The organism is Kineosporia rhizophila, assembly GCF_021277265.1.
GTDB classification, from domain to species: Bacteria; Actinomycetota; Actinomycetes; order Actinomycetales; family Kineosporiaceae; genus Kineosporia; species Kineosporia rhizophila.
Genome location: NZ_JAJSOH010000005.1, coordinates 171,038 through 226,737, shown reverse-complemented (window position 1 = coordinate 226,737; position 55,700 = coordinate 171,038). Strand labels below are relative to the sequence as shown.

Below are 55,700 nucleotides of genomic sequence, written 5' to 3'. Positions count from 1 at the left end.
CAGGATCCTGGAGATGTTGGTCAAGGTGGGTGCGGTGCAGTCGCCAGCGATGGGTGCCAGGGTCGGTCTGCCAGGGCAGCGGTGGCTGCGGCGCGGCTGGCGGGGATGTGGCCTCGGGTGCTGCTTCGGCTGCGGAGGGATGGCTCGGGGCGATGAGCAGTTCCAGAGTGCTGTCCGTGATAGTTGCGGCCAGCAGATCGGGGAGCGGTTGGGCTTGGCGTGTGAGCTGCTCGGACAGGTCCCTCAGGGCTTCGTCGATCCACTGGACATCAGGAACGTGGGGGTCACCGCCGGCCTTGAGCGCTTTCTCGGTGCTGATCAGTTCAGGTGGCGTGGCGCGGATCATCCTTCCGGGGCGGCGGTGACGCAGCTGGCGTCGTCGCTGCCGCCGTACCGCCAGGACGGTCAGACCGGCCAGGAGTCCGGCGCCTGGCGCCAACCACGTCCAGGCCGAGTCTCCTGCGTCTTCTTCCTCGATGGAACCGCTGCTCCTGGGCGTGGAATCTGGCCCTGAGCGAGTAGACGTCGGGGAGGCTGTGGTGACGGAACTCGCTGCTGACGAGGGAACTGCACCGGCAGAAGTCGGTTGATCTGCCGACCCGGAGACCGATGGTGACGCAGCGGATGTGGGCCCTTCGGAGGTTGGAGCATCCGTCGCAGCTGAAGGTGAGGGTTCGCCTGTCGGTGATGGGCTCGTCGTAGATGTCGAGGGCGTAAGCGAGCGATCGGGAGCCGGTGACGTGGCTGATGGCGATGGCTCGGCGGCTGGCTTCGAAGGGGTGTCGGGCTTGTCGGTCTCGCTGGGAACGCCCGGTAACTGATCGTCCGCTGGGGCTTCGGGAGTGGTGGGGACGCTCAGGCTCCAGCCGGGCTGGATGAGGTCGGGATCGCTGAAGGTACGTCCATCGTTCTGTCGCGTGCCCTGGTTGGCCTCCCACAGCGCCTGCCAGCTGGTACCGGTCTCGGCCGCGATCGAGGACAAGGTCTGGCCAGCTTCCACATCGACGTGGCGCTCATCGGCTGGACCTGACTCTTCTCCAGTTCCTGGAACGATGATTTCCCAGCCGACTTTGAGTAGGTCGGGGTTGTGCATCGTGGTCCCGTCGGCCTGCACAGCTCCGCGGTTGAGGGCCCAGATCTCGCGCCAGCGCTGCCCATCGCCCAAATGTTCCTCGGCCAGATCCCAGAGTGTTTGAGAACCGCGATCCGTGATGGTGACCGAAAACTGCGGTTCCTTCTGGCGTATCGAGTCCTGGGAACCGCCTGCCTGATGTCCCTTGGCCGTAACGTGCAGATCCGAAAGCGGCTGTGGGGTGAATGTTTGGCTGATGGGTGCGCTAGCCGAGACGGGGGCAGCCTGGGCGGCCAGAGGGCCGCTCAAGGGGGCGGCCAGAATGAGCGCTCCGACCAAGGCGCGGGCCAGTCGCTGCTGTCCGCCCAGGACACCAGGAACGCGGGTGGGCATGGGTACTCGGATCAAGACGGAGACCAGGTCAACGACGATGGCCAACGCGATCTGCGCCCAGGCCACCCAGGTAATGCATTGCAGGACAGCAATGATGGCGGTATCTGAAACGTCCCCGACCCGTAGCGCTTGGAGCCCTTCGACCGGGGAACCGGTGAGCGATAGCCCCCAGGGAACCCCGATCACAAGAGTGAGCAGAGCGCCCACTGCGGCCAGTCGCACCACCCAGCGCAGGGGCAGGCTGCGCTGCCGTTGAGCAGTCGGGGGCATATGGCCCCCATGAGCGGGCTCGGCACGAGAGGCTCGGCGGGAGCGGGGGCCGGTCATCGGGTGCCCTCCGTGGTGCCGTGCAGGATCAGGGCTGTGGCGGTTGACGTTCCGTCGACGTCGCGGATTCCTACGATCAACAGAATGGCGGTGCGGGCCGGAACGGTTGCGGTGACGGTGACCTCACGGGCGCCCACGTTCACGGTGCCGCTGGCGCCGGCGACGTCTAAGAAGTCCTGGGCTGCCCGGATTGCTGCGGAAGGGTTGACCCGGACCTGAGACGGCGTGCCCTGCCGGAGCGAAGTGTCGGAAAGCTGGCCGGCCGCTGCTCGGGCGGCCTGACCGGCCAGGTCGTGTGCCTGACTCTGGGCGTGCATCGCCCGGGACCCGTCGACCACGAGGCCGGCCAAGGCGATCAGGGCCACCATGCACACGGCCAAGGTGATAGCGACGGCTCCAGCGTCACGGCGAGACTCATCGACGGTTGATGAGATCGGCTTCGGGCGGGCGGTCATGGCGTGCCGATCTGGCGCAGTGGGTCGACTGGCGCCCGTGACGTCGCCGTCAAGTTCAGGCGACCAGGTAGGCCCGTCATGCTCAGCTGGCTGAGGTTGCTGTGACAGGTCACGGTGACCTCGACCTGACCACCAGCGACGAACTGCGTGGTGTCGACCTGAGCCTGCTCGTCGATGCAGGTCATGCCTGCGCCGGCCAGTGACGCGCTCGCGGCCGTGACGGCCTCACGTTCGGCGACGGCTGCCGTGGGAGCCAAGGAAGCCGCGCGTGCGCTGGCCGCTGCCGCATCCTGGATCAGTTGTTGTCCATGGGTGACACGGCCAAGAGCGACCACGACCAGGAGCATCACGATGACGACCGGAGCGCAGATGGCCAGTTCCAGCGCCAAGGCCCCGCGATCACCCGCGTGGGGCGAGACAGGATCAGGCACGAAAGAAGGCTGTACTCCACCGGTCCTCCACCGCGTCACCCCGGCGCCACCTCCGGGGTCGTGCAGGGTGTCACCTGGTGCGTCACCCCTGAAGCGGTCTGGCCTCTCGTCCATGTCACCCCTCTCCGGGCGGTCCAGCGCGAGCCAAGTGATGACCTGCACGGCTAGGCGGGTGAGACGAACCGCTCCACCGGCCCGGCCACGGACTGTGTGACGGTCACATTCCCCAGGACAGGAATCACGCCCAGCACATGCGCTGTGACGGTCACCTCGGCATCGATGTCAGTGCGTGTCACCGTGACGGAAGGATCGCGCAGCAGCTTGGGAGCGACATCCCGAAGGTATCGATCGGCAGCTGTGCGACCGTCATTCGTGGTGGCCTGGTAGGCGCTCGCCGCGGCCAGGCCCCGCCCGGCCGCCTCCGCGGCAGCGTGCCGGCCGTGCCACACCAGGGCCAGCTGAACGACCAGCATGATCCCCGCGAACAGGGCAGGCATAACGATGGCCATCTCGACCACGCTGTACCCGCCGTCGTCCCGACTCTTGGCCAGCGTCCACCGCGGGCAGCGTCGTCCTGGTGCACCGCCGGCATCAGGTTGTCTCTGTTGTGCTTGGCGAGCGAGCGGACGATCGTGGCGTGCGCAGCATTGACCGTGATCGACTCGTCGGCTACTGGGTTTGAACACTGTTCGCAGTGTCTCTGGCCTTCCCGACCAGGATTGCTACGATGGCGATCGCAGCCGCGGCGAACAGGCCGATGATGATTGCTGTCTGGACGATGTCGCCACGATCGTCGCCACGTTCGATGTGCTCACGTACCAGGTGCCACCTCGCCTTGAGGTAGCTCGTCCATGCATCCATCTCGCGGAAGTCCATGTCCTTCGTTGCCTTCCATAGCAGTTGGCGATCGAGTCTGTGACTCTTCCTTACTAGTGCCATTTTTAGAGTTGCAGTACGACGGCGATGGCGGGGTAGCCGATGAAGACGATGAATCCGAAACCGATCAGCAGCTGAGCCATCGACATGGACTGATCGCGCTCACTGGCTTGGCCTTCGGCCTCGGCCAGTTCCTGGGAACGGATGGACGCGGCACGGGCGGCCAGGGTGTCGCGGACCTGTGCGCCGTCCTGGCCTACCAGCCGCAGCAGGCCGCCCAGGTCCCGCAGTTCCGCGACGCCGATCCGCTCGCCGAGATCGGCCAAGGCGGCCCATTGATCGCGGCCGGCGGTCGTGGCCTGGTAGAGGGTGTCCCGGATGAGGGCCAATGGCCATCCGGCCCCGACCCTCGCCGCGTTCGGTAGCGCCTCGGCTGGTGCGGCAGAACCGGCCATCTCCAACCGGACCAGGTCCAGGTAGGCGCCCAGCGCTCTCTTGAAGTCTCGGCGGCGGGCCTGGGCTTCGGAGCGAGCCTCGATGTCTGGGAGGAAGAAGAAGAGAACAGCGATGACCAGTGGCACGATGACGCCGGCATCGCCGGGCAGCGCCAGACCCAAGCGAGAGAATCCCACCAGGACCGCGGCCGACAACAGCAGGCCGGCGGCGAACGCGACGAGCTTGCGGCCCATGACCGCATCGATGTCACGGCCGGTCAGAGCGATGTCCTGTCTCAAGGTCGTGAACCGAACTCCACGAGCATTCAGGGCAAGGGTGAGCCTCTTGCCCAGACGCTCCTGCCAGGACGTCTGGCGCTCGATTCCGTCGAGATCGGGCAGGCCGAGCGTTCGCTGGTGCCGCGCGTCGTAACGTCCCAGCACGACAACAGCGCTGGGGCGTGGTCTCGCGACGACCCAGACCAGCGTCCAGATGAGCGCGCCGAGAATCGCCCCGATCGAGGCCAACCCGATCACGATCCGCGCCGATCGTCCGGAGCACGCGATGGGCCTGGCGGTGTTGTGGTGCCGCTGCCGATGAGGCGGAGCGCTTCGGTGCGTGGAGAACGGGTCAGGGTGGCGACCAAGCGGATTTCCTCGTCGCTGGGTTGCGTTCCTGGGGTCGCAAGGAAGCGCGCGGTGTCCGGCGTCATCGCCAGCCGACGCATCCAGGCGAACCCGGCGCCGAACATCCCGAGGACGACCACGAGAACGATCTGCCCGGTGACGGAGGCGTACGGTTCGACATACTCACGGGAGAAAACGGCCAGGTAGCCGGCGAACGCAATGGTGATGGCGACCATGATCTGCACGCCACGTCGTAACCCTGCACGTCCCTGCGAGATCCTGGTGCGAGTGGACAGTTCCTGCCGCGCGGACTCGGCAAGACCTGACAGCACGCCGGCCAACTGGTCGCCCCGGCGACGGGTGTTCAAGATCAATGCCGCGATCACCAGGTCGGCGCTGGGATCGTTCAAATCGTTGGCCAGGCCCTGCAAGGCACGGTCCATGGGCATGTGGCTGTGCAACTGCCCAGCCAATCGGGTCAGTGGCGCCTGCATCAGCGGCGGCGCAGTCCGCGTGGAGGCAGGTATCACCCGCTCCAAACTCGCGTGCGCGGCGACGGTGTCGCGCAGGGACTCCGTCCACAGCACCAGCGCCTCAAGCCGGTTGATGGCCGCTTGCTCAGCTCTGGACCCACCGAACAAGCTCTGCCAGGAGACCACGAGCGCAGCGATTCCCACGGCGGCGACGGGCCAGCGAGTGATCAACAAGGTTCCGGCCCCGGCCACCACGGCTGCCACACCTCGTGCGGAGGCCTGCGGCGTACGGGCCTGGCTCATCAACCGTGCCAGACGCCCTGGAGGACGAGTCGGATCAGCCGTTGCTCCACGCAGCCCAAAGAACACCAGCAGTAAGCCAGCGCCCAGGCCGGCACCCATGAGCCCGCCGACTACAGCGGCAGGCACCGTCAGACCCAAGACTTGCACGACGGTCACGAGTGTCGTCCCGTACCGTCTACACGATCCGTCCAATGGTTGAAACCATTGGTCCGGCTGGACGAATCGTACGAACTGAGGTGCTCGTCGCTTTCGTACGTCGCTCCTGGGTAGGAGGATCGTCCCGCAGGAGGAAAGGGCATGGCCGTCGGCATCGTGTCGAGACGAGGAACGATCTGCTGCCAGCCAGCCCTTGGACCGGCATTCGCGGTGTTCCATTGAACGTCGTCGTAGCCGACGGTTGCCAGCGAACTGGCTCGCATGATCGGTACTTCGGGGTCGCGTACCGCAGTCCCGTCGGGCGCTGCATCGAAGAGTCGGCTGCGGGTGACGTGTCCGTCATTGGTGCCGGTGACCTCGACAATTTCCGTTACCCGGCGCTGGCGTCCGACCTTGCGGATGAACACCACGAAGTCGACTGCGCCTCCGACCAGTTGGTGGGTGACGTTCACCGGGAGGCCCCCGTGCTGGGCCGCGTAGACGGCGAGCCGATCGAAAACATCGATGGCAGAACGTGCATGGATCGTGGAAAGGGAGCCGTCATTGCCCTGGCTCATCGCTGAGAGCATGTCGACGACTTCGGGGCCCATCACCTCTCCGACGATCACTCGGCTCGGGTTCATCCGTCGAGTACGCCGCACGAGGGCGCCGATCCCTAGGCCCCCTGAACCATCGGCGGCAGGCAGAACTTCCTCCAGCTCAGCAACATTGGGGTGCAGGTGCCGATAGCGGCCTATCTCCAGTTCCAAGGCGCGCTCGACGGTGACCAGTCGCTCGCTGGCAGGAATGCAGTGGATCAGGGCGCGTAGCAGGGTGGTCTTTCCTGCGTCGGTGGCGCCGGCCACGATGATGTTCGCTCTGCTCTGGACGGCTGCCTTCAGGAACGCTGCGGCTTGCGGTGTGAGCGTCCCCAAATTGGTCAGGGTGGAAGCACCCCTGGTGATGCCGGAGCCGGCGGGCGGCTCGTCGAGGAAGATCTGCGGGTATCGATTGCGGCGGATCGAGACCAGCGGACGTTCGGTAGCTCCCATCAGCGCTGACAAGCGGGATCCGTCCGGCAGACGCAGGTCGAGCTCAGGGTTGGCCAGGTCGAATGGTCTGGCGTTCACGCCGGCGTGCGATCCCAGCGTTCGCACAGCAGCGATGAGTTCATCGTCGCTCGCAGCGATCGGTCCGACCTGGCGGGTGCCCCGGGCATCGGCGTACGTGACGAACGTCTGGTCGCCGTTGATGTCGATGTTCTCGACCAGCGGATCATCCAAGAGCGACTGCAGTTGCCCAGCTCCCCAGATCGCGGCATCCACGGCAGCCATCAACGCTGCATCGTGCTCGGCGTCGCCTGGAGCACGGCCGGCGGAGATCTCCTCGGCCGCATGCTGCTGAATAGCTTTACGTGTCAGCGACAACGACAACTGCCGCTGATCCTGGGCATTCAGTTCAGGCTCCCCGCGAGCGGCACGTTGCTGCCGCTGGCGCGTCAGAGCATCCGCGACCTGTTCCTGGAGGTGCAGCACCAGCGCGTGATCCGGGCGGCCCTCGTTCCACGGGACTTCAGCCATCGCCACGACCACCCCGCAATCGGGCTCCTATCGCTTGTCGCCCCAGAGCACCGCCCAAGGGCCGCAACAGTTCCCCACGAGCCACACGGGAGGCCACGCTCGGCCAGCCGGCCATCACGTTCTCGCCGATCTCGGCGGTGGACCTCCACAACGAGCTACGCCTGAGCCGACCGGTCACCTCACCTTCCCGCAGCCGATCCGCGGCAGGGACGTCCACGGCCACCGCGCCTACCGTGGTGACGGGCAGTCCCCGGGCCCCCAGCACGGCGCGTACATCCTGGGAGGGGTCGCCCCCGCCGGGGTAAGCCAACACCGCAGCCGCAACTGGCGTCCGCTCATGCCCTTCACCGAGCGCTCCGCTCAGCTGCGTGACCCGCTCCCGCAGGTGATGTAGGCCTTCAACCGTGGGCCAGGACAGCACGATCACCGCCTCGGCTGACTGCGCCAACGACCAGGCAGCATGTCCCGGCTGTAACCGTCCCAGATCTGCCACCACCAGGTCGGGCGCGAGCGCTAGCTGCCCCGCGATGGCCGGCCAAAGGCCCACCATCGGCATGAACTCCTCGGCTTGAGTAGGTGCGCTCACCACCGACACACCCAACGACGACTGCTGCGCGTAGGCCCCTATCCCACCCGGCAGCCCGGAACGCACCGGGCCCGGTAACGGCACCCCCGACATCAGCCCAGCCACCGAGGCGGAAGCAGGCACGCCACCGGCCCGGGATGCAGCGGCGAGATCGATCAGACCAGGGCGATCATCGAGGAAATCCTGACGAGAACCCGCAGGGTGCAACCGGAACCGCAGATCACCGCCCGAAGGATCCGCCTCCAGCACCGTGGCCTGCCAGTGCAGGGACAAAAGGAGCGCCAACGTCGTAACCCCGGGCGAACCGCCGTCCGAACACACCGCCACGATCACGACGGCGCCTTGATCCGGACGACAGCGATCTGCCCAGCTCCGCTGGCCGAGGCCACCGCCCCACCGACGTTCCGTGGCACGGTCAACGTCAGCAGACTTCCGCCATTGCTCTGTGGATCCGGATTGGCCGCCGTCACCGTTGCTGCCTGCACCAGCAGCTGCGTGCTGCCCTCACCCGAGCCGTCAGCAAGCCGGTACACCTCCACCGTGTCGCCCGGCACCAGACCATCCGCCGGCATCTGTGCACCGGACACGGCCACGCCGACCTGAGACTGGTCAGCCGTCAGTCCGGTGCTGCCGTCGCTGATCATTTCCCGCTGGAGCAACGTCCCCGGGAGTAACGTCACCGCCGCCGTCTGGCCGAGCACACTCTCCAGGTTGCCTGCACCAACCGCAGTGAGGTCGCCAGCAACTGCCACAGTGGACAGGTCATCACGGGTCAGTGGCTGCCCGACCGCCACCTGCCGCACCACTTGAACCACATCGACCTTCGCGCCTGCCTGCTGATAGAGCCAGGCACCCGAAAACGCCAGCCCAAGAATCAGAAAGAGGCCGAGAGCGGCGAATCCCGGGCGGAACTGCCTCGTCGGCAACGACAGCTGCCCCGATGCAGTGCTCACTGGTGGTCGGGTCCGGAACGCCGAACTCGTCATCTCCAACCAGCTCCCGCTTCGTCCACTACTCGATCACCGTCTCGATTTGCAGTACGGCCATGGCATCGCCGACCGCCGTCGTCATCGCGGTCGGAAGATCCGCTCCCGTTCCACCGGAGCCCTGCCAAGAAGCAGACCAAACGATGGTCACCTCTGGCGTCACCCCCTCAGCGACCTGCGAGTACACGTACGTGCAAGCGTCCGCAGGGACGTCGACCTCAGCCAGGGACTGATCGCTGGTCGAGCTGGACTCCGGGTGCGGTACCCCGGGACCGTCGCACTGCGTCGGTTCCCCGCCGTCCCCGCCATCCACGAGCAAGCGCTCCGGGGTCACAGAGACGGTTGCCCAGACGGAACCAAGTCGAGCCGTTTCCTCAAGCGGCGTCCATGAGGTCGTCACCCAAAACCATGTCGGAATGCTGATCCAGGTGTAGGGAGTTCCCCGCCACTCCGCCGTCTCCGGGGGCGAGCGGTGGAACTGCGGCTTCGGAACCTGGAGCCGGGCCAACGCCTCCTGAGCCAGCTGCTCGGGAGTCACTGTCGGTGCCTCGGGTGGGGTCTCTTCTTCAGTCGCTGCCCAGTACAGCGTGGTGACTAGACCCACGAAGCCCTCGTCCACGTGCCGGCAGGTCTGGAGCATGATCACACCGTCGTCGTTTCCCTCCCAGACAGCGTCGCTCTTCGCCGGCTGAGGGTTCGCCCGTTCCACGGTGCAGTTCAACCGCGGATCGACGGGAATCGCATCTATTTCTGGTTCTGAGTCGGCTGCTGGAGAACCGATCCGATCGACCCCTTGGCTCGAAGTGCCTTCCCCACCTGATTTTCCCACAGCGCTATCGCCCGTGGATCCATCCCGAGTGATCGTGGTGTCGTACGCGCCGATGGAGGGGTCGCCAATCACGCTGATGCTTTCATCCCCGCCAGGGGTGGTCCCTGCTAGCGCTGGAGCGGCTAGGCCGACAAGCAGCACCGGCATGATCGCCAAGGACCAGAAGCGTCTTGCTGCGGGGAACACGCCATCTGTCCTGTGTCCTGACGGAGTCAGCTTCATGGCGTACACGTGCTCGACCTATCCGCCGACTGCTCGGAAGCTCCCCAGCGGCCTTGGTATTCGATCATCGTGACAGTTATCCGGTAGGGAGGAGGCGGCGTAGCCGTTGCTCCTGCTTCTGGAAACCGAGTCCCATCTTCGGCAACGGGATGCCAGTCACCACCGATTGCGCAATCCGATATCACCACGGTTGGCCATGATTCGGCCTCCAGGTCGACGCTTTCGACCCGTGGGTGCCCCTGGTGTTGCGTCCCCTCGTAGTGAGCACCCTGGGCGGCCAAATCGGCAACATAGGCAACCATCTGAGCCTGCAGGGGATCCCACGACCACTGAGTGACATCAGCATCAGCTGGGGCCTTTTCGCCCTCAGCAGTCGGGTTCGCCTGGGCAGCGGCCAGTGACTGCTGGAAGGCCTGGTAAGCGGCGAGCGCTTCCTCGGCGCCCGCCGGCACCGTGGTCGTTGGCGATGGGGTGGCCGGCGGCGGCGTGATGGGATCCGTCGCTTCGTCCTCCTGGCCCGAGCACCCGGCAAGCAGGGCTGAGGCCAGGGTGGCCATTGCTAGGCAGACTGCAATCCGGTTCAAGTCGCGACCCCTCGCTGATGCATGCTCGCTGCACTCAGTGCCCGAGCGTTGTCCCGCCATCACTTCGTGTCAACGCAAGGATGGCCTAAATCCGCCATTGGTCGGATATGTGGCTTAGATTACGTTTCAACCTGGGTTAAGACATCGTTGGCACGAGGCGGGCCCAGCATCGTTCTGTGCGACCGCGTGCGGGAGGGGCGCGGATTCCCCAGCTGAGCCGGGACCCTCTGGGGCCGCCCGGTCGGTGACGCGGAGTTGGCCCGTCAGTACGCGCGGCTCTTGCGATGCTTTATGAAGGACATAAATAACAGTTAAGCAAGCATCAATTTGGGTGCGATCGGCTCGCTTCTATCTGCGCATTTGGCAGCCTCGCCTTTGGGGGGCGATGTGCCGGTCGATCGAGGAAGGCCGGAGAACGCTTGCGTGCAGCGCGCACACCGACTTCCAACTCTGGGAGTGGGGGTGGCCGTACTCGGTGCTGGACGCGTGCTGGCGGACTCTCCCGGCGCAGCGGTCGACCCTACGTACTTGGGGCGGTGGCGCCCCAGTGGCATCTGACTCGGATTTCGCTCCTTGGCGGGACGCTGCCGGCGCTCGCATTCCCGGCATGAGCGCTAGCTGCGGATGATTGTTTCGAGCAGACCTTGCGGCGAAATCTCTTTCTAAGTGTCGCTTTCCGGCAGTCGAACGGCTCGAATCCGCAGGAAGTCGCCGGCTCTCGTCAGGGTCTTCATCGTGAAGCCTGCCGGAAAGGATGCCAGAGCGGTCTCCATGAAGGCAGTGCTAGAGGGAGCCACGACGGGTAAGTACAGAACCATTTCATCCAGCAAGTTCGCATTCATGAACTGCTGTGCAACCTCGTGGCCAGCATCTAGCAGGGTCCGCCGGGCGCCTGCGGTGTACAACTTTTGAGCGGTGGCCCTTGGGTCCGTCAGAAGCAGAGGGGATCCGGTGAGGCGGCCGGAGAAGAGTCCTTCGAGGCCGCCATCCTCTACCGTGCCGTCTGCTCGAAGGACCACGTCCATACTTCTGCGCAGCGCCCTCAGATCAGCCATCGCTTCAGCGTCAGCCATCATGAGCTCCGGCGCAGCCAGTTGAGCCCAGCACAGTTGAGACCTTTGGGAGGCCAACGCCTTGAGCCAGGGGTCCAGGACGAGTGTGGCTTCGTCAGCAAGGCAGCCGACTTCGACGTCAAGCCCCGCTTCCTGTAGTCGTGAGGCGCCTCCCACTCCGCGTGAGGTCGGGTCAATTACCGCGATCACGACGCGCGAGATACCAGCATCGATCAGTGCTTGATGGCAGGGTGGTGTGACGCCGTGGTGGTTGCAGGGTTCGAGGGTCACGACCGCTGTGCCTCCGCTGGCCCGTTTTCCGGCAGCGGCGAGAGCGTTGACTTCTGCGTGGGCCTCACCTTTGCGACGGTGGTATCCCTGACCTGCAATGTCGCCTTCGGCATCGAGAAGTACACATCCGACCGGAGGGTTGGGACTGGTCGTGCCGAGCCCAAGCGCCGATAGGGCGATCGCCTGCCGCATGGCCGATCGTTCACGAATATCGCTCACGATGACGAGGCTGCCAGCTCAAGGAGCAGGGCGGCAACGGTCGGTTCTCGCTGATGGCGCCGCAGCTTGAACGCCACCTCCGCGGCCTCTCGTTCAGTGCGCCGGGAACCCGTGGCACGAGCAATCGTGAGTGCCTCATGCGCGGCGACGGCGGCCTGGCCTGGCTCGTCCATGAGAACGTGTGCCAGAGCCAGCCGGCTGAGGGCATGCCCACGATCACGGCGATAGACAGAAGCGAGCTCGGGCAGGACGCGCTCGTAAAGTTCGACTGCCCGCTCGGGACGATTCAAGGTCAGCCAGCAGGATGCGCGCTGGAGCTCCAGGTATGTCTCGGTGCAGTAGGACCCGTGACCGGCTCGTGCATCGCCGCCATCGTCGCTGGCCGCCCAGTCATGAGCCATTTCCAGATGCCGATTCGCTGATAGCTCGTCCCCTTGCAGCGCAAAGCCGTGTGCCGCCTGCTGAGTGATAGCGGCGCGGGTAACGGGGAGTAGACCCTTCTCGCTAGCGGCCACCAGGGCATGGGCCACGCCTTCATCAACGTTCCCCGCCGTCATGGCTTGCGAGCTGAAACGGAGCCTGGTCCAAGCCATCATGCGCCGATCATCGGCCTCCCGCGCCCATTGCCCAGCACGCAGGTTCCAGGACCGCGCCGATTCATGATCCCCCGAGTCTTCGCTCAGCCAGGAAGCCGACTCCGCGTACCGTGCACCCATCCGCAACACCTCGCTGCGCCCGCTGCTGCTCACGTCCGGCAGCACTTCTTCAACGAGATGCAACTGATCGAGAACGCCTCGTAGGGCGAACCGGGGCCCGAGGAGATTGTCAGTCTTGACGAGGAGATGCCACTGATCGCGTAGTAGGTGGACGAGATCGTCCACCTGCCCTGCGTTTATGGTTCCATGAACAGAAGAGCCGGCCCCGGAGATGATTGGAACCGGGGATCCTTCCAACCAGGGGGGTGTTATCCCAGGTTCTTCACGCTCGCTGTCAGCTGTCGTCTGACCGATCAGCATGACCTCGAACCGGCGACGAACCTCCCCATCCGCCCTACGTAGAGCGGTGTCCAGAGCGCTCTGAATCTCTGGTTGCGGAGCCCGTGTGACGCCGTGGAGTTCCCATCGAGATACGGTTCGCGTTGCCACGCCTAGATATTCGGCGAAGGATCGCACGGTAAGCCGCGAAGCTTCTCTGAACATGCGCGTCTCGCGGCCCGTCCACCGCTCAACGTGCATCGGGTTGCTCCCGTCCTGTTGGGCCAACTTCCGTCTCAGGTCACTCGGTCGCGACAGCGGCCGGTGCCTCCGGCCGCTCGCCACCCGGAGACGGTTGGCTCCTTAGAGTTCGCCGCTCAACAGTCCTTGACGAAACGCTGCCCATTCGCCGGCCGTGAACCGCAGAGGCGCCAGCCCGAGATTCTTGGAGTCACGGACTGCCACTGCACCGTCAGGTAGGTCCGTGAGTTCGACGCACTCGCCCTGACCTGCGCTGGCGGATGCCTTGCGCCAAGTCGCCTGATCGAGATCGATCTCGTACAGCGCACTCTTGTTCGTCATGATGATTCATCTTCCAGTCGGTGGATGAGCGCCAGGGAGTCGTCTGGTGCCAGGGCCGCGGCAACGATCCTCTCAAAGGCTGAGCCGAACGCTGGCCCCGCCTTCTCATCCTCGAGGTAGGAATTGCCAAGGAAGTTCTCCAGGAGAACCACATCGAGCATGGGGCCAGGGAAGCTGACAACCGAGAACGGACCGGCCAGTCCCGGGTGAGGTGTACAGGCCAGCGGCATGACCTGGATCGTGATCCCAGGAAGCTCCGCCACCTCGCGCAGGCGTCGCAGTTGATCCCGCATGGTTTCAGGGCGCATGGCGAATCGTTGATGTAGCGCGGCCTGGTTGATGACGGCCCACAACTCCAGCGGGGCACCGGGGCGTGTAAGCACGGCTTGCCGTGCCTGGCGAACCTCGACCAGGCCGTTCACTTCGTCCGCCGTGATCCCCGCATCATTGGTAGCGGTGATGACCTCGCGAGCGTAAGCGCCTGTCTGTAGTAGCCCCGGGATGAGGCCGGACCATTGCCGGATCCGACTGGCATCGGACTCCAGGGCTATGTAGTCCGCGTAAGACTGACTCATGACGCCGGAGTACGTCTGCCACCAGCCTCGCTTGCCTGCATCCCGAGCCAAGTTCTCAAGCGCTGGCAAGACGGTCTCGTCTTCGACTTCGTAGACGTCAAGGAGTCGCTTCACGTCCGGGGCCCTGATCCCGAGCGTGGCGTTCTCGATCTTCGACATCTTCGGGGCCTTCCACCCCATGCGGGCAGCGGCCTCGTCCAGGCTCAGATTCGCGCCGTTACGGAGCCTGCGAAGAGTTGCTCCTAATCGCCGACGACGCACTGTCGGTGGCAACGGAGAGTTGGGCACCAGATCATCATCACACACTAAGGGTGCAAGAACCCACAAAAAGCGCCTTGAGCAAATTTAGGTGGAAAGGTTGCACTTGGCATTCGTGCGGGTGCAAGATCGGTACATCTCGCAGCGACCTCACCGCGGACAGTGACCGCAGCGCAGGTCGGCTTCCTCAATCCAGCGCACCGTCTGATCGAGCTTGACCCGCGCGTGAAGCGGACTGCCCCCAGGTTGCAAAGCAGCAAGGGAGTCGCATGGAAGCGATCAGTACCTCTGCGTCAAGAGCCGAAATCGTCAACGCATCGATCAGTGAAGCCTCGGAGGCCCGGTGACCAGTCGCCTCTCTCGGGCCTCGCCAGCCATTCGCTGGACCGGCCGCGCTGTGCTCGTCGAAGTTGCTGTCGATGGCGGTACTCAGATTATTGAACTCGTTGCCCGCCGAGACGACATCACGTTGTGGCAGGGGGAGCACCGAACCCTGGCCATCATGGATCGAGATCGGTTCCGTTACTGGCTATCTCGATCTGCAGAAGGTCCTCGAGGGGCGTCTCCAGGGCATGGCTCGGGCGTCCATCTGGAGAGGGCCTCGCCGCGTCATGCAGTGGCCGCTGAGGTCGGCACGCTCCTTCCGTCCAAGGGGATCGCACACACCTCAGACATGGTCGTCGACGACATCGTGTGGAGCCGGCGATCAAACGGGGCGCTCACCCTGACGGTGGACGCGCTCATGCCCTACCATCTCGGACCGGAGTTGAGCGCATGGCTGACAGATCTGATGTGACGGCACCGGAATCGATTTCTCTTGCATCAGAGGGAAATTCGCCGAACTTCGGCCAGTTCGCCATGGTCGAACTGCCGGAGCCCGTGGTCGTCACTACATGGAGTGGCATGGAGGCAGCGGCCCTGCGCCAGGCGCTGCGCCTTAGCCTCATCCGCTTTGCTGAGCACCTTGGTATCTCCGTTCGGAGCGCTTCCAAGTGGGAGGCGCAAGGGCGGTCCGCCATCATCAGCCTCGAATGCCAAGGGATCCTCGACACGGCCCTGGACCGCGCTACCAGCAAGCAGCGGGCACGGTTCGTTGGTTTGATCCGCGGGAAGGGGGACATCTACATCTTGGCCCAGACTCGCGTCTGATGGCCTCTGTGAAGTGCTCGTTCAGCTCGTCCCGCTGGGACACGTTGCGGCGGCTGGGGCGGACGGACAGTCTCAGGGTCCACAAAAGGTCCACAAGGGTTCCAAGGTAGTGCGTTTACGGAAAGTCCTATCAAGCCAATGCTTGTTGCACTGTCCAGGAATGCAGAGCGGGCGCCGACTCTCCGGTCCTTCCACTGCACGGCCCTCGACCGCCACGGGGGCGGCCGAGGGCCCTACCCAGAGCGGATAAGGAGATGATGTGAGGATCCCTTCAGGGCATCAGGCCGCTCCTCCAAGCGAGTTCGGCATCCAGGTCTTTCACCAGCCGGCGGGTTGGACCTTCGTTCGGACCTCAAGGTATCCGGAAGGCCCTTACCTGGAGTTCTCCTTCGGAGATTGGTCCGCGTTTGTACGTAGCGTCAAGGACACCAACCTCTGCGCGCACAGCGCTGTGGCGGTCGAATGTCACTCGGACGGGGTCGTGCTGATGTCGGATCGCAATCGACCGCATCGGCCTGCTCTAGTTCTCAATTCTCGGGAGTGGGACGACTTCATCGGCGATGTCGCGAACGGACGACACGACCGCGACGATCTCGAACCTCGGAGCGGCGACGACGTCACTCCGTCTAGTTCGACTGCCAAGAATATGGTCTCGGCCTGACGAGGTCGTCAGTTGTGGTCAGCGGGCGTACTTTCACGGAGTCAGGTTGGCGCTCACATCTAGACCGCCCTGCTGTCAGTACGTCCAGTTCATCTATGGGAGTTTTCTATGGAGGCTGTTGTTCAAAGCCGACTTTTGAACGCGGACGGCGACCTTGCGATTGTTCGCTGGAAACGTCGGCGCGGCACGGTGCGCGTTGTGTACCTGAACAGCCAGGTAGCGTCGATTCAGGCCAATTCGCTGGCCGCCCACCTCGCCACATTCCAGGGCGCGGAGTTGAGCAGCAAGGTCTGGGGTGACGTCATCATCACCTGTGGCCACAGCAAGGTGGTGGTCTCCCTGCGGCGGGAGATCAATTCTCAGGAACTGGTCGACCAGGGCAGGAAGGATCTTGCTGCACTGGCTGCCAGGCCCTAGGCGTCGTTGGGTAGCAGCTGTCGCAGAAGCGCGCAGCTCGGCTGCCTCGTATGAGATTGGCGAAAATCGCTGCAAGGAAGATTGATTCATTACGGGCGGCTCATTCAGATGCCGTGCGGTCAGACTTTGTGAACGGAGGTTCGCATGTCGTACGTGATCACGAAGGCCTTCAGGTTCGAGGCCGCTCATCATCTGAACGCGATGCCGGAGGGCCATCAGTGCGCGCAGACGCACGGTCATTCCTACACGGCGTCCATCACGCTGGAAGCCGACTCCCTTGATGGACGCGGCATGGTCACGGATTTTGGGGAACTGGCCCCGGTCGGCGACTACATCCGCCGCGTTCTGGACCACAGCTACCTCAACACCATCCGCTCCAGCGAAAACCCGGGATACGACCGGGGCCGCGACGTGGCTCTGGAGGCTGCTCAAGGGTCCGAAGAGCTGGTCCTGACTCAGCCGACGAGTGAGTTGCTGGCGGAGCATCTTTTCCGTGTCTCGCAGGAGCTGCTGCCGGCCGACGTCGCGGAACTGGTGACCCAGGTCAAGGTATCCGAGACCGCAACGAGCCACGCGATCTTCCGCCCCGCCGGCAGAGTCTCCACCGCCCAGGTCGCCTGATGGGGCTCGTCACCTCGCCGGTCGCAATCGGACAGGCCGAGACCACGAGAACCCCGGAGACAGCCACGTCCGCCGTCCCCAACGAGAGCGGACCTCCCCAGGCGTCGCCCGAGGTCCGGCTGATCACCGCGGAGTGCTTCGGGGTCGCCACGCCGACGTTCCAGGGAGAGGGGCCCAGCACCGGGCATCCAGCGCTGTTCATCCGCCTGTCCCGGTGCAACCTGACCTGTGCACGGTGCGACACCAAGTACACCTGGGACTGGAGCCAGTTCGATCCGCGCGAGCAGTCGCAGAAGCGGTCCGTGGCCGACCTGGCGGCCTGGGCGGCCTCATCGGCGGTCGATCTGGTCGTGATCACGGGCGGGGAGCCCCTGCTCCAGCAGCGTGGCCTCGCGGTCCTCGTTCCCGCGCTGCTTGCGGCCGGCAAGCGGGTGGAGTTCGAGACGAACGGCACCATCGCGCCCGACCCGGCGCTGCTGATCGACGGTGTCCGGTTCAACGTCTCCCCGAAGCTCGCCAGTTTCGGGGTGCTGGAGAGCCGGAGCATCGTGCCCTCGGCCCTGGAAGCCTTCGCCGAATCCGGACGGGCGGTGTTCAAGTTCGTCGCGGCCGCCGTCAGTGACCTCGAGCGGGTCGCCGAGCTGGCCGAGGCCCACCGGCTGGCACCGGTGTGGGTGATGCCGGAGGGCACCACGGCCGAGGCGATCACCGCGACGACCAGGGTCCTGGCCGACGCCGTCGCGGCCCGGGGCTGGCACCTCACGACCAGGCTGCACGTGCTGGCCTTCGCCGACGCACGAGGCCGCTGACCCAGCACCCCCTGAGCGCTCGCCCCGGTCCCGTCCCGCGCGAGCTCCTTCCTGCCTGCAATCACGTTCCGCAAGCGAGAGGACCCCCACATGACGACTTCCTCTGTCACCAACCTGGCCGCCCCCGGCAGAACTGAGCCCGAGGGCGATCCCGTGGACGGCCAGCTCGTACCGGCCATCACCCCGGGCGCGGACCAGAGCCCGCACCGCGGCGTCGATCAGGCAAGGATCACCGATCTGATCGGCGAACTGCTGATCGCCCTGGGGGAGGACCCCACCCGGGAAGGGCTGACCGGCACCCCCGGGCGCGTCGCGTCCTGGTGGAGCGCCTTCATGCGCCCGGACGGCTCCTCTGTAGCAACGTGTTTCACCGAGTCGCGGGCCAGCGGCCAGTTGGTCGTGGTGGGCGGAATGAGCGTCTGGTCGTTGTGCGAGCACCACCTGCTGCCCATGCACCTGCAGGTCAGCATCGGTTACGTGCCCAGCGGGACCATCGTGGGCCTCTCGAAATTCGGCCGCATCGCGCAGCGGCACGCCGGGCAGCTTCAGGTCCAGGAACGCTTCCAGCGGCAGGTCGCCGACGAGGTCGCCCAGGTGCTCGGCCACCAGGACATCGCGGTCACGGTCTGCGGGACACACCTGTGCATGAGCATGCGGGGCGTGCGGATGGAAGACGCCCGCACCCGGACCCTTCAGGCGCACGGCCGGTTCAGCACCGACCCCGTGCTCTCCCAGCAGTTCCTCGCCCTCACCTGACGCTCACCCGTCCTACCGGGTCCTGCTCGTCCGTTCACGCCGGCCGATCCGGCGCATCAAGAGAGAGGGGTAGCGCGTGGACATCGCCGCCGGCCTCCACACCACCGGCCCGGAACCCGACACCGGCGCCACCGCGCAACGGCCCGTGGAGCGCGTGTTCGAGCACCGGCGCATCTGGCGCCTGAGCCCGCAGGCCTTCGCGGCCGCGGGTGAACTCATCGCCGCGCGCGAGCCGAAACCCGACGTGATCATCGGGATCGCCCGAGGCGGAGTACCCCTGGCCCAGTTGCTCGCCGATCGCTACAGCGTGCCGGCCCTGCCGGTGACGGCCCGGCACAACCACAGCGACGACACCTACGTGCCGGCGACCGGGCAGGTCGAGCTGCCCGCCGAACCCGCCCCCGCGCTGACGGCCTACCAGGGTGCCCGCATCCTGCTCGTCGACGACATCTGCGGCACCGGCGCCACCTACCAGGCGGCTCTTCCCTGGCTGTACACCCACCTGAGCCCCGCCGTCGTACGGACCGCCGCGCTGTGCCGTAGCAGGGCCTCCGCGTTCACCCCGGACATCTGGGTCTGGAACACGCTGGACTGGGTCGTCTTTCCCTGGAACGACGCGACCCCGACCACGCAAGACCTGATCGTCCCCTGCGAGGCCCAGACCCACCCCGGCCCCTCCCAAGAGCCGGAAGCCGTCGCTCTGCCGACGAACTGGCCGCCCGCTGACACAGCCGGTGACCCCGGCCCCAGCAGCTGATGGCCGTAGCAACGGCGAAACCTCCTCAGTACCGCTCACCAGAACGTCTGTGATGAGCACCTGCTCCCGCCATCAACGACCCCACCTGGAGCACCGATGAATACTGTGCACCCGCCGGAGCAGTACCAGCCCCGACCCGGCACACCGATGATCGGCCCCTACAGCACCAACCAGATGGACGACTTCTACGCGGCTCTCGCCCGCGGGGAGGCCAAGCCGTCGGGGCTGATGAACCTCCTGCAGCACCTGATCGTCGCCGAGAACGCCGCGCCGAACGCGCGCGTGCTCGACGTGTGCTGCGGCCGCGGGCTGGCCCTGCCGCTGCTCTACCGATACGCACCGACGATCGCCGGGTACGTCGGGCTGGACATCAGCAGCGACAACCTCGACGAGGCACGCGAGCGGATCAAGGACCTGAGCGCGCAGTACGGAGACCCCTTCCCGGTCGAGCTCATCCAATGCGACGTATCCGAGCCCTGGCCCGAGCAGCCCGGCGGACCCGATCTGGCCGCGTTCGACGTCGCGCTCTACACCTCGGCGCTGGAGCACCTGCCGTTCGAGCTCGGCGCCCAGAGCCTGCGCACCACGGCCGCGGCACTGGCCCCCGGGGGAGTGCTCTACCTGTCCACCCCGGCCGCCGTCGGCCCGCACCCTCGCCCCCTGCAGTACCGCGTTCACGTCTACGAATGGTCACGCGAGGAGATCCAGCAGGTCATCAGCGACGCCGGCCTGGTCATCGAGGACGTCATAGGCCTGCTCCCGCCCGACCCTCAGGTGCTGGCCACCGATCTCAGCAACCAGTTCGGCCCGGCCGCGGCCGCCTGGTACCAGCACCTGAGCGCCCGCGTCCCGAAAGCGCTCCTGGACACCGTTTCAGCCGTCGCCGTGCCCGACACCGCCACCGAACTTCTCTACGTCTGCCGGCGCCCAGCGTGAACGGGAAACGCGTTACACCCCAGCCGGAAGAGAACTCACCCGCTCCGCCCGCCGTACCGCTGTGGGTGAGTATCGAGGGCATCAACGGCGTCGGCAAGACTAGCGCGGCGAGAGCGACCGCGGCCGCTCTCGGCCCGGGATGTCTGCTGCTGGACGAGCTGACGGACATTCACGACGACGTCCTACCCGGCCGGGTCATCACGGCCCTGAACCAGAGCGGCGACCCGTTCCTGCGTAACGGCTACCCGGTCGTGGAGACCCTGGCTCTCCTGGCGCTCCAGGTCCGCAAGGCCGAGATCCTGGCCAACGAGCCGGCCTCAGCCGAGGTGATCATCGAGGACCGCGGCGTGGACTCCGTGGCCGTGTATCAGGCTGCTGTGCTGTGCTTTCCGGAACCGCCGTCGTCGCCGGCCCCGGCACAACCGCACGACTGCGCGCCGGAATCGACCACCCGGGCCATCCTGTCCAGCATCCGCGGCTGGCGCCCGTTCCCGGACCTGACCATCCTGCTCACCGATGACCCCACCGTGTGCGGGCGTCGCTTCGCCGACCGGATCCACCGTCCGCTCTCCCCTGCCGACACCCAGCTGCTGGTCGAGATCGACCGCCTGTACCGGGCTCTGGCAGCCGACGAACCCGAGCGCTACGTCGTGCTCGACGTGACCGGCACGTCGCTCCTGGACAGCGCGGAGGCTGTCCAGGAGACCGTCCGGGCCCGACTGCAACGACGTCACCAGCACCCACAACCCGACCCGACCGACCAGACCGATCAGCCCGACCGGCCTGTTCATACTGGTCATGGGCACCCGCACGATCGCGCGGACGGGCAGGTGGCCCGTGTCTCGTGACGTGACGCTGCTGTGGGGTCTGCGCTCACCGTGCGCTTTTGCCTGTCCCCACTGCTATTTCGGCACCATCGAAGAGCACAAGATCAACCCGCCGGACCAGGCCGGCGTGCTGTCGCACCTGTCCCGCAGCGACCTTCCCGGGGACGCGATCAAGGACTTCGCCCGCACGTTGGACGGCTCACCCGTCCAACGGGTCGTCATCGCCGGCGGTGAGCCACTGGACTGGCCCGGCACGCTCGAGGTCATCTCCCTGATCAAGGACGCCGGCTGCCAGGTCGTCATCGCAACCAACGCCATCCCGCTCACCCGCCCGGGCATGGCCCAGCGCCTGGTCGAGCTGGGCGTCGACGGCGTCTCAGTCTCGCTCGACAGCGCAGACCCCACGGCCAACGACCAGATGCGTCCCTCCCGCTCGGGACGCTTCGGCTACGACGACGTCCTGCGCGGCATCCAGACCCTGCTCCAAGCCCGCACCGACCAGGCAGGCCAAGCAGACCAGCCTGACCGGGTCGGCCCGCGCGTCGGGATCTACACCGTGATCACCCGGACCCGACCTCAAGAGATCACCGAGATGGCGCGGTTGGCTGCTGACCTCGGAGTCGACTACTACGTGCCGCAGCCGATCGCCCTGGCCCCCGAGCACGCACTGTTCGATCAGATGTCGCACCGTCCCGGAGACACCGTCGACGTCCGCGAGCAGCTGGAGACGCTCTACGCCGAGCCCTCGGGGGTGGCACTGCCCGACCCCTCCTACGTCCAACGATTCCTGGACGCGGTCACGACCCAGGACAGCGGGCACGTGCCCGACTGCTTCGGCGGAGCCCGCCTGTTCTTCATCCAGCCCGACGGATCGCTCTGGGACTGCCCCTCCGACCGCCGCATCGCCGCCACCGCACCCCAGCATCGGCGCACCATCCGCGGCGGCGACGCCCGCACCCTGTTTACCGAACGGCCAGCCTGCACGAACTGCTCCGAGTTCAGCCGTGACTGCGTGAACATGTGGCCGCTGGTCCTGGACATGCCCCGGCTCCTGAGCACGGAGGCCCGGCGATGACCTCTCCCACAGCTTCCGGCGAGGCCGGCGCGCTCACCGAACTGACCGACCAACAACCCGCCGGGCACCTGCTGAGTCAGGTGGCGGCGGTTCTGGCCCAGATGCCCGATCCCAGCGGCGGAGCGGCGGCCGACCACCTGGAGCATGCCCTGGCCGAGACGTTCGAGGTCCCGCACGCTGTGGCGCTCTCCTCCGGCACCGCGGCCCTGCACGCCGCGCTGTCGGCCTGCGACGTCGGCCCTGGCGACGAGGTCCTCGTGCCCGCCCTGAGCGTCGTGATGAGCGTGGCGCCCCTGGCCGCGCTCGGTGCGGTGCCGGTCTTCGTCGACAGCGACCCCTCCACCCTCGACCTGGACTACGACGACGCGGCCAGCAAGGTCACCGCCCGCACCCGCGCGATCATGCCGGTGCACCTGTGGGGACGCATGGGCGACCCGAGCGCTCTGACCCGGTTCGCCACCGAGCACGCCCTGGCCATCGTCGAGGACGCCGCCCAGGCCGCCGGTACCGCCCGCGCCGGCCACCACGCCGGAACGGTCGGCACCGCGGGGTGCTTCAGCATGAAGGACGGCAAGATCCTCTGGAGCGGGGAAGGCGGCTTCCTGCTCACCCGTCGCCGCGAGATCGCCGATCATGCCCGAGCCTTCCGCAGCCACTGGTTACCCGCACCACCCGGCCAGGCTCCCTTCAGCCGTCTGGCCACCAACACCCGCCTCGCCGCCCCTCTGGCCGCGATCGCCCACGCCAACCTCACCCGCTTCCCGGACCTGCTCCAGCGCCGCCGCACCCAGACCCGCCACCTCCAGCAGGCCCTGGACCAGGCGCCGGGCCTGATCCCGCTGACACCCGCCCCGCAAGCTGGCGACACCGAGCGTGAACCGTGGGCAGAGCAGTGGAACGGGTTCTCCCCGCTGCTGCACATCGACCTGCCCCGGCCCCGAGCCTTCGCCGAGCATCTGGCCCGGCTCGCCGTGCCGAACTCCGCCGGCACCTTCGGGCTGGTCGCCTGCGACACCCGCCCGTTCGCGCGCACTCCGCCGGGCCGACTCTGCCGGGGCGCCGCCGAGATCCTCGAGCACACCCTCGCTGTGATCCTGACCGAGCGCGACACCGACACCACCCTCCAGCAGTACGCCGACGTTATCCGCCGGGAGGCCACCACATGGGCCCGCTGACCGCACCCACCACCGAACCCGACCGGACGGACCGGAACACGAACGCGCACGCCTGCACCCGCGGCCCCCTGATCTCGATCGAGGGCATCACCGGCGTCGGAAAGACCTACCTCACCGACCGCGCCCTCGAAACGTTCGAGGTGACAGCCGTACTTCTGGGCTCGTTCTCCCAGCGCTCAGCCACGCCACCCGACCCGGCCCTGGGAAAAGCACTGCTGCGGGCCCTGCGCGAGGCCAGCACCGGCGACCCGTTCCTGCGCGGGGGCACCCCCGCCGCCGAAGCGCTGCTGCTGATGGCCATCAAACGGCACGACCTGGACACCGTCATCCCCGAGCTGACCGCCGGACGATGCGTCATCGAAGGCCGCAGCATCGACACCACCGCCGTGTGCCAAGCCCTCCAACTGCACCCCGACGACCCGGGCGCCGCCCTGAAGACCGCCACCGCCCTGCTCCAGCTCGCCCGCAGCTACCGGCCCCTGCCCGACCTCACCATCCTGGTCACCGACGACCCCGACCAGGCCATCGCCCGCAGCCAGCAGCGTGACCAGCGCGCCTTCACCACCGAGCAGGCCACGTTCATGCACGGCGCAGGCACGCTCTTCGAGCAGCTCGCCGCCACCGACCCCACCCGCTACCAGGTCCTCGACCGGCGCACCACCGACGAACACCAGGCCGCCGACCTGATCAGCGCATGGATCCACGCCATCCCCACGCCCCTCGTCTGCCTCAGCGAATCCTGGCAACAGCACCCCGCCCCGTGCATGTTCTGCGGCACCACCACCCCGGCACCCGCCCCACCGCCAGCACACCCGGGCCAGCCATGAGCGAGCCAAACGAAACCGACCCCGCACCGGCCTGCCTGATCTGTTCAGCACCCCCGACCGGGCCGGCCGGCGACGTGCGCTCGGAAGGTGGGGACGGATTCCTCACCCGCTTCGAGGCGGTGGTGTTCGACTTCGACGGAACGCTCGCGGACACCACGCCCGCCCACGAGCAGGCGCTGCGAACAGCGCTTCAGCCCTACAACCGCGACCTCGACAGCGGCTGGTACCGCGAGCACGTCGGCCTCTCCATCCACGACCTGCTGACCCAGCTGCCCGGCCACCGCCCGTTGTCGGACATCCAGGTCAGCGGGGTCATCGCGCGCAGCCGCGCCCATCTCCTGACGTCCGTGCACCAGATCGCCCCCTTCCCCTGCGTCCTGGCGCTCCTTCGCGCCGCCCGCCGGGAGGGGCTGCCCTGCGCGGTGGCCTCAGGAGCCAGCCGCCTGCTCGTCCACCCCGGACTCAGCGCTCTGGACCTGGTGAACGAATTCGCAGCTGTCCTCTCCCGCGAAGACGTCCAGAACGGGAAACCGGCCCCCGACCTGTACCGGGAAGCAGCCCGACGTCTCGGCATCCCACCACAGCACTGCCTGGCCGTCGACGACGCCCCGGACGGCCTCGCCTCAGCTCGCACCGCCGGTCTGCCCACCATCACCGTCCTCAACGGTCACCCGGTCACAACGCCGTCAACGGCCGCCTCCGGTGACGGCAGACCTCAGCCACCGCCCGGCCGGGCGCCTCAGCGCCGCCGCCCGCCCGGTACCCGCCCCGGGCCGAACACCCGTCCAACACCGTGCCGTCCCGCACCGGCAGACAGGGGAGCATGATGCCCGTCCTGCACTCGACGAAGAACCTGACCACCCTGACGCCTCCCTCCAGCGAACACGAGGGCGTCGGCGTCTTCGAGTACACCGACCACTACACGGTTTTCCACTACGGACGCATGCCGGACTCCATCCCAGGAAAGGGCGAGGCGACCTGCCGCATGGCGGCCTTCAACCTCCAACTGCTGGAGAAGGCCGGCATCGCGACCCACTTCCGCCGGTTCATCGCCCCCAACCAGATCGAGTTCGACCTGGCCCACCTACCCAACCCCGACCCGAACGCCGATGCGCCCACCCGGCTCGACGGCGGCTACCTCGTTCCCGTGCAGGTCATCATCCGTACCGAACTCCCGCAGGGCAGCTCGGTCCACCAGCGCCTGTCCACCGGACGACTCACACCGGCCGACCTCGGCCTGCCCGAGGTACCCGCGGTCGGCGAGACCCTTGATTCGCCGATCATCGAGTACGCGACGATGCTCGAGGACGTCAACCGATTCGTGCCCGAGCGCGAGGCACAGCGGATATCCGGTCTCAACGACGACCAGTTCCAGCAGATGCGCCACACCGCCCTCAGCGCCACCGAGGTGCTCGGCGCGCACGCCCGCTCCCTCGGCCTGCGCTACTGCGACAGCAAGGCCGAATTCATCCTGACCAGCGACCAGCGCCTCTTACTCGCCGACAGCCCCGGCACCCCCGACGAGGCCCGCCTGACGTTCAACGGCGTGCACTGCGGAAAACAGGTTCTGCGCAACTGGTACGTCACCAGCGGCCACGAAGTCCCGGTCAGCCAGCTCATCGCCCAGGGCGTACCGAGGGAGCAGTGGCCACCACCTCCATCGTTGCCCCCGGAGTTCATCCCGATCATGTCCGACCTCTACCGGTCCCTGAGCCAGACCTGGACCGGCGAACACCGCTGGGCCGTCCCCGACCTGGCCACCGCCACCCAGGCCGTCGCCGACACCATCAGCCGATGACGCCACCGCCCAGACCCCCGCACAGGGGAGCAGAGTGCGCCATGCTCATGACGAGGCAGCGGCCGCGCCCCGGCACCACCTGCACGGCACCTGCACGTCAAACAGACGCCGCGAGAACGGGGGACGCATGGGGCGCCTGACCGAAGATCCCGCCTTTCTGGCAACAACGTTCGTGGTCATCGACTTCGAGGCGACCACGCCCACGGGGTACCCGGCCCAGCCCATCGAGGTCGCCGCTCTGGCCCTGCGCCACCGCGGCGGGGCCTGGACGGAAGCCGGGCGCAGCACCTCGCTCATCAGGCCCCCGGACTTCGCACCGGTAACCCCGGACGTCACCGCCCAGAACGGACTCACCCCACACCTGCTACGCGACGCCCCGCACCCGGCTCAGGCGTTCGCCACACTGGACCAGCGATTCACCCCCGGCACCCCATACCTCCTGGTGGCCCAGCATGCCGCCACCGAGGCCAACATCATCTACAACCAGCGCGAGCACTGCCCCCGGTTGGCCCGCGTCGACCTGCTCGACACCATCCCGCTGGCCAAGCTGCTTATCCCCGGACTGCCGAACTACAAGCTCGACACCCTGCTGGCCCACTTCGGCATCATGCACCCCCTCGACCGTCACCGAGCCACGGCGGATGTCGACGTCACCGCGCAGGTGTTCCGCCACCTCATCGCCCTGGCCGACGAGAACACTCGCCCCGGCGACCTCGCAAGCCTGATGAAGAGAGCCGGACGCACGGCCAGGTGCAATATTCCCGTTCAGGACGAACTGTTCGGTGCCAACCTCGAAACCGAGGACGCATAGCCGCCCGAGCACGATGCAGAGGAAGGCATGAGCGTGAGCAGCAACGCAATGCATGAAACTGTTGTCGAGGTACCGTTCTGGTTCGATCCACTGTGCCCCTGGGCCTGGATCACCTCACGATGGCTGCTGGAAGTCGAGCAGGTCCGTCCCGTGCACGCCGAATGGCGGCTAATGTCGCTGGCCTACTTGAATCTGATCCAGCGCGAAGGAAAGGGCCTGAGCCCGCAGTATCGCGCGTTCATGGAAAATGCCTGGGGCCCAGTGCGTGTGTGCGCCGCTGCCAGCCAGAAGCACGGGCCCCAAGTCCTCGGCCCGCTCTACACGGCCATCGGGCAGCGACTGCACGTCCAGCGTCGCCGTGACGATCCCACGGTGATCCCGGAAGCCCTCGAAGAAGTGGGCTTGCCGAAGACGCTGCTCGCCGCTGCTGACACCAGTGAGTTCGACCCGGCCATCATCGGCTCACATCACGAGGCTTTCGACGAAGTTGGCCTCGATGTCGGAACGCCCGTCCTGCGCATCGCTGGCCGAGCCCTGTTCGGACCGGTCATCACGCCGGCCCCGCGAGCTGAAGCGGCTGGCCGCCTTTGGGACGGCCTGGTCCTGATCGCCTCAACAGAGGGATTTTTCGAGCTAAAGACCACCCGAACCGTCAAGCCTGACTTCACCTGAACCCTGAGCCGCGGACTCCCAATGTTGGCGTCAACGCCGAAACACATTGCCTGTGCGTTGAAAATGAGACGCGAAAACTTAGCAGCAGCCGCTTTGGACCCCAAGCGATGACCCGAACTCTTTGCCCACCGATCGGTCAAAGTCTGCCGCATCCTTGATTCGCATCCCTGGAGACCTGAGTGACGAACCAGCCCCATCGTGCCCGCATCGTCCCAGCTTCCGTACCGATGGTCCCTGCCGTGCACGAGGTCGCAGACCTACCGAAGAGCCATGACCGCCTGGACCAGCTCTATCCGGCTGGAGCCCTTGATCTGCCTGTAGCGCTGTCGGTGTCTGCTCCACGCAACCTGCACACACCGCGCGAGTACGCCAACCTCGATCCCCTGCTCTACCGCGATTACTACGGTACGAACATCCTCGCCGAACTTTCCGTGACCGGCGAGGAGGAACGAGTCGCCGTCATCGACAAGGCTTGGCCGCACAGCCTGAACGACATCATGCTGCTGGTCGCCAGCGACAGCCACCGCCGCACCCACGTTGAGCACATTCCCGACCCGGTGCTGGCTCGGCTGCTGAACGCGGCGCTGGCCTACACCGCGATGGCCAGCGACGAGCAGACCGTGCGCCGCTTCGACCTCGACGGCGGCCGGCTAACCATCGGCTGGAACTGCGATCCCACACGCGACCGTGACGGCGGCCAGTGGTGGGACAAGACCCTGCACTGGCACCTCAATCTCTATCCGCGCCAGACCCAGGCCGCTGTCACCACGACGCCGCTGCGCGACATCACGGACGTGAGTGTGCGCCATGCGCTCGTGGACCCGTTCTCGTACCTGGCGCAGCAGGTCTTACGCGAGGCGCTGGAGCATCAACTCCCTGCCCTGAAAGCCGGCCCCATTCTACCGGGCGACCCGCTACTGGACATCGAAAACCGTTATCCAGTGGGGCTAAAGATTCCATTGCCTGGCTGGGACTACCTGGGAACTCCGCAGTGCCGAGACCTTCTGCGCATGCTGCACACGACGACGCTTCATGCCTACCATCAGATCTCTTCGGCCCTTACTGACCACCCGGCCGTACCGGGCACTAATGCACGCGGAACGTACGGGATCTGGGAACGGCCGCGACTGCGCCTGCCGGCCGACGCAGAACAGCGCTTGGACCGAATCGAATGGCTGTCTCCAGAGACAGGATCCTCATTGCTGCGGGCACATGCCCTGCTGCGCGACGTGAGCCCACGCCAGATGCAGACCCTGCGCAGCAATCGGCACCTGGCAGCAAGGTTCCTCACCCTGGCCGGGCCCAGCTACAACATCACTTTCATGTCTCCAGACCCGACCGGCCTGGAATTTCACGATCAGGCGCGTGTGCTGCTGGTCTTGCAGCCCAAGGTTTTCAGCTACATCGGGCACACCCCCGCGCTGGGCACGTCCGTTGCCTCAATCATCAACCGACGCATTGGTCCGATCATGGGATCTGACCTGCTTGAGCACCGCAAAAGCCTGCAGCACGAGTTCCTCCACCGCGTGAGCACCACGCCCTGACCTCGGTACCCAGGTCAGGGCGTGGTCACCCCGAGCGCTTTTGCGTCCCTAATTGATCAGGCTGGTTCGCGCACGGCTCGGGCCATGCGGGAACCAATCCTGGCTTCGGCCTCGGCCAAGCCCAGCCACGTGGCTCCGGTGATCTCCGAGGCCTGAAGTGTGCCGATGTCACCGTTCTCTGTGGTCATCGCAAACCCGAAATCCAAGTGGTAGTGCTCCGGTTCGCCCTTATGTGGGCGGGCTGGGACTCGGCCGTACTCGACGTAAGCAGGCACCAGCGACGAGACCCGAATGCTGGCCGGGTCAACGCCGGTCTCCTCGGTGACCTCTCTGACCGCCGCGGCTATCAGAGAGGTGTCGTACGGCTCAGTATGCCCGCCCGGCTGCAACGTGATCCCGTACGAGAGGTGCTCGATCACCAGAACCTGACTTGCATCCCGGACCAAGAGACCACCCACCGTGACATGCATCCGGTAGTTGTACCGATCAGCGAATCCCCCACCTCCGCGGACCAACTCCAGCGGTTCCCGCAGGGAACTCTCTTCCTCGGGATAGACATCAAGGTAGGCCTCCAGTGCTCCCACGATGTCGGTGTCCTTGATCGACACGATGCTGCCCCCTGGCGGTCGGTAGTGGAACACTAACGAAGCGCAGCTCAGGGTAGCGGGTTAGGCCCGGCAGCCGCTGCGTATCTGGTGCCAGGAATATGCATAACCGTCCCAGGCGTTTTCTCGGGCCCAGCTTCAGCAGCCAGATCGGCTATATGTCGACTTCATTCGTGAACTGAGCTCGATTTTAAGCATGCCTCTCAAACGTGGCGGAATGTAGTCCTTAACGGAACGGACGCGACTTCGGACACCGGTGCGCACCGACGTTACCGTGGGAGATTTCCCGCTACGGTGAGTGCGTGGACGTTCTGCGCATCAACCTTGATCTCGGCCCGTCGGCATCACCGGCCGCCCTTGAGACGATGGTCAAAGCGGTCCGTGTCGCTGCCGAGGTCGGAACGACAGCGACGCTCATCTCGCTGAGGCGGACTGCCAAGGAACGCATGCGGTTTCCGACTGACTCAGAACTCAGCGCTGCCAGCGAACGCCTGCCAGGCGGCTCGGAGCTGAGCCTTTCCCACCGGGCTACCGACTTCCTTCGCTTCAGAACTCGCCTACGCGAGGAGTTCGGCGATTTGCCTCCGGAGTATTACTGGCGCCCCGGCTCACGACGGTTCGACGCGAAATGACTTGGACTGGTGGGCAACAACTTCGGCCGAATCGCAGAGGCTTCGCTGACGCCTTGGTGGTCGGCGATGGAGAGCGGGCTTGATGCCCTGGACCCCGAGCTGCATGCTGCCCTTGTTGGCGATGCGGTTGCACGACAAGCCCCCACACCGATTGCGGTCCGCGAGCTGACGTACAGGAACCCGTTCGGCGAGGAGCTGGCGGCTATCGGCACCGGAGCGGAGGCACTCAGCAAGACCGCAGGTGTTATCGAGACGACAGCAACGCTTGGCTCGCGTCGCAAAATGATGCGCGCAGAGGCCAAGCTGGCGGAGGAGACGGTCGACGACCGCATCGCGATGTCGCGCGTCGATCGCGAATTGCGACAAGAGGATTTGCGGCGCGTGCGGATTGAGAACGCTAAGGCGGAGCAGGAGCTGATCGCCCTACGGATTCAGAATGCCAAGGAACTCAGTGCGTTGTCCGACGCTGCCAAGCAGCAAGCCCTCGTTGAACGGCTAACGGTTAGCGGCCTGTTAGATGAAGCCGACGTGGTCGCCGCGCTGAGCCCAGCCGAAGCTGCTGCGCTCACCGAGTTCGCTGCGCATCCACCCGAGTTGGCGCGATCGTATGAACCTGATCCCGATGAACGGGGATGATTAGCGACCCAGGCGAAGCTGCATCGAAGGAGCGGGCGGAACAGCGAGGCGTACCGTCAGGCCGAGTTCGATCGTGAGTGGACTGGTCGGCAATCCGTATTATCCCGCCCCAGAAGCCGCTTTTCAACGTATGGGTGGTTCCCCGCATCAAATGCGCGTGACTGCGGGTTCTCTCCAGGCACTCAGCATGAAGGGTAGACACTGCTCCTCACCTATCGTCAACGCTCCGTCTGGATGGGGGCACCAGCGCTCGAAGTCCACGCTGCGGTAGGTGAGCGATCGTTGGATCCTCATGCCGAAAAGGTCGTGGTCGGTGTGAACGAGTAGGCGCGCGCCAGCACATACCAAGGCGATCATGAGGTAGTCAGCCGTAAGAGAGTTCGAGCCGTCCAGCGAGATCAATGCGGGAGCACCTGCTCCAAGCTGCTGGGCAGCGACATCAAGAACCTCCGGATTCTCACAAACATAGACTTCGGTTTCAGGCGGGACCGACCAGAAACCTTCGAGGGCATCGAAGGTGTAGGAGCCGATTCGTCCTGGAGGTAGGGCTGAGCGTGCTGGAACGTCCCCGGCTAGCGGCAAGTTCAAGGCATGCACCATCCTGCTGGTGCGGGCTTCTGGGTGAGCCTCCTGAAAGAGTCGCCAGAGCTGGGATGTTGCTGGTACCGGGACACCCGCGCTGGCACAGCGTGCAATCGACTCCAGGGCACGATCCCAGCTGGTTTGCCTGTTCGGCATCCAGCGGCGCTGGATGTCGACGAGCGCCGGCAGCGCATCGACGGTGAGTGCTTGGTCGTTCGGCACGTCGAGATAGAAGCCCTTGGTTGTCAGGTGGGCCGTAGAGTTACTGACGTGCTGCCAGTGGGCGATGTGCCGGGTGGCGTCGTAAAGAACCACGATCACCGGTATGGAGTAGGCCAGCCATCGAGCGCGCTCCGCCTTGCCGCCCCTGTAGCGCCACCTCGATCCATCCCTCAACTGTCGTGCTCTGGACTCGCCGGCCTTGATCTGCAGCGCTATCAGGCGACCGGTAGGTTCTCCATCGACGGTCTCCTCGATGATCGCATCGACCCCGAAGTCCGACTCGTATTGCTCGCGGAATTTCCACCCGAGGCCATGCGTGACGATGAGGCCTACGCCGTGAACACCCGTTCGTCCAGAGCGATCCGTGTCGTGAGGCATCTTGCCAGGGTAGGTGAGGATGACGTAGGCCAGTTCAGCTGGCCTGGTCGCAGCTGGCTCCTAATTCGGATGGAAGGATCACTGCTGTTTCACCCTTAGCTTCGGATCGCCAAGAGGATGAGTGCCCGAGTCAAAGAACTGTAGACGGTGCCCGGGAAGCAACTGCCTAATCCTCAGCTTCTCAGAGATGATCTCATCGGAGGTACTGTCTGGGCCTCGCCATATTGCGACAGCTATGTCACGCGGATCCCCCGTCTTTAGCGCCTCAACGATGTGCTGATCTTGAGCCGCCAGGGCGTGCCCGAAGACTACGGTCGGCGCCTCGTCACCTCTCAAGGACTTCAGACAGAAGGACAGATAGTTGGATTGCTTAATGGTTCGCAATTTGGCATCGGTTGTTCCTTCGCTAACGAAGAGAGGACGACGCGGACCGTCGGGACTGTACTCGGTAGGGACATCCAACAATCGCCCAGTTGCAGTGGTCCGCTTGCCGTTGAGTCCGGTCGCATCGTCTTGCCAGAGATGAAGCCCGCCATGCAAGTAGTACACGCGGGAAAGTGGTGGATGCTGAGAGCGGACGACTGTGTCCTCTGGATTGAATTGGCCCCCCGATGTCCAGAAGAAGTCCACGATATCGACGGAGTCGAAGTTTTGCATATGGCTCCAGTATAAGCAGAGGTCATAGCTTGTCGTGAAGACAGCGGAGTGGTAGTCCATTACTTGTGCAATCAATTCGGATGTATCGCCGGGAATAGCGCCCCAGGGGATGTGTACTTCTCTGACGGTATCAAAGAGGGCATCGCGCACTTCGGCGTACGTTTCATCCACTCGGTCCGTGGAGTCGCTCAGCGCGAGCAAGGTTATGCTGGCATGATGAAGACATTCGAGGCACTGCTCAAAGTTTGCTGTTCCTAATTGCGTGAAGATTGCTTCGGCGGGTTCGCTCAGGCGAGCTTTTTCTTTCAAGCTGCGATATCCGAAGCCTTCCCAGAGGTTCATGCTCAGTCCGTTGCCGAGCAGGAGAGTTGGCCACTGGCGTTGTGCGTCTAATTCATCCCAGTGCGAAAGCTCATCGTCGATGGGGGTGCTCACGTGTGCTCCTATCATCGGCCTGCTGTAAGCCGCCAGACCTTGGACAATCTAACCATTATTCAGTCAATCGACCCCGAAATAGACAACCTTAATATGGTTTCGCGGTGTCGAGCGCCAGCGCTCGCGCACTACCTGCGTAAGCGCGTAATCCTACGGCCTGAGGCTCATTGGCATGAGACACTTTGGCCATGGTGGCCCTGCGCTCACGCCGTCTTGAAGCCCTCCTTGGAGCCCCGTTGGAGCAGTTGCAGCCAACTCATGTCGAGGCACTCGTTACCGGAAAGGTGACGGAATCGCATGACCTGGACTTCAAGGCCGGCCTGTATGGAACGTCCGATGCGGATAAACGCGATCTTGCTGGAGATGTAGCTGCTCTGGCTAACACGGCCGGCGGAGTTATTGTGCTTGGAATCCAGGAAGGCGAGCATGCACAGGCGATTTCAGCCCCAGGCGTTGAAGTCAGCGATGCCGAAGTCGCGCGAATACGGCAGATCGTTGCAGACCGCGTCTCACCCATGCCCACCTTTGACGTCATCTCTGTGCAGAATCTCGTTTCTCCCGCAACATCACACGGCCCTCTTGCTCCATCCTTCTTGCTTATTGCTGTCCCGCGGAGTGCCAACGCGCCGCATGCTGTCATGGTCTCCAAGGCATTGCGCTATCCAAAACGAAACGGTGCAACGACCCGATACCTCTCAGAATCAGAAGTATTTTCCGCCTACAGAGAGCGGATCTCATCCGCCGCGCGCCAAGACAGCCGCCTATCTCTAGTAATGCGCGATGCGGAGAAGCGGATAGATCGAGATTACTCTGCATGGATGCTGTTGGGACTGGTCCCGGATCAGCCAGGAGACTTCCTGATTTCCGCAACTTCGGCTCAGGAATTTAGCGATCAAGTTATGGACAAACAGGCCCTGCTCATCATTCCTGGCATCCAGTTCTGCCGTACGAAGGTCGGTCGACGACGACTACTGGCAGACGGCACGCACAATACGCATCTCGCCCGGCATGCCAGCCTCGACCTTCATACCGACGGGGCTGGCGTGTTTGGCCTCGGCCTGCCACGACTTCGGTCCGAAGACCCGGTGAGGGTCAGAGGAGGAGAAGAACTCTCTAACCAGATCGACGAGCAACTACTCGCTATCGGCGTCCTGACCGGACTCTGGTGGCTAGCAGGCCATGCTTGCAACCGCGCCGCCACTGGGGGAAACGCACTAATACGCGCGGCGATCTTGCCGGCCGCCGGAGGCGAGCCGTTCGGCATTGAGCGATTTTCTCGATCCTGGGGCGAGCGGCACAGTCCTGTAGTTCAGGACGATGTCATCGAGGCCGAAGCTTTCGCTCAACTCGATGAATTAATTAAGCCAGGTCCGGAAAGTGTGGCTACTGCCGCCCAATTGCTCGATGAACTCAGTCAAGCATTTGGCTTGCCCGAGGCCGGGCAATTCACGCGGGACGGTCTCATACGAAGGCAAGGGTGGCAGGAGAGCTACATGGAGCAGGTTGGACCTTGGGCAAAGCGTCAGAATGTGTCGTTTACCGATCTGCCGCTGCCCTAGGCCGGAGCACCACTCGTCCGCCTTGAGGAAATCCTCACGAGAATGGAAGTCAGGAGAGAATCTCGGGCAAAGGATAGACAGCTGCCGGTTCAGCCGCGTTAGGGGCGAGCTCCTGGTGCTGGATGTCGTCGACCATCTGGGCCAACAGGCTGGCAGCGATGCCGACGAGGGCGCGCGCTTCACCATCGCGCCAGGGCTTTGTCTCCTGCTCATGGGTTGGGTGGTTGGCGTGACTGGTCAGGTTGAACAGATCCCCGACCAAGACGATCCAGCCCTCCTCCCTTGTCCTAGCGGTAGGGGGCTTGCTTCGGGCTGCGTTGAACCGGTTGACCGCCTCGTTCTGTGTCAAGGTTTCGATCCCGTCCGTGCGACGCACGATCTCGACGGCCTGGCGAACCTCTGCAACAGCTGCCTTGGGCAGCCCTTCCAGCAGCAACTGCCGAGCGGAAGCGACGTGCTGAACGGCATTCACATAGGTAGGGTCACCGGTCAGCGGCAGTAGAACCTCAAGAAAGCTACCTTTCTGGGCATGGCGCAGAGCCTTCAGCCAATCGCTGCCGGCCACGATGACATCAAACTGCCCGTTACGACTGCTCAGCCGAGGGACAGGATCAACTTCGAGGCGGGTAGCGGAGACTTCAAGCGTGAGTCTTAGGTCGCCGTCACCACGAAGCTCATCCACGGCCAGCACCTGAGAGTCGCTGATGTAACCCCGCAGCGGCACATCCCCGCTTTCGGAGCCAGGCTGCGGCAACCCTTGCGGTACGAGCTGGCACAGCAACCGGCGATCGTTCCCAGCCGGTCGGTCCACGAAAACGGTCACCACCACCTGGTACGGGATTGAACTCGCACTCTGGCTCCGCGTCCGCAGCTTCAACCAGAGGGTCACCTGAGCTCCACCCGCAGCAGGATGAAGTAGCAAGGGAGTGGTGGACGGTTCAACCACAAGGGTGTCGAGCGATCCACTACCGAAATCCAGATGCGCCTCAGCCATGGTCGAACTCTGCCAGGAACACCAGCGTCAATGCCGTTGCATTACATGCCTTCGCGCCGAGGACTCTGCCAAGCAGGGCCGCAGGCAACATAGCCAGCTCGTCGCCGGGCGTGTGAAACAACCTCAGTTCGTTCCTGAAGCTGGTGCCCGCAGCGCAGGCTGCTGCCCGTTTAGAACGGCGGTTCGGTGCTACTTGTCGTCTGGCGGTCGGACACCTGCAGCAGGTAGGTCACGGCGTTCAAGGCGGTGCCGATCGTCAACCGAGCGAGCGCCGGGTCAAGCCTGACCTCGCCACTTCGCCCATGCCCGGTTCCGACGCGGTTTCGGAGCCCAAACACCGCGTGAAGCTGGCTGGCCACGGATCCCAGAAGCTGCTTCAGCAACTGGGCATCCGGGTTGGATGAATCGACCTGCCCAGGGTGACGGCCGACCGAGCGCAGCGCCGCGTCGACAAGCGCGGGGCCTCGGCTGCCGGCTCCGGAACCTGCCTCACCCAAGATGTGCTTGCAGGCGCTCTCCACCAGATCCTTCGCGTGGCCGATAGCGGCAGGAAGATCGTCGCCGAGGTCGCGGTGAAGGCGCTCCAACTGACGGGCGATTTCGGTTAGATCCAGTTCAGCGGCCACCGCCGATACGCCTTCGAGCGAGGCGGCCTCAGCGAGATCGTGGGCGTAGAGAGCCCGGTGCAGGGACGGCTGGTACTGGGCTAGCCAGTTCGGTAGATCCAGATGCTCCTCGAGCAGCGGCAGCTTGTCCAGATACACGTCAACGGGCTGACCGACCACCGTGGGCCAGTCGTTGGGGTCGACCTCGCGGTGCCCTAGAAGTGCGGGAACGACCCCGTAGATGCAGGCTTCGTAATCGTCATCACCGAATCGCAGGGCGCGCAGGAGCCGGGTCTCGTAGATGGCGTCCTCGGTGTCGGTGACCAAGGCCAGCTCGGTCCACCGGCTGCTGTTCTCCATCTGTGCAAGCAGCGCGCGGCCAACCGCAAGCCTCAGCTGAGCCAAGCTGGCCGTTGGGCGCAGTCGAGACCCGAGCGGGACGTGGAGCACTGGCGAGGGAGCTTCAGCACGGGGCACGTCACAAAAGCGTATAGGGAGTCCGGCAAACCGGCTCGCACTGCCCACTGCCGCGACGGACCCAAAGCCCAACCGGGGGTCCATTGTGTCTAACGTCACACAGGAGATCCGTCTGCCCCCGGAGCTGGGGCACTGGGAGAGAATTTCTCCCGGACGAACATCGGACGGATGATCTTGGATCATCCGTCCGATGTGCCGCTGACCTGCGGCTTAGAGGTCGGGGTGACAGGATTTGAACCTGCGGCCTCTTCGTCCCGAACGAAGCGCGCTACCAAGCTGCGCCACACCCCGGTGGAGCGTCGGTAACTCTACCCGACAGGACGGCCAACTCTGAAATCGGATCCGGCCGACAGCGCGGGAAGAGACCGACGCCTCAGTTCAGCCGACTGCGGTGAGGGTCAGCAGCGTGGCCTCGGGGCGGCAGGCGAACCGCACCGGGGTGTACGGAGAGGTGCCCAGGCCCGCGCTGACGTGCATCCAGGCGTCGCTGGGGTCGGTGCCGTCGCCGGGGTAGCGGGAGACGCCCTTGGCCCGGGGGCGGTCCAGGTCGCAGTTCGTGGTCAGCGCGCCTACCCCCGGGATGCAGAGCTGGCCGCCGTGGGTGTGCCCGGCCAGGATCAGGCCCGCGCCGTCGGCCGTCATCGCGTCCAGCACCCGCAGGTACGGCGCGTGGGTGACGCCGATCGTCAGGGAGGCCGTGGGATCGGCCGGGGCGGCCACCTCGGCGTAGCGGTCGCGCTTGATGTGCGGGTCGTCGGTGCCGACGAACTCCAGCCGCAGGTCGTTGATCTTGAGCTGCTCGCGCCGGTTGTTCAGGTCGATCCAGCCGCCCTCGCGGAAGCCGTCGACGAGTTCGGAGGTGGGCAGCCGGTTGCCGTGGATGCGCTTCTTGCCGCCGTAGGGCAGCAGGTAGCGCGCCGGGTTCTTGGGCTTGGGGGCGAAGTAGTCGTTCGAGCCGAGCACGAACACGCCGGGCAGCTTGAGCAGGTGCTCGTGGGCCCGCAGCACGGCCGGCACCGCCTCCATGTGGGCCAGGTTGTCGCCCGTGCTGACCACCAGGTCCGGCTCGAGCGCGGCCAGCCCGCGCACCCACTCCAGCTTCTTCGTCTGGTTCGGCACCAGGTGCAGGTCGGAGAGGCAGAGCACGCGCAGCGGTGAGCTTCCCGCGGGCAGCACCGGCACGCTGAAGCGCCGCAGGGTATAGGCCCGCGCCTCGGCGAGCGAGTAACCGAGACCGGCGGCACCGACGGCCAGCGCGGCGAGAGGAAGCTTCACGGATGGGCGCATTCGGACATCCTCGCAGGTCCACCGGACCGCTTCGCCCGGTACGGAGAAGTAGGCGAGGGGCCGTGCGCAGGCACCGAACTGCCGCTGACAAACGTCCTCAAGGTATTTGGCCCCCGCAGAATGCCTGCACCGGCAATACTCTTCATCGGTCGAGACAACTTCATGACGACGGACATCGGCGCACGTCCGCTCCATCCACCACCCGGAGTGATGATGCGGTTCGGCGCTGTGTTCCCGTCCACCGAGATTCCTGCTGTCCCGGAAGAGATCGCGCGCTGGGCCACCGGCGCCGAGCAGTACGGGGTCGACCATCTGGTGCTCAACGACCACGTCGTCGGAGTGGGCCCGGTCGGCCGACCCGGCCGGAACGGCTACACCAGCCAGGACAAGTTCCACGAGATCTTCGTGCTGCTGGGCTATCTCGCCGGTCTCACCACCTCGGTCGAGCTGGTCACCGCGGTCGCCGTGCTGCCGCAGCGGCAGCCCGTTCTGGTGGCCAAGCAGGCGGCCGAGGTGGACGTACTCAGCGGAGGCAGACTGCGCCTGGGCGTCGGGGTGGGCTCGAACCCCGTGGAGTACGAGGCTCTGGGCGAGGAGTTCTCCGACCGTGGGGCCCGCATTTCCGAGCAGATCCGGCTGCTGCGCGCGTTGTGGGCCGACCCGGTCGTGACCTTCCACGGCGACTGGTACGGCGTTCACGAGGCGGGCATCAACCCGCGTCCGGTGCGGGGCAGTGTGCCGGTCTGGATCGGCGGCGAGTCCGAGCGCACGCTTCACCGGATCGGAGCACTGGGCGACGGCTGGTTCCCGCAGCGGATGCCCGACCAGGAGAGCGCCGGGCTGATCCGGCTGATCCGGGCACGGGCCCACACCGCCGGCCGGGCGGTCTCCGACATCGGCATCGAGCCCACGCTCGACCTGGCCCGGGTGCCCCGATCCGGCTGGACCTCGTTCGTCACCGGCTGGGCCCGGCTGGGGGCGACGCACCTCTCGCTGAGCACCGGCGGGATGGGCCTGGGCGACGTCGACGAGCACCTCGGCCTGCTCCGGGCGGCCCTGGGGATCTCCCGGGCGGCCCTGGCCGGAGGTAATTGATGCGGGTGTCGCTCTTGACTGATGCGAGGATGGCCTCATGTCCGACTCCTCGACCGGCCTCAAGGCCCGCCTGCGTTCCGACCTCACCACTGCGATGAAGGCCCGCGACGCCATCCGTTCCAGCACCATCCGGATGGTCATGACCGCGGTCAAGGCCGAGGAGGTGTCCGGCACCGTGGCCCGTGAGCTCTCCGAGGAGGAGGTCACCACGGTCCTGAGCCGGGAGGCCAAGAAGCGCCGCGAGGCCGCCACCGCCTACGACGAGGCGGCCCGGCCGGAGCTGGCCGAGAAGGAGCGCGCCGAGCTGGCGGTGCTGGCCGACTACCTGCCCCAGCAGTTGTCCGAAGAGGAACTGAAGACGCTGGTGGCCGAGGAGGTCGCGAACGCGACCGCGAGCGGCAAGTCGGGTAAGGCGGCGATGGGCCTGGTGATGAAGGCCGTGCGCGGCCGCGTCGCCGGCCGGGCCGAGGGCGGCCGGGTCGCCGCCGAGGTGAAGGCCCAGCTCGAGGCCTGATCACCGCACGAACAGCGAAGGCCGGGAGTCCGTACGGACTCCCGGCCTTCGGCGTTTCCGGCTGGCTCAGGTCACGGGTTCGGGTCGAACGGGTTGTCGGGGATCGAGGGGATCTCGATCTCGCCGTCGCCGTTGTCCTGGTCGCCGTCCTGTTCGGGCTGTTCCTCACCCGGGCCGGAGCTCAGGTAGAGGGTGACGGTGCTGCCGGTGCTGGTCCGGCCGGAGGGGTCGGTGCGGGCGACGGTGCCGGCCGGCTGGTCGGACGTCTCCGGCTGATCGCTCTGCTCGACGGTGAAGCCGGCCTGCTCCAGGATGCTGCGGGCCTCTTCCGGGCTCTTGCCGACCACGCCCGGGATGTCGGACATCGGGGTCTCGAGCAGGCTGCTGTCGGCCTCCGGGAAGTCCTTGACCTCCGTGCCCTCCAGCGCCTTCTCCATGATGTCCTTCCAGATCGGCGCCGCGAACGTCCCACCGTAGACGTTGCCGTAGTAGCTGCCGCCGATCGTGATGCCCTGCATGTTCTCGCGCTTGCCGTTAACGAACTCGGGCCCGACCCACACCGAGGTGGACAGCTGCGGGGTGTAGCCCACGAACCAGGTGTCCATCGAGTCGTTCGTGGTACCGGTCTTGCCCGAGGCCTTCTGGCCGCTGGAGAGCGGGCCGGTGCTGCGGGCCGTGCCGTTGATCAGGGCCCGGCTCAGGCCCAGGGTGGTGGTGTTGGCGACCTCCGGGTCGACCGTCTGCTTGCAGTTGGTCTTCGGGATCTTGACCTTCTTGCCGTTGCGGTCCTTGATCGAGGTCACCACGATCGGCGTGCAGTATTTACCGCCCGAGGCGAACGTGGCGTAGGCGTTGGCCATGGTCAACGGCGACTGGTTGATCGTGCCGAGCACGATCGAGGGGATGGTGTCCGGCAGCTTCGTGGTCTTCTTGCCGCCCACCTCGACCGGGGCCGCCTGGTGCATGCCCAGGGCCTCGGCCATCTCCCGCACGTCGCACAGGTCGAGCTGCTGTTCCATCCGGATGTAGGCGCCGTTCACCGAGTTGGCGGTGGCGTCCCAGACGCTCATGTTCCCGTTGCCGCTCTCGCCGCTGGAGTTCTGGAAGTTCCAGATCTCGCTGGACTGGAGGTTCGAGCCGCAGCTCTTGAACGAGTTGACCGGCACGCTGCCGGCCGAGCCGTTGATCGAGGCGTTCAGCGAGTGCCCGGCCTTGAGCCAGGTGGCCAGCACCACCGGCTTGAACGTGGAGCCGGTGAGGAAGCCGGAGGAGCCACCGTACTTGTAGTCGGTGGAGTAGTTGATCGTGGTGTTCTTCCGGCCCTTCTTGGTGCTGTAGTACTTGTTCTGGATCATCGACAGCACCTTGCCGGTGCCCGGCTCCACGGTCACCGAGGCAGTGGCCACGTTGCTGGAGTCGTTCGGCGGGATCGCGTCCTTCACGGCCTTCCAGCCGGCCTTGAGGATCTTCGGGTCGAGCGTGGTGCGGATCGTGTAACCGCCGCGCTTGAGCGCCGCCTCCCGGTCCTCCACGGTCTTGCCCAGCGCCTTGAAACCGTTGCCCTTGGTGATCACGTTGTAGACGTAGTCGCAGAAGTACGCCCGGACGCCGGCGTTGGCGCAGCCCTGGTAGGTCGGGGTGATGTTCGGCTTCAGTGGGGTGTCGACCGCCTCGTCGTGCTCGGCCTGGGTGATCTTGCCCTGCTGCAGCATCTTGGCCAGCACGGTGTTGCGGCGGTTGAGCGCCTTCTCCTGCTGTTCCTTCTTGGCGATGTTGTACTGCGGCGGAGACTGGATCATCCCGGCCAGCATCGCCGCCTGGGGCAGGGTGAGCTTCTTGGCGCTGGTGCCGAAGTAGTACTTCGCCGCGGCCTCGACCCCGTTGGTCTGCCCGCCGAACCAGGCGATGTTCAGGTAGCCCTCGAGGATCTCCTGCTTGGACATCTTCTTCTCGAGGGCGGTGGCCAGCCGGATCTCGCGCAGCTTGCGGGAGTTGGTCTGCTCCTCGGCCGCCTCGTAGGCCTCCGCGTCGCCGGCCGCGTGCGCCGTGTCCTTCAGGGTGTTCTTCACCAGCTGCTGGGTGAGCGTGGAGGCGCCCTGCGAGACCCCGCCGGAGACCTGGTTGGCCACCAGCGCCCGCAGCAGGCCCTTGGTGTCGACCCCGCCGTGCTCGTAGAACCGTTCGTCCTCGATCGCCACGACGGCGTCCTGCATGTACTTCGAGATCTGGTCCAGCTCGACCGGGTCGCGGTTCTCGTCGTAGAAGGTCGCGATCAGCGAACCGTCCGAGGCCAGCACCCGGGTGCTGGCCGAGACCTGCGTGTTCTCCAGCTCGCTGGGCAGGGCGTTGAACGCGTCGATCGCGCTGTTGGAGGCCAGGCCCGTGGCGCCGATCGCGGGGACCGCGAGCCCGGCCGCGAGAACGCCCGCCACCAGACTCGTCACCGTGAAGGCGCCGAGCAGACCCAGGACATTTTTGGGGGTGGGTGCCGGCGACATGCTCGCCACCTTAATACGGCGTCCTGTGGCCACTTTCCCGCTCCTGGACAGGGACAAAGCGGTTGTCACGCCGATGTCCGGCGGCCCTCAGCACGTCGCGCCGCGGTTCGGGGGCCGGCAGGTGCCGGAGCTCACTGGCCTGGCGCTGCACCGCGAGGGCCGAGACGTATTACTTGTTGCTCTGCGTGACTCGACCTTGACGCATCCGAATGATTCGAACCCAGGATCCTCGGCGGGTCATATGACTTCCTTAAGAGCCCGAAAGGGTGGCGTAACGAAAGCGCCAGTAGGAACGATCGTCAGTGCAGAGATGTCCGGGAGGGGCAAGTTGAACTTTGCGCGCGGAATGTTCGCTGGTCAATGAGCTGTGACGGACGGGTCGGGTCAATGACGACGCGGTCACTCAGAAGCACTGCCAGGCAAGCGAAACGATCTCTCAATCCGGCACTATCTGTAGTGAAACGGTTGCACAGAGTAACTCATCGTCACTTCGGCCGATACCGATTCATCCATCCGGCCCTTATTGGCGTTGTCGTTGCTCACCTACCGTCATCGGCAGAGGGGTTCGGCTCGGGGGTGAGCGTGGATCCACGGGGGTCCAGGGAGGGCCGAGGGAAATGAGTGTGACGGTGAACCAGTGGGCAACTCAGGGTGCTTGCCGCAAGAGCGACCCTGATGCACTGTTCGTCCAGGGGGCGGCACAGAACCGGGCCAAGTTGGTCTGCATGTCATGCCCGGTGCGGACCGAGTGCCTTTCGGACGCTCTGGATCACAAGATCGAGTTCGGGGTGTGGGGCGGGATGACCGAGCGGGAGCGCCGTGCGCTGCTCCGCCGTCGCCCGAACGTGCAGTCGTGGCGTCGGCTGCTGGAGACCGCGCGTTCCCAGCAGGTCCGGATCATCGACCTGCTGAACGAGGAAGCGGCCGTCAAGGTCGGCTGAGTCCGGCTGGTCCGGCCTCGTCACCGCCTGCCCGGGGGAGATCTGCGGATCTCTGCCCGGGCGCCGCGGTTTTGGTGGTGCTCAACAAGCAGTCAGCGAGTGGTCAGCGGGAGTAGGCCGGTTCGTCGGCCCCGGCCAGATCGGCCCCGACCCCGCGCAGACCGGTCAGATCGTGCACGTCCTGGGGCCGGGCCGGCACCCGGACCACCGCAACGTGGGGGTGCGCCTGCGTGAACCGGCTGGCCACCGACTTCTCCCGCTCGCTCAGCCGCATCCGGTCGGCGTGGATGCGCAGCAGCCCGGCGGTGAGGGCGTGCTCCTGGGCGTCGTCCAGGTCTTCGGCCGCGGTCAGCGCGCGCTCGGCCGAGAGCCCCTCGGCGGGCCCGGTGTGCACCCGGTTGAGCACCAGCCCGGCCAGCGGCATGCCGTCGCCCTCCAGTCGGTCGACGAAGTACGAGGCCTCGCGCAGGGCGTCCGGCTCGGGCGCGGCCACCACCAGGAAGGCCGTGCCGGGGGCCTGCAGCAGCCGGTAGGTGGCGTCGGCCCGTTCGCGGAAGCCGCCGAACATGGTGTCCAGCGCGGCCACGAAGGTCTGCACGTCCTTCAGCACCTGGGCGCCCAGGATCTTGGTCATCAGGCCGGTGGCGGTGCCGATCGCGGCCGACATCATCTTCAGGTAGGCCCGGCCCCCGGCCTTGGCCGGGGCCCCCAGGATCCGGATGAACCGGCCGTCCAGGAACGAGCCGAGACGCTGCGGGGCGTCCAGGAAGTCCAGGGCCGAGCGGCTGGGCGGGGTGTCGACCACGATCAGGTCCCAGTCGTGCTCGCCGGCCTCGGCCTGGGCCCGCAACTGCCCCAGCTTCTCCATCGCCATGTACTCCTGGGTACCCGCAAAGCTGCTGGAAAGCGCCTGGTAGAAGGGGTTCTCCAGGATCTGCGCGGCCTTCTGGGGCGGGGCGTGCCCCTCGATCACCTCGTCGAAGGTGCGCTTCATGTCCAGCATCATCGCGTCCAGCGTGCCACCGGAGGAGGCATCCACCCCAGCCACCGGACGGGGGGTGTTGTCCAGCTCGGCCAGGCCGAGCGACTGGGCCAGGCGACGGGCCGGGTCGATGGTGAGCACCACGACGCGGCGGCCGCGTTCGGCCGCGCGCAGCCCTAGCGCGGCCGCGGTGGTCGTCTTCCCGACCCCACCGGAACCGCAACACACCAGCACCCGGGTGCGCGGATCGTCCAAAAGCTCGTCGATGGCCAGCGTCGGGGCGGCGCTCATGCGGCGCCCTGCTCGCCCAGACGCCCGGCCAGCTCGTAGAGCGCGCCGAGGTCGATCCCCCCGGCCAGGGCGGGCAGTTCGTAGAGAGGACGGGCCAGGGCCAGCAGTTCGGCGCGTTCGGTGTGCTCCATGCTCACCCGCGCGCCGTGACCGGCCGCCTCTTCCAGCAGCGCGGTGGCCAGTGCGGCGTGCGAGGTGTCGTTACCGGTGGCCCGGGAGCGGCGGCCGAGCCCGGCGGCGGCCAGCCCGGCCAGAACCTCGGACCGGTCCAGCTCGCCCTGGGTGGCGGCGGCCAGGGCGGCGGGGGGCAGGAACGGCTCGCGGACCATGTTCACGAACACCCCGCCCACCGGCAGCCCGATCGCCTCGAGTTCGGCCACCGCGTCGGCGGTCTCCTGCACCGGCATCTCCTCCAGCACGCTGACCAGGTGCACCGCCGTCTGCCCGGAGCGCATCAGGGTCATGATCGAGTTGGCCTGGTTGCGGATCGGGCCGACCTTGGCCAGACCGGCCACCTCCTCGTTGACGTTGAGGAAGCGGGTGATCCGGCCGGTCGGCGGGGCGTCCAGCACCACGGCGTCGTAGACCGGGCGCTCCACGTCGGGGGTGGCCCGCCCGCCGCGCACCGTCTCCCGGCGGCGGACCGCCTCGTAGACCTTGCCGGTGAGCAGGACGTCCCGTACCCCGGGGGCGATCGTGGTGGCGAAGTCGACGGCGCCGATCCGCTCCAGCATCCGGCCGGCCCGGCCCAGGCGGTAGAACATCTCGAGGTAGTCCAGCAGCGCGGCCTTCGGGTCGACGGCCAGCCCGTACAGCTCACCGCCGCCGGGCGCGACCGCCACCTTGGTCTCCTCGTAGGGCAGCGGCGGCAGGTCGAACAGCCGGGCGATGCTCTGGCGCCCCTCCACCTCGGCCAGCAGCGTGCGGCGGCCCCCGGTGGCCAGGGCCAGCGCCAGGGCGGCGGCGACGGTGGTCTTACCGGTGCCGCCCTTGCCGGTCACGATGTGGAGCCTGACCCCGGGCCAGTCGGTCTCCCGGGCCTCGGCCGCCAGCTCCGCGACCGAATGGGCCGGGCGCTTACGAGAACCCTGCGATGCCACGCCACCAGGTTAGACAGCAGCCCGGGCGGACGCAGGGCGACGTGGCGAGGGACTTCCCCTCCTGCGTCGATCCGGTGACAATCTGGCATCGCCTACCAGAGGCAGGGCTGCACTCCAACTCGCCTGATGGATAGGCTCACGGGCATGGTCAAGTGGGAGTACGCGACGGTGCCTTTGCTCATTCATGCCACCAAGCAGATCTTGGATCAGTGGGGTGAGGACGGCTGGGAACTGGTCACGGTCGTGCCCGGCCCCCAGGGTGGGAACCCGGTTGCCTATCTGAAGCGCCCCCGAGACTGAGACAGGTAGAGGCGATGACTGGACGGATCGAGGCGCGGCTCACCGAACTCGGCTACACGCTGCCCCAGGTGGCGGCGCCGGTGGCGGCGTACCACCCGGCGGTGCTGGACGGCGACTACGTGTACGTGTCGGGGCAGCTGCCGATGGTGGACGGCGCCCTGCCGCTCACCGGCCGGGTGGGCAGCGGTGGTGGTGACGGGCTGGTCAGCCCGTCGGAGGCGAACGGCCTGGCCCGGGTCTGCGCGCTGAACGCGCTGGCCGCGGTCCGGTCGGTGATCGGTGACCTGGACCGGATCCGGCGGATCGTCAAGGTCACCGGCTTCGTGGCCAGCGACTCCGCCTTCACCGGGCAGCCGCTGGTGATCAACGGGGCCAGCGAGTTCCTGGGTGAGGTCTTCGGCCCGGCCGGGCAGCACGCGCGCAGCGCCGTCGGCGTGAGCACGCTGCCGCTGGGGGCCCCGGTCGAAGTAGAGATGATCATTGCCGTCCGGCCCTGACCGGGCCGGCCAGGCCGACGGCGCCGTGGACCGGCGTCGTCGGCCTTGACCCGATCAGGGGTGGGCCAGGCCGTTGCTGCTGCTCAGAACGCCCCGGGTGATGGTGGTGGCCAGGTCGATCACGTCGGCCGAACCACCGTTCAGCACCGCCAGATCAGGCAGGTCCGGCACCGGTTCGAGGGACTGGCGGGGAGTGGCCTCGGTGAGCACCGCGCTGATCTCCTGGGCCAGTTGACGCCCGGCATCGGCCGCCCGCAGGGCCAGCCTGAGCACCGTGGAGGTGGGCACCCCGGCATCGCGCAGCGTTCGCATCAGCTCGTAGGCCTGTGCGTCGACCAGCACCGAACCCCCGCCGGACAACGCGCCGACGGTCTCCCCGTCCAGCCGTCTTCTTCCCCGTTCGACCGCTGTCGGTCCGGCGGCCTGCCACAGGGCTCCCGTGGGCCCCAGGTCCTCACCCCGCGCAGCGGCATCGATGATCATTTTGAGGGGCAGCCCGGCGTCCCGTAGTTGCCGGATGTCGCGCAGCCGGCGTAGATGGGACTCCTGATAACGGGACGTGCGGCCCACCCGAGTCGGTGGGGCGAGTAGTCCCTTGGTCCGGTAGGCCCGCACATTTCGCGGGGTCATACCGGCCGCCGTGGCCAACTCCTCGATCGTGAAAGTGTCCTGCGCCCCCATCGTCATCCCCGTGTCGGCGGGCAGAGCGCCGTCCGCCCGCAATGTAGTCAAGCGCTCATTGACGCCCCGTCAAAGAGTCGATCGCTTACAGTGACCACCGTACTGCCTTTGGCCGAATGGGCATTCACCCAAGGTGCAGCGAATATCAGCCGACTGTGCAATTACGCACCTAGTGCGCTTCCACTTCGGGAGGGTCCGGCGCCCTTAGCATTCCGGTGTGCCGAATACCCCGGACGACACGACCGGCCCGAATCCCGCGTCGGGCGCACCCGCCGATCCCGGCAGTCAACCATGGCTCGGCGGGGCGGTGGGCGAGGAGGCATTCTGCGTTCTTGCCGGTAATCCCGGCCCGATGACGCTGGACGGGACCAATACCTGGATCCTTTCGGCGCCGGGTTCGGCCGAGGCGGTGGTGGTGGACCCCGGGCCGGACAACGAGATGCACCTGAGGGCGGTGCTCGAGGCGGTCCGGGCGCGGGGGGTCGAGGTCGTGCAGACCCTGCTCACCCACGGCCACTCCGACCACAGCGCCGCGGCGCGGACATTCGCGCAGCTCACCTCGGCTCCGGTGCGGGCGCTCGACCCGGCCCACCGCTACGGCGGCGAAGGGCTGCAGGACGGTGACGTGATCCAGGCGGAGGGGCTACGGCTGGAGGTCGTCGCCACCCCGGGGCACACCACCGACTCCCTGTCGTTCCTGGTGCCGCAGAGCCGGATGCTGCTCACCGGAGACACGATCCTGGGCCGGGGCACCACCGTGGTCGCCCACCCCGACGGCCGGCTCGACTCCTACCTGGCGTCGCTGGAACGGCTGGGCGAGCTGTCCGGCTCGGCCGAGCTGACGCACCTGTTGCCCGGGCACGGTCCGGTGCTGGGACGGCCCGGCCTGGTGGTCGACCACTACCTGAAGCACCGGCGCGAACGTCTGGAGCAGGTGCGGGCCGCGGTCCAGGCGGGCGCCCGCACCGCGCGCGAGGTGGTCAAGGTGGTCTATGCCGACGTGCCGCGCGCCGTCCGCCCGGCCGCTGAACTGAGCGTGCGGGCCCAGCTCGAATACCTGGGTGTGCCGGACCGTGAGCAGCCGCGGGGCTGGCGGCGGATCCTCGGTCGGTGACCTGCGGCAAACGCGACGATGCCCGCCCGGTGTCAGCACCGGGCGGGCATCGTCAGAGCCGGGTTCAGCGCGCGCGGCGCCGCATCCGCTCCACGTCGATCAGCACCACGGCCCGCGCCTCCAGGCGCAGCCAGCCCCGCGAGGCGAAGTCGGCCAGGGCCTTGTTCACCGTCTCCCGGGAGGCGCCGACCAGCTGGGCCAGTTCCTCCTGAGTCAGGTCGTGAGCCACCCGCAGGCCGTCGTCGGTGGGCCGGCCGAACCGCTCGGAAAGATCCAGCAGCGCCTTGGCCACCCGCCCCGGCACGTCCGAGAACACCAGGTCGGCGAGGTTCTCGTTGGTCCGCCGCAACCGCCGGGCCAGGGCCCGCAGCAGCTGGCGGGCCACGTCCGGGCGGCCGGTCAGCCAGGTGACCAGGTCGTCGTTCCCGAGGCCGATCAGCGACGTGTCCGCCACCGCGGTGGCGGTGGCGTTGCGCGGGCCGGGATCGAACAGGGAAAGCTCACCGAACATCTCGCCGGGGCCCAGGACGGCCAGCAGGTTCTCGCGTCCGTCGCCGGAGGCCCGCCCGAGCTTGATCTTGCCCTCGACCAGGACGTACAGCCGGTCGCCGGGATCGCCCTCGTGGAAGAGCACCTGGCCGCGGGCGACGTCGGTGGGCGCCATCGTGGCCCGCAGCGCTGCGGCGGCTTCGTCGTCGAGCGCTGCGAACAGTGGCGCCTGACGAACGACGTCGTCGTCCACCTGTTCCTCCTCACACGCCGTCCGGTACCGGACGGCCTCATCAGTGAGGCATCATGCCCCACCAGCACGCAGTTTGCCGCACCCCCAGGCCGCGCTTACACCTGGGGCCGAAGAACGGTCACCCAAAGTGCGTCACCGATGCGCTCCGTGGCCGGTTGGCCGGAGGGCGCGACAGTTCGGTGCCACCACCGGGGAATGTTCCCCCCATCATGGCGGAAAGCCGTGTGAGCTGTGGAATCGGGTCCACTTCGGGTCCACTTCGGGTCCACCGGAGAACTCAGGCCAGGGCTCCGGTCCGGTGGGCGAGCATGCTCGCCGCCTCGGCGGTGACCGCCTCCAGCATCTTCTCGTAGCGGCTGAGTTCCTCGAGGGCGCCGCGCAGCCGGATCAGCAGACCGCCCTCGCCGGCCCGCACGTCGGTGGGGGCGATCCCGATCAGCCGGCGCAGGTTGGCCGGCGGGTCGCAGACGGTCCCGTAGAGACCGGGCGGGGTGAGCGGCTCGTCCAGGTCGGCGACGGAGGCGACGGCCAGGTCGATCCGGGCGAGGATCAGCCGCCGCCAGTGGTCGACGTCCCGCCGGGCGGCCACCAGGGCCCGGTGGTACTCGGTGAGCTGCTCCAGCGGCATCGCCGAGAACGACAGGGCGGTGAGTGGATCGGTCAGGCCCAGGGCCACCTTCTCTCCTCTCCCCGGGCGGCTGCGGAACGAACGCAGAGGCGCGGCGGTACGGTGCGGGACCGGGACTTCGGCGACCGGATGATCGCCCCGGCGGTACGCCTGAGTGTTCGTCGGTGGCACGACGGCGCTTGAGCCGGGCACCGCCCGCTCACACTCCCGGCGGACCTCGGCCGCAGCCGCTTCGGGTATGCAGGATGACCTGCGAAGATGCCGGTCTCGACCATCCGGGTGGCGAGACCCGACCGGTGAGTAGCGATCAGGCCGCGCGGACCGGCCGGGCCCGCCGGGCGAAGACACGGTTTGTCGGTGGTGGCGCGTACGCTGGCCGGGTGACGATGGGCAAGGGGCAGCGAAACGGGCAGAAGGCCGTGGCCGTCGAGAGTCCGGTCGCGCTCACCCGCCGGGCGCGCAAGATCCACCGGCTGCTCACCGAGCGCTATCCGGACGCGCACTGCGAACTCGACTTCACCAGCCCGCTCGAGCTTCTGGTGGCCACGATCCTGTCGGCGCAGAGCACCGACAAACGGGTCAACCTGACCACCCCGGCGCTGTTCGCCCGCTACCGCACCGCCGCCGACTACGCCGCCGCCGACCGGGCCGAGATGGAAGAGATCATCCGGCCCACCGGCTTCTTCCGGGCCAAGACCGACTCGCTGCTGAAGCTCGGTGCCCGCCTGGTCGAGGAGCACGACGGTGAGGTCCCCGGCCGGCTGGAAGAACTGGTCAAGCTGCCCGGGGTCGGCCGCAAGACCGCCAACGTGGTGCTGGGCAACGCCTTCGGTGTCCCCGGCATCACCGTCGACACGCACTTCGGCCGGCTGGCCCGGCGCTTCGGCTGGACCGCCTCGGAAGACCCGGTCCAGGTCGAGCACGAGATCGCCGCCCTGTTCCCGAAGAAGGACTGGACGATGCTGTCCCACCGGCTGATCTTCCACGGCCGCCGCACCTGTCACGCCCGTAAGGCGGCCTGCGGGGCCTGCCCGGTCTCGGCGCTGTGCCCCTCCTACGGCATCGGCGAGACCGATCCGGTGAAGGCGGCCAAGCTGCTGCGCGACTCCGCCTTCGGCGCGGTTCCCGCGTGAGCCCTCAGGCCCCTCCGTCCTGGCTCGACCGGCTCGCCGAGGCCGTGGCCAGACCCGGGCAGAGCTCGGCCTTCGACAATCCTCTGGCCCCCGCGCCCGACGCCCGGCACTCGGCGGTGCTGGTGCTCTTCGCCCCGGGCGAGCGCGGTCCCGATGTGCTGCTCACCCAGCGGGCGGCCACCCTGCGCGCGCACGCCGGGCAGGTCGCCTTCCCCGGCGGCCGGGTCGATCCCACCGATGCCGGGCCGGCTGCGGCCGCGCTGCGTGAGGCGCACGAGGAGGCGGGAGTCGATCCGGCCGGGGTACTGGTCCGGGCCGAGTGCTCCGAGCTCTATCTCAACGTCACCAACTTCCGGGTCACCCCGGTGATCGCCTGGTGGCCCGAGCCGGGCCCGCTGCGCCCGGGCGACCCGGGTGAGGTCGAGCGCGTGGTGCGGGTGCCGCTGGCCGAGCTCACCGATCCGGCCAACCGGTTCGTGGTCGGCTACCGGGGCCGCCAGGCCGGTCCCGGCTTCGAGGCCTCCGGCCTGTTCATCTGGGGCTTCACCGCGGCGGTGCTCAGCTGGGCGCTGCAGCTGGCCGGTCTGGAACGCCCGTGGAACCCCACCCGGATACTTGAGGTCCCTGAGCAACAGGTGCGCCTACCCTCGCGTCAGGAACTTCGCAGGGATCTTTCCGAGCAACAGGGCCTGAGTTCGCAGGACGCGGCCGGCCAGGACGAGGTGGACGTACCATGATCGACATCATCCTGGTGCTGATCATGCTCGGGTACGCCATCTCCGGCTTCCGCCAGGGCCTGGTGGTCGGCCTGCTCTCGCTCGGCGGTTTCGTCGGCGGGGCGCTGCTGGCCATGTTCTTCGTGCCGCAGCTGGTCTCCGGGCTCGAGCAGGGCACCCGCCGCTCGATCATCACCCTGCTCGCGGTCATCTTCACGGCCTGGGCCGGGCAGTTCATCGGGGCCATGATCGGCGGGCGCATCCGGCAGGCCGTGCCCGAGGGCCCGGTGGCCCTGGCCGACCACATCGTCGGGGCCGGCGCCGGGGTGCTGGCGGTGGCCCTGGTGCTGTGGTTCGTGGCCGGGGCGGTCCGGGGCGGCCCCTCCGAGCAGCTCTCCCGCACGGTGGCCGAGTCCAAGGTCATCGCCACCATCGACGATCTGGTGCCCACCGGTCTGGTGGGCGTGGCCGACCGGTTCCGCGAGGCCGTCGGCTCGAGCAACTTCCCGCGGGTGTTCGCCGGGGTCGAGCCGGAGGACATCGCCCCGGTCGAGGCCCCCGACCAGGCGCTGACCCAGAGCGAGGCGGTGAGCAAGGCCCGGCGGGCGGTCGTCAAGATCACTGGTGAGGCCAACAGTTGCGGCCGCGGCCAGGAGGGCAGCGGCGCCGTCATCGCCCCGCAGCGCGTGGTCACCAACGCCCACGTGGTGGCTGGGGTCGACGAGCCCCGGGTGCAGGTCGGCGGCGAGGGCAAGCGTTACCGGGCGCGGGTGGTCGCCTTCGACCCGGTCCGCGACCTGGCCGTGCTGGCGGTGCCGAAACTGCCGGTCGAGCCGCTGCAGCTCACCGGCGACCTGGAGCGGGGTGACGACGCAGTGGTGGTCGGCTTCCCCAACGACGGCCCGTTCAAGGTGTCCCCGGCCCGCGTCCGCTCGATCGTCCGGGCCAGCGGAGAAGACATCTACGGCAACGAGGGCGCGATCCGTGAGGTGTACTCGCTCTACGTGAAGGTGCGGCCGGGCAACTCCGGTGGCCCGGTGCTCGACCCGGCCGGCAACGTGGTGGGCGTGGTGTTCGCCAAGTCGCTCGACGACCCGAACACCGGCTACGCCCTCACCATGGACGAGGCCCGCGAGACCATCGAGGCCGGCGCAGGGCAGTCGAAACGGGTCGACAGCGGGGAGTGTGCGCAGGGCTGAGCAGGCCCTGCCGACAGCCCCCAGAAGCCGAGCCGGCCACCCGTCCTAAAGGCTCTTCAACCATTCCAGCAGCACGCGAGTGACGTGCTCGGGTGCCTCTTCAGGCAGGAAGTGGCCGGCCCGGGGGACCGATTCGAACCGCAGCGGGCCACTCACCTGGCGGTGCGAGGCAAGAACGCTGGGCAGCAGCACGAACGGATCCTCTTCACCGTGCAGGCTGAGCAGGGGCACGGAAATCGGTTCTTCGAGCGCCGTTGAGAAGCGTCGGCCGTCGCGACGGGGCAGCGAACGCAGCGCCCATCGGTAGTACTCCATCGAGCTGTGCGCCACGAACGGCACCCGTATGGCCCGGCGATATACGTTCAGGCATTCTTCGTCGGGGAACGCGCTGCCCGAGCCCGACCACTCGCCCAGTAGTTCCGCGACCAGATCCTGCCGGGTCAGCCAGCGCTCCGGGCGCATCGGCAGCTGGAACTCCAGCACCCGCCGCCAGGCCCGGCGTTGACGGGCGTCGCGGGCCAGCGCCCGCCGCATCACCAGGGGGTGCGCCATCGACAACGCGGCCACGGCCCGGGTCTGCTGCGGCGCCAGACCGGGCATCGACCAGGCCAGCCAGCCTCCCCAGTCCTGCCCCACGATCACCGCTTCGGTCTCCCCGAGGGCTTTGATCACCCCGGACACATCGGTCGCCGACGTCATCGTGTCGTAGCCGCGGGGAGGCTTGTCCGACGACCCGTAGCCACGCAGATCCATCGCAACGGCCCGGTACCCGGCGTCGGCCAGAGCGGGCAGCTGGTGCCGCCAGCTCCACCAGAACTGCGGAAAGCCGTGCAGCAGCAGCACGAGCGGCCCATCACCCATTTCGGCGACGTGGAAGCGCGAGCCGTTGGCAGCGATGAACCGGTGCTTCCAGGGGCCACGGATCAGCGTGTCGGCAGAGTCTGCGTACAGCGCGCCGGCCGGCTCCAGGGCCGGGCGCGGGGTCTCAGCCCGCTCCGGCTGCTGGACGTCGGTGGTGGTGGACCGGTTCCGGCGGATCTTCACCGGTCAGGCCCGGGTCACGAGCGAACGCTGCCCTTGACCGCCGCGAGCGTCTGCTTGGTCGAGGCGATCGCGCGCTCGGGCGGCTTGATCTTCTTCACCTGGAGGAACCCGATGAACCCGAGCAGACCCGCGATCAGCAGCAGACCCAGCGTGACGATCAGGAAGGCCAGCCATCCCGGCAGTCCGAAGCCCACCAGCGCGTAGCCCACGGTGATGACCATCGTGATCACGCCCAGGAAGGCCAGCACGCCCGCCGCCGCGAACATGCCGGAGGCCACCGCGCCGCGCTTGACGTCGTCCTTGATCTCGGCCTTCGCCAGCGCCACCTCGTAGCGGACGAGCGCGGAGAGGTCCTCGCTCGCCTGGGCCACGAGCTGGCCTATCGTCCGGTCCTCGGCCATCTGCAACTCCTGCGGTCAATCCCCCTCGCGGCCGGGCCACCGCGACCGGATGAGCCTATTCGACCCTTCCTGGTTTGTGCCGGTCAGGAGGGTCCCCGTGGTGTCGCTCTTCTGACCTCCGCCGACCAGGCCTTCGAGGGGAGCGCCTTCTCTCCTGGGAAGAAGTCGGTGCTGACGTCGCCGTTCTCAAGCTCCCAGGTGCCCACGATCCGCCCGCCGGACAGAATCACCGGGGCGATCCAGCCCGCCGCCTTACTCACCAACGCGCGATGCTCGCTGGGCAGCATCCAGACGTCTTTGGTTCCGGCGCCCAGCACGTAGGCGTCGAAGGGGCCGAGCAGATGGACGTCGCGGCTGGGTTTGGTGGCGGCCAGTTCGTCTACGTGCTCGGACCGGATCAGAGCCTTCTGCCCGTCCACCTCTACCTCGGTGAGTTCTTCCCGCAGGGAGGCGAACCAGCTTCGCAGTGCGGGTTTCTTCGAGACCCCACGGGTGAGCCAGGCATCGAACGTCTCGGGGGTCGCCGGGCCGTAGGCGCTGAGATAACTACTGATGACGTCGGGCGCGGCGGCTTCCGCGGTCGGCAGCCCGGGCCATTCGGGAACCACGGTGGAGGGAGTGGTGAAGGTGATCCGGTTGCCCCGGGTCTCGCCGTGGCACAGAGCGCCACGCCAGGCCAGGGGTTTGAGCAAAGCACCCCAGCCGGAGCGCAACTCGTCCTCAATCTTCTTGAACTCTTTGTGCCGCAACAGTTCGGTGACCAGCTCCTCGCGGGTGAGGGCGGTGCCCTGCAGGATCTCGCCGACGGCCTCGGTGAGCCGGTCGATGTCGGCCGGAGAAGCTCCGAAGGTCTTCTGCCAGCTCGGTTTCGTCCAGCTCCGGGCCTCGGCGACCAGCGCGAGACAGCCGGCCACCCGATCGGCCCGACACAGGTGCAGCGTGCCGCGCATCGCCCAGGTCTTGATCAGCGAACCACGTTCCAGACCGGTGGCCACCCCGCTGGTGTCGGGCTTCTTCTGCCGGGAGGCGATCGTGGTGTGCGCAGCCGAGGTCACCTGCATCTGCACCCCGCAGAGCCGGGCCACGACCTCCTCCACGTCCGCGCTGGTGCGCGGGCTGAGGAACTGGCGTTTCAGTCGCCAGGCCAGCACCTGGGCTGCGGTGATCTGCACGGGGCGAGTCTGATCGACGTTCACTCGCGGTGACAAGCAGTCAACAGTTCCGCCGGGTGCACGAACGCGTATGTACGCGGTTGTCCGGCGTATTCACCACCGCCGGGAGCCGGTGATTGAGTCGTCCAGGTGATCGAGATTCTTTCCGCGAACGCCGCGCAGACCGAGAAGCAGGGACGACCGGCGGCTCCCAGCCTGGAAGCGGTGCGCAACGCCGGGGACTTCGCCCTGCGGATGCCGGTGAAGCACGGCGGCACCTGGGCCGACGCCACCACCACGGTGCGCCGGCTGGCCGAACTGGGGCGCGCCTGCCCGTCGACCAGCTGGAACGTGGGTACCTCGGCGGTGGCCAAGACGCTTGTGGTGACGAGCCTGGGTGATGATCTGCCGCCGGCCTTCGCTGCCGACCCGCACGCCCAGGCCTGCGGCACCGGGGTGCCGTCGGGGCGGGTGGAACGGGGCCCGGACGGGACCCGGGTGAGCG

Annotated in this window: 61 protein-coding genes and 1 tRNA gene (2 of these 62 running past the window's edge); 30 read left to right on the top strand and 32 right to left on the bottom strand. The window is 66.8% G+C overall.

The window, feature by feature from the left end; all coding sequences use genetic code 11:
* The 16 genes from LWF15_RS11170 to LWF15_RS11095 form a co-directional block, all read right to left on the bottom strand.
* On the bottom strand, positions 1-1,672 hold the beginning of the coding sequence (locus LWF15_RS11170; RefSeq protein ID WP_232810371.1) for a LysM peptidoglycan-binding domain-containing protein. The gene continues 2,174 nt to the left of window position 1, outside the view; 1,672 of the gene's 3,846 nt are visible here — the first part of the coding sequence; its start codon is at positions 1,670-1,672; the stop codon falls past the left edge of the window.
* Positions 1,673-1,788: 116 nt separating this feature from the next.
* A complete protein-coding gene (locus LWF15_RS11165) occupies positions 1,789-2,247 on the bottom strand; it encodes a pilus assembly protein TadG-related protein (protein WP_232810370.1) in 459 nt (152 codons plus the stop codon).
* The gene (locus LWF15_RS11160) at positions 2,244-2,678 is read right to left on the bottom strand and encodes a TadE/TadG family type IV pilus assembly protein (protein WP_232810369.1); all 435 of its coding nucleotides are present in this window, start codon (positions 2,676-2,678) and stop codon (positions 2,244-2,246) included. The genes LWF15_RS11165 and LWF15_RS11160 overlap by 4 nt, the downstream gene beginning before the upstream one ends.
* A 164-nt stretch (positions 2,679-2,842) precedes the next feature.
* Entirely contained in the window at positions 2,843-3,196 is a 354-nt protein-coding gene (locus LWF15_RS11155) for a TadE family protein (RefSeq protein ID WP_332879888.1), read from the bottom strand.
* A 151-nt stretch (positions 3,197-3,347) separates the two neighbouring features.
* Positions 3,348-3,554, bottom strand: a complete 207-nt coding sequence (locus tag LWF15_RS11150) for a hypothetical protein (protein WP_232810368.1) — start codon at positions 3,552-3,554, stop codon at positions 3,348-3,350.
* 65 nt (positions 3,555-3,619) lie between these two features.
* Positions 3,620-4,516: a hypothetical protein gene (locus tag LWF15_RS11145; RefSeq protein ID WP_232810367.1), complete on the bottom strand. Its 897-nt coding sequence runs from the start codon at positions 4,514-4,516 to the stop codon at positions 3,620-3,622.
* A gap of 5 nt (positions 4,517-4,521) precedes the next feature.
* The gene (locus LWF15_RS11140; RefSeq protein WP_232810366.1) at positions 4,522-5,547 is read right to left on the bottom strand and encodes a type II secretion system F family protein; all 1,026 of its coding nucleotides are present in this window, start codon (positions 5,545-5,547) and stop codon (positions 4,522-4,524) included.
* Complete coding sequence (locus tag LWF15_RS11135; protein WP_232810365.1) at positions 5,544-7,106, bottom strand: CpaF family protein; 1,563 nt, start codon at positions 7,104-7,106, stop codon at positions 5,544-5,546. Before LWF15_RS11135 ends, LWF15_RS11140 begins: the two co-directional genes overlap by 4 nt.
* Positions 7,099-8,025: a hypothetical protein gene (locus LWF15_RS11130; protein ID WP_232810364.1), complete on the bottom strand. Its 927-nt coding sequence runs from the start codon at positions 8,023-8,025 to the stop codon at positions 7,099-7,101. The genes LWF15_RS11135 and LWF15_RS11130 overlap by 8 nt, the downstream gene beginning before the upstream one ends.
* On the bottom strand, positions 8,022-8,678 hold the full coding sequence (locus LWF15_RS11125; protein ID WP_232810363.1) for an SAF domain-containing protein: 657 nt from the start codon (positions 8,676-8,678) through the stop codon (positions 8,022-8,024). Before LWF15_RS11125 ends, LWF15_RS11130 begins: the two co-directional genes overlap by 4 nt.
* 25 nt (positions 8,679-8,703) lie before the next feature.
* Positions 8,704-9,663, bottom strand: coding sequence for a hypothetical protein (locus tag LWF15_RS11120; RefSeq protein WP_232810362.1), 960 nt, complete (start codon positions 9,661-9,663; stop codon positions 8,704-8,706).
* A 62-nt stretch (positions 9,664-9,725) separates the two neighbouring features.
* Positions 9,726-10,286 carry a hypothetical protein gene (locus LWF15_RS11115; RefSeq protein WP_232810361.1) on the bottom strand — a complete coding sequence of 187 codons (561 nt, stop codon included), beginning with the start codon at positions 10,284-10,286 and terminating at the stop codon, positions 9,726-9,728.
* 689 nt (positions 10,287-10,975) lie between these two features.
* Positions 10,976-11,875: a bifunctional diaminohydroxyphosphoribosylaminopyrimidine deaminase/5-amino-6-(5-phosphoribosylamino)uracil reductase RibD gene (ribD, locus tag LWF15_RS11110; RefSeq protein ID WP_232810360.1), complete on the bottom strand. Its 900-nt coding sequence runs from the start codon at positions 11,873-11,875 to the stop codon at positions 10,976-10,978.
* Positions 11,872-12,756: a hypothetical protein gene (locus tag LWF15_RS11105; RefSeq protein ID WP_232810359.1), complete on the bottom strand. Its 885-nt coding sequence runs from the start codon at positions 12,754-12,756 to the stop codon at positions 11,872-11,874. The genes ribD and LWF15_RS11105 overlap by 4 nt, the downstream gene beginning before the upstream one ends.
* A 456-nt stretch (positions 12,757-13,212) precedes the next feature.
* Positions 13,213-13,431 (bottom strand): DUF397 domain-containing protein, encoded by a 219-nt coding sequence (locus LWF15_RS11100; RefSeq protein WP_232810358.1) that lies wholly within the window; start codon positions 13,429-13,431, stop codon positions 13,213-13,215.
* Positions 13,428-14,267 carry a helix-turn-helix domain-containing protein gene (locus LWF15_RS11095; RefSeq protein ID WP_232810442.1) on the bottom strand — a complete coding sequence of 280 codons (840 nt, stop codon included), beginning with the start codon at positions 14,265-14,267 and terminating at the stop codon, positions 13,428-13,430. Before LWF15_RS11095 ends, LWF15_RS11100 begins: the two co-directional genes overlap by 4 nt.
* 340 nt (positions 14,268-14,607) lie before the next feature.
* On the opposite strand from LWF15_RS11095, the gene LWF15_RS11090 reads away from it, so the two are divergent.
* The 17 genes from LWF15_RS11090 to LWF15_RS11010 all read left to right on the top strand — a co-directional run bounded on the left by LWF15_RS11090 (position 14,608) and on the right by LWF15_RS11010 (position 29,099).
* Positions 14,608-15,060 (top strand): hypothetical protein, encoded by a 453-nt coding sequence (locus tag LWF15_RS11090; protein WP_232810357.1) that lies wholly within the window; start codon positions 14,608-14,610, stop codon positions 15,058-15,060.
* Complete coding sequence (locus LWF15_RS11085) at positions 15,039-15,413, top strand: helix-turn-helix domain-containing protein (protein ID WP_232810356.1); 375 nt, start codon at positions 15,039-15,041, stop codon at positions 15,411-15,413. The genes LWF15_RS11090 and LWF15_RS11085 overlap by 22 nt, the downstream gene beginning before the upstream one ends.
* A gap of 769 nt (positions 15,414-16,182) precedes the next feature.
* Positions 16,183-16,491 carry a hypothetical protein gene (locus tag LWF15_RS11080; protein WP_232810355.1) on the top strand — a complete coding sequence of 103 codons (309 nt, stop codon included), beginning with the start codon at positions 16,183-16,185 and terminating at the stop codon, positions 16,489-16,491.
* 144 nt (positions 16,492-16,635) lie between these two features.
* A complete protein-coding gene (locus LWF15_RS11075; protein WP_232810354.1) occupies positions 16,636-17,112 on the top strand; it encodes a 6-pyruvoyl trahydropterin synthase family protein in 477 nt (158 codons plus the stop codon).
* Entirely contained in the window at positions 17,112-17,921 is an 810-nt protein-coding gene (locus LWF15_RS11070; RefSeq protein WP_232810353.1) for a 7-carboxy-7-deazaguanine synthase QueE, read from the top strand. Before LWF15_RS11075 ends, LWF15_RS11070 begins: the two co-directional genes overlap by 1 nt.
* Before the next feature lie 90 nt (positions 17,922-18,011).
* The gene (folE, locus tag LWF15_RS11065) at positions 18,012-18,677 is read left to right on the top strand and encodes a GTP cyclohydrolase I (RefSeq protein ID WP_232810352.1); all 666 of its coding nucleotides are present in this window, start codon (positions 18,012-18,014) and stop codon (positions 18,675-18,677) included.
* A 76-nt stretch (positions 18,678-18,753) separates the two neighbouring features.
* On the top strand, positions 18,754-19,434 hold the full coding sequence (locus LWF15_RS11060; protein WP_232810351.1) for a phosphoribosyltransferase: 681 nt from the start codon (positions 18,754-18,756) through the stop codon (positions 19,432-19,434).
* A 96-nt stretch (positions 19,435-19,530) separates the two neighbouring features.
* Positions 19,531-20,370, top strand: coding sequence for a class I SAM-dependent methyltransferase (locus LWF15_RS11055; protein ID WP_232810350.1), 840 nt, complete (start codon positions 19,531-19,533; stop codon positions 20,368-20,370).
* 65 nt (positions 20,371-20,435) lie between these two features.
* The gene (locus LWF15_RS11050; RefSeq protein WP_232810349.1) at positions 20,436-21,218 is read left to right on the top strand and encodes a dTMP kinase; all 783 of its coding nucleotides are present in this window, start codon (positions 20,436-20,438) and stop codon (positions 21,216-21,218) included.
* Positions 21,208-22,272, top strand: a complete 1,065-nt coding sequence (locus LWF15_RS11045) for a radical SAM protein (protein WP_232810348.1) — start codon at positions 21,208-21,210, stop codon at positions 22,270-22,272. The genes LWF15_RS11050 and LWF15_RS11045 overlap by 11 nt, the downstream gene beginning before the upstream one ends.
* On the top strand, positions 22,269-23,447 hold the full coding sequence (locus LWF15_RS11040; protein ID WP_232810347.1) for a DegT/DnrJ/EryC1/StrS family aminotransferase: 1,179 nt from the start codon (positions 22,269-22,271) through the stop codon (positions 23,445-23,447). The genes LWF15_RS11045 and LWF15_RS11040 overlap by 4 nt, the downstream gene beginning before the upstream one ends.
* Positions 23,435-24,274: a dTMP kinase gene (locus LWF15_RS11035; RefSeq protein ID WP_232810346.1), complete on the top strand. Its 840-nt coding sequence runs from the start codon at positions 23,435-23,437 to the stop codon at positions 24,272-24,274. Before LWF15_RS11040 ends, LWF15_RS11035 begins: the two co-directional genes overlap by 13 nt.
* Complete coding sequence (locus LWF15_RS11030; RefSeq protein WP_232810345.1) at positions 24,271-25,101, top strand: HAD family hydrolase; 831 nt, start codon at positions 24,271-24,273, stop codon at positions 25,099-25,101. Before LWF15_RS11035 ends, LWF15_RS11030 begins: the two co-directional genes overlap by 4 nt.
* A complete protein-coding gene (locus tag LWF15_RS11025; RefSeq protein WP_232810344.1) occupies positions 25,101-26,072 on the top strand; it encodes a phosphoribosylaminoimidazolesuccinocarboxamide synthase in 972 nt (323 codons plus the stop codon). The genes LWF15_RS11030 and LWF15_RS11025 overlap by 1 nt, the downstream gene beginning before the upstream one ends.
* Positions 26,073-26,199: 127 nt before the next feature.
* Positions 26,200-26,883: a 3'-5' exonuclease gene (locus LWF15_RS11020; RefSeq protein WP_232810343.1), complete on the top strand. Its 684-nt coding sequence runs from the start codon at positions 26,200-26,202 to the stop codon at positions 26,881-26,883.
* A gap of 48 nt (positions 26,884-26,931) precedes the next feature.
* On the top strand, positions 26,932-27,555 hold the full coding sequence (locus tag LWF15_RS11015) for a mycothiol-dependent nitroreductase Rv2466c family protein (protein WP_269809996.1): 624 nt from the start codon (positions 26,932-26,934) through the stop codon (positions 27,553-27,555).
* Positions 27,556-27,794: 239 nt separating this feature from the next.
* The gene (locus LWF15_RS11010; RefSeq protein ID WP_232810341.1) at positions 27,795-29,099 is read left to right on the top strand and encodes a hypothetical protein; all 1,305 of its coding nucleotides are present in this window, start codon (positions 27,795-27,797) and stop codon (positions 29,097-29,099) included.
* A gap of 56 nt (positions 29,100-29,155) precedes the next feature.
* On the opposite strand, the gene LWF15_RS11005 is transcribed toward LWF15_RS11010, so the two are convergent.
* On the bottom strand, positions 29,156-29,707 hold the full coding sequence (locus LWF15_RS11005) for an NUDIX hydrolase (RefSeq protein WP_232810340.1): 552 nt from the start codon (positions 29,705-29,707) through the stop codon (positions 29,156-29,158).
* 299 nt (positions 29,708-30,006) lie between these two features.
* Here LWF15_RS11005 and LWF15_RS11000 point away from each other — a divergent pair, with 299 nt between their 5' ends.
* Both LWF15_RS11000 and LWF15_RS10995 read left to right on the top strand, forming a co-directional pair.
* Positions 30,007-30,336, top strand: coding sequence for a hypothetical protein (locus LWF15_RS11000; RefSeq protein ID WP_232810339.1), 330 nt, complete (start codon positions 30,007-30,009; stop codon positions 30,334-30,336).
* A gap of 9 nt (positions 30,337-30,345) precedes the next feature.
* Complete coding sequence (locus LWF15_RS10995) at positions 30,346-30,972, top strand: hypothetical protein (RefSeq protein WP_232810338.1); 627 nt, start codon at positions 30,346-30,348, stop codon at positions 30,970-30,972.
* Between the two features lie 147 nt (positions 30,973-31,119).
* Here the strand turns inward: LWF15_RS10995 and LWF15_RS10990 are convergent, their stop codons facing one another.
* Both LWF15_RS10990 and LWF15_RS10985 read right to left on the bottom strand, forming a co-directional pair.
* Positions 31,120-32,154 carry a DUF4365 domain-containing protein gene (locus tag LWF15_RS10990; protein ID WP_232810337.1) on the bottom strand — a complete coding sequence of 345 codons (1,035 nt, stop codon included), beginning with the start codon at positions 32,152-32,154 and terminating at the stop codon, positions 31,120-31,122.
* 78 nt (positions 32,155-32,232) lie between these two features.
* A complete protein-coding gene (locus tag LWF15_RS10985) occupies positions 32,233-33,246 on the bottom strand; it encodes a DUF4917 family protein (protein WP_232810336.1) in 1,014 nt (337 codons plus the stop codon).
* A 188-nt stretch (positions 33,247-33,434) separates the two neighbouring features.
* Here LWF15_RS10985 and LWF15_RS10980 point away from each other — a divergent pair, with 188 nt between their 5' ends.
* The gene (locus LWF15_RS10980) at positions 33,435-34,805 is read left to right on the top strand and encodes an AlbA family DNA-binding domain-containing protein (RefSeq protein WP_232810335.1); all 1,371 of its coding nucleotides are present in this window, start codon (positions 33,435-33,437) and stop codon (positions 34,803-34,805) included.
* Between the two features lie 49 nt (positions 34,806-34,854).
* On the opposite strand, the gene LWF15_RS10975 is transcribed toward LWF15_RS10980, so the two are convergent.
* The 4 genes from LWF15_RS10975 to LWF15_RS10960 all read right to left on the bottom strand — a co-directional run bounded on the left by LWF15_RS10975 (position 34,855) and on the right by LWF15_RS10960 (position 38,168).
* Positions 34,855-35,799, bottom strand: a complete 945-nt coding sequence (locus LWF15_RS10975; protein ID WP_232810334.1) for a hypothetical protein — start codon at positions 35,797-35,799, stop codon at positions 34,855-34,857.
* Between the two features lie 170 nt (positions 35,800-35,969).
* A complete protein-coding gene (locus LWF15_RS10970) occupies positions 35,970-36,965 on the bottom strand; it encodes an abortive infection family protein (protein ID WP_269809953.1) in 996 nt (331 codons plus the stop codon).
* Between the two features lie 133 nt (positions 36,966-37,098).
* Positions 37,099-37,172 (bottom strand) — tRNA-Pro (locus tag LWF15_RS10965).
* 87 nt (positions 37,173-37,259) lie between these two features.
* Positions 37,260-38,168, bottom strand: coding sequence for a metallophosphoesterase (locus tag LWF15_RS10960; RefSeq protein WP_232810332.1), 909 nt, complete (start codon positions 38,166-38,168; stop codon positions 37,260-37,262).
* A gap of 213 nt (positions 38,169-38,381) precedes the next feature.
* Here LWF15_RS10960 and LWF15_RS10955 point away from each other — a divergent pair, with 213 nt between their 5' ends.
* Complete coding sequence (locus LWF15_RS10955; protein WP_232810331.1) at positions 38,382-39,263, top strand: LLM class F420-dependent oxidoreductase; 882 nt, start codon at positions 38,382-38,384, stop codon at positions 39,261-39,263.
* A 37-nt stretch (positions 39,264-39,300) separates the two neighbouring features.
* On the top strand, positions 39,301-39,777 hold the full coding sequence (locus LWF15_RS10950; RefSeq protein ID WP_232810330.1) for a GatB/YqeY domain-containing protein: 477 nt from the start codon (positions 39,301-39,303) through the stop codon (positions 39,775-39,777).
* A gap of 71 nt (positions 39,778-39,848) precedes the next feature.
* Here the strand turns inward: LWF15_RS10950 and LWF15_RS10945 are convergent, their stop codons facing one another.
* A complete protein-coding gene (locus tag LWF15_RS10945; RefSeq protein WP_232810329.1) occupies positions 39,849-42,275 on the bottom strand; it encodes a penicillin-binding protein in 2,427 nt (808 codons plus the stop codon).
* A gap of 617 nt (positions 42,276-42,892) precedes the next feature.
* On the opposite strand from LWF15_RS10945, the gene LWF15_RS10940 reads away from it, so the two are divergent.
* On the top strand, positions 42,893-43,216 hold the full coding sequence (locus LWF15_RS10940) for a WhiB family transcriptional regulator (protein WP_232810328.1): 324 nt from the start codon (positions 42,893-42,895) through the stop codon (positions 43,214-43,216).
* A 103-nt stretch (positions 43,217-43,319) separates the two neighbouring features.
* On the opposite strand, the gene LWF15_RS10935 is transcribed toward LWF15_RS10940, so the two are convergent.
* Both LWF15_RS10935 and LWF15_RS10930 read right to left on the bottom strand, forming a co-directional pair.
* The gene (locus LWF15_RS10935; RefSeq protein WP_232810327.1) at positions 43,320-44,489 is read right to left on the bottom strand and encodes an ArsA family ATPase; all 1,170 of its coding nucleotides are present in this window, start codon (positions 44,487-44,489) and stop codon (positions 43,320-43,322) included.
* Positions 44,486-45,541: an ArsA-related P-loop ATPase gene (locus LWF15_RS10930; protein ID WP_269809994.1), complete on the bottom strand. Its 1,056-nt coding sequence runs from the start codon at positions 45,539-45,541 to the stop codon at positions 44,486-44,488. The genes LWF15_RS10935 and LWF15_RS10930 overlap by 4 nt, the downstream gene beginning before the upstream one ends.
* 192 nt (positions 45,542-45,733) lie before the next feature.
* Between LWF15_RS10930 and LWF15_RS10925 the strand changes: the two genes are divergently transcribed.
* Positions 45,734-45,889, top strand: coding sequence for a DUF4177 domain-containing protein (locus tag LWF15_RS10925; RefSeq protein ID WP_232810325.1), 156 nt, complete (start codon positions 45,734-45,736; stop codon positions 45,887-45,889).
* A 14-nt stretch (positions 45,890-45,903) separates the two neighbouring features.
* The gene (locus LWF15_RS10920; protein ID WP_232810324.1) at positions 45,904-46,386 is read left to right on the top strand and encodes a RidA family protein; all 483 of its coding nucleotides are present in this window, start codon (positions 45,904-45,906) and stop codon (positions 46,384-46,386) included.
* A gap of 54 nt (positions 46,387-46,440) precedes the next feature.
* Here the strand turns inward: LWF15_RS10920 and LWF15_RS10915 are convergent, their stop codons facing one another.
* The gene (locus tag LWF15_RS10915) at positions 46,441-47,118 is read right to left on the bottom strand and encodes a MerR family transcriptional regulator (protein WP_232810323.1); all 678 of its coding nucleotides are present in this window, start codon (positions 47,116-47,118) and stop codon (positions 46,441-46,443) included.
* Between the two features lie 301 nt (positions 47,119-47,419).
* Between LWF15_RS10915 and LWF15_RS10910 the strand changes: the two genes are divergently transcribed.
* Positions 47,420-48,181 (top strand): MBL fold metallo-hydrolase, encoded by a 762-nt coding sequence (locus LWF15_RS10910; protein ID WP_232810322.1) that lies wholly within the window; start codon positions 47,420-47,422, stop codon positions 48,179-48,181.
* Between the two features lie 64 nt (positions 48,182-48,245).
* Here LWF15_RS10910 and LWF15_RS10905 read toward each other — a convergent pair whose 3' ends face one another.
* A complete protein-coding gene (locus tag LWF15_RS10905) occupies positions 48,246-48,923 on the bottom strand; it encodes a Crp/Fnr family transcriptional regulator (RefSeq protein ID WP_232810321.1) in 678 nt (225 codons plus the stop codon).
* 277 nt (positions 48,924-49,200) lie between these two features.
* Positions 49,201-49,599 carry a hypothetical protein gene (locus LWF15_RS10900; protein ID WP_232810320.1) on the bottom strand — a complete coding sequence of 133 codons (399 nt, stop codon included), beginning with the start codon at positions 49,597-49,599 and terminating at the stop codon, positions 49,201-49,203.
* Positions 49,600-49,937: 338 nt separating this feature from the next.
* On the opposite strand from LWF15_RS10900, the gene nth reads away from it, so the two are divergent.
* From nth to LWF15_RS10885, 3 genes are read left to right on the top strand one after another with little or no spacing between them, the layout of a single operon-like run.
* Positions 49,938-50,684, top strand: a complete 747-nt coding sequence (gene nth, locus LWF15_RS10895; protein WP_232810441.1) for an endonuclease III — start codon at positions 49,938-49,940, stop codon at positions 50,682-50,684.
* Positions 50,681-51,421, top strand: coding sequence for an NUDIX hydrolase (locus LWF15_RS10890; RefSeq protein ID WP_232810319.1), 741 nt, complete (start codon positions 50,681-50,683; stop codon positions 51,419-51,421). The genes nth and LWF15_RS10890 overlap by 4 nt, the downstream gene beginning before the upstream one ends.
* Positions 51,418-52,599, top strand: coding sequence for a MarP family serine protease (locus LWF15_RS10885; protein WP_232810318.1), 1,182 nt, complete (start codon positions 51,418-51,420; stop codon positions 52,597-52,599). The genes LWF15_RS10890 and LWF15_RS10885 overlap by 4 nt, the downstream gene beginning before the upstream one ends.
* 45 nt (positions 52,600-52,644) lie before the next feature.
* On the opposite strand, the gene LWF15_RS10880 is transcribed toward LWF15_RS10885, so the two are convergent.
* From LWF15_RS10880 to LWF15_RS10870, 3 genes are all read right to left on the bottom strand, one after another.
* Positions 52,645-53,643, bottom strand: coding sequence for an alpha/beta fold hydrolase (locus LWF15_RS10880; protein WP_232810317.1), 999 nt, complete (start codon positions 53,641-53,643; stop codon positions 52,645-52,647).
* A 14-nt stretch (positions 53,644-53,657) separates the two neighbouring features.
* Positions 53,658-54,044, bottom strand: coding sequence for a phage holin family protein (locus LWF15_RS10875; protein WP_232810316.1), 387 nt, complete (start codon positions 54,042-54,044; stop codon positions 53,658-53,660).
* Between the two features lie 83 nt (positions 54,045-54,127).
* On the bottom strand, positions 54,128-55,216 hold the full coding sequence (locus tag LWF15_RS10870) for a winged helix DNA-binding domain-containing protein (RefSeq protein WP_232810315.1): 1,089 nt from the start codon (positions 55,214-55,216) through the stop codon (positions 54,128-54,130).
* Positions 55,217-55,345: 129 nt separating this feature from the next.
* Here LWF15_RS10870 and LWF15_RS37460 point away from each other — a divergent pair, with 129 nt between their 5' ends.
* Positions 55,346-55,700: the start of an acyl-CoA dehydrogenase family protein gene (locus tag LWF15_RS37460; RefSeq protein ID WP_232810314.1), read on the top strand. The gene runs 683 nt beyond the window's last position; 355 of the gene's 1,038 nt are visible here — the first part of the coding sequence; its start codon is at positions 55,346-55,348; its stop codon lies beyond the right edge, outside the window.

Bases quoted from the DNA above. Each gene is read 5' to 3' on its own strand.
- LWF15_RS10980 (WP_232810335.1), top strand. From the start codon at position 33,435: ATGGTGGCCCTGCGCTCACGCCGTCTTGAAGCCCTCCTTGGAGCCCCG.
- LWF15_RS11100 (WP_232810358.1), bottom strand. From the start codon at position 13,431: ATGACGAACAAGAGTGCGCTGTACGAGATCGATCTCGATCAGGCGACT.
- LWF15_RS11025 (WP_232810344.1), top strand. From the start codon at position 25,101: ATGCCCGTCCTGCACTCGACGAAGAACCTGACCACCCTGACGCCTCCC.
- LWF15_RS10910 (WP_232810322.1), top strand. From the start codon at position 47,420: ATGACGCTGGACGGGACCAATACCTGGATCCTTTCGGCGCCGGGTTCG.
- LWF15_RS10920 (WP_232810324.1), top strand. From the start codon at position 45,904: ATGACTGGACGGATCGAGGCGCGGCTCACCGAACTCGGCTACACGCTG.
- folE (WP_232810352.1), top strand. From the start codon at position 18,012: ATGACGACTTCCTCTGTCACCAACCTGGCCGCCCCCGGCAGAACTGAG.
- LWF15_RS10940 (WP_232810328.1), top strand. From the start codon at position 42,893: ATGAGTGTGACGGTGAACCAGTGGGCAACTCAGGGTGCTTGCCGCAAG.
- LWF15_RS11085 (WP_232810356.1), top strand. From the start codon at position 15,039: ATGGCTGACAGATCTGATGTGACGGCACCGGAATCGATTTCTCTTGCA.
- LWF15_RS11150 (WP_232810368.1), bottom strand. From the start codon at position 3,554: ATGGACTTCCGCGAGATGGATGCATGGACGAGCTACCTCAAGGCGAGG.
- LWF15_RS10875 (WP_232810316.1), bottom strand. From the start codon at position 54,044: ATGGCCGAGGACCGGACGATAGGCCAGCTCGTGGCCCAGGCGAGCGAG.
- LWF15_RS11165 (WP_232810370.1), bottom strand. From the start codon at position 2,247: ATGACCGCCCGCCCGAAGCCGATCTCATCAACCGTCGATGAGTCTCGC.
- LWF15_RS11080 (WP_232810355.1), top strand. From the start codon at position 16,183: ATGGAGGCTGTTGTTCAAAGCCGACTTTTGAACGCGGACGGCGACCTT.
- LWF15_RS11070 (WP_232810353.1), top strand. From the start codon at position 17,112: ATGGGGCTCGTCACCTCGCCGGTCGCAATCGGACAGGCCGAGACCACG.
- LWF15_RS10925 (WP_232810325.1), top strand. From the start codon at position 45,734: ATGGTCAAGTGGGAGTACGCGACGGTGCCTTTGCTCATTCATGCCACC.
- LWF15_RS10990 (WP_232810337.1), bottom strand. From the start codon at position 32,154: ATGCCTCACGACACGGATCGCTCTGGACGAACGGGTGTTCACGGCGTA.
- LWF15_RS11040 (WP_232810347.1), top strand. From the start codon at position 22,269: ATGACCTCTCCCACAGCTTCCGGCGAGGCCGGCGCGCTCACCGAACTG.
- LWF15_RS11055 (WP_232810350.1), top strand. From the start codon at position 19,531: ATGAATACTGTGCACCCGCCGGAGCAGTACCAGCCCCGACCCGGCACA.
- LWF15_RS10960 (WP_232810332.1), bottom strand. From the start codon at position 38,168: ATGCGCCCATCCGTGAAGCTTCCTCTCGCCGCGCTGGCCGTCGGTGCC.
- LWF15_RS11075 (WP_232810354.1), top strand. From the start codon at position 16,636: ATGTCGTACGTGATCACGAAGGCCTTCAGGTTCGAGGCCGCTCATCAT.
- LWF15_RS11030 (WP_232810345.1), top strand. From the start codon at position 24,271: ATGAGCGAGCCAAACGAAACCGACCCCGCACCGGCCTGCCTGATCTGT.
- LWF15_RS11135 (WP_232810365.1), bottom strand. From the start codon at position 7,106: ATGGCTGAAGTCCCGTGGAACGAGGGCCGCCCGGATCACGCGCTGGTG.
- LWF15_RS11115 (WP_232810361.1), bottom strand. From the start codon at position 10,286: ATGGCCACCCTGGCCTCAGCCCTGCTTGCCGGGTGCTCGGGCCAGGAG.
- LWF15_RS10970 (WP_269809953.1), bottom strand. From the start codon at position 36,965: ATGGACCCCCGGTTGGGCTTTGGGTCCGTCGCGGCAGTGGGCAGTGCG.
- LWF15_RS10950 (WP_232810330.1), top strand. From the start codon at position 39,301: ATGTCCGACTCCTCGACCGGCCTCAAGGCCCGCCTGCGTTCCGACCTC.
- LWF15_RS11020 (WP_232810343.1), top strand. From the start codon at position 26,200: ATGGGGCGCCTGACCGAAGATCCCGCCTTTCTGGCAACAACGTTCGTG.
- LWF15_RS10955 (WP_232810331.1), top strand. From the start codon at position 38,382: ATGCGGTTCGGCGCTGTGTTCCCGTCCACCGAGATTCCTGCTGTCCCG.
- LWF15_RS10935 (WP_232810327.1), bottom strand. From the start codon at position 44,489: ATGAGCGCCGCCCCGACGCTGGCCATCGACGAGCTTTTGGACGATCCG.
- LWF15_RS10975 (WP_232810334.1), bottom strand. From the start codon at position 35,799: ATGGCTGAGGCGCATCTGGATTTCGGTAGTGGATCGCTCGACACCCTT.
- nth (WP_232810441.1), top strand. From the start codon at position 49,938: ATGGGCAAGGGGCAGCGAAACGGGCAGAAGGCCGTGGCCGTCGAGAGT.
- LWF15_RS11035 (WP_232810346.1), top strand. From the start codon at position 23,435: ATGGGCCCGCTGACCGCACCCACCACCGAACCCGACCGGACGGACCGG.
- LWF15_RS10885 (WP_232810318.1), top strand. From the start codon at position 51,418: ATGATCGACATCATCCTGGTGCTGATCATGCTCGGGTACGCCATCTCC.
- LWF15_RS11015 (WP_269809996.1), top strand. From the start codon at position 26,932: ATGCATGAAACTGTTGTCGAGGTACCGTTCTGGTTCGATCCACTGTGC.
- LWF15_RS11125 (WP_232810363.1), bottom strand. From the start codon at position 8,678: ATGACGAGTTCGGCGTTCCGGACCCGACCACCAGTGAGCACTGCATCG.
- LWF15_RS10945 (WP_232810329.1), bottom strand. From the start codon at position 42,275: ATGTCGCCGGCACCCACCCCCAAAAATGTCCTGGGTCTGCTCGGCGCC.